Source organism: Polynucleobacter difficilis, assembly GCF_003065365.1.
GTDB classification, from domain to species: Bacteria; Pseudomonadota; Gammaproteobacteria; order Burkholderiales; family Burkholderiaceae; genus Polynucleobacter; species Polynucleobacter difficilis.
Genome location: NZ_CP023276.1, coordinates 1,943,629 through 1,995,529 on the forward strand (window position 1 = coordinate 1,943,629; position 51,901 = coordinate 1,995,529).

The following is a 51,901-nucleotide window of genomic DNA, read 5'->3' on the forward strand; positions in this document are numbered from 1 at the left end:
TCGATGCTGACTGAAGTTGAGACGGCACGTTTCATGGCAAACCGTTATCGCTTTCCTGGGGTTGAGATTCGTTCGCGTAATTTTCGGGAGTACCCTTACAACGAGCTTGGCTCGCACATGATTGGATATATCGGGCGCGTATCCCAAAAAGACAAAGAGCGGATGCAATCCGAAATTAGCAATGCGACCGAAGCCGATGACACGAGTGGATTAAAAAATGCATTTTTACCTGGAATTCAATACGTTGGAAAGATTGGCATTGAACAAAGCTATGAGCATGTGCTGCGCGGTGTTCCCGGCTATGATCAAGTAGAAATCACTGCTGGCGGCAGGCCGATCCGAACGCTCTCCAGCTTCCCTTCAACGCCCGGGAAAAATATCATCCTTTCCGTTGATATTAAGTTGCAATATTTGGTGGAACAACTGTATGGGAATTTTCGTGGCGCTTTTGTTGCAATCGAACCCTCTACTGGCGATGTGCTGGCATTTGTCTCCAAGCCTAATTTCAACCCAAATGACTTTGTAGAGGGGATTGATGCCGTAACTTGGAAAGAGCTGAATGAATCCAAAAGCAGGCCGCTTTACAACCGACCGCTGAAAGGCCTCTATCCGCCTGCCTCCACTTACAAACCCTTTATGGCATTAGCTGCTCTTGAGCTAGGCATTCGAACGCCATCTCAGGCGATTGCAGACCCCGGATTCTTTACCTTAGGCACGCATACCTTCCGCGATGACAAGAAGGGCGGGCATGGCATGGTAGACATGGAGAAGTCCATTGTGGAGTCGTGCGATACCTATTACTACCTACTGGCGAGGGAAATGGGCGTCAACATGATGCATGATTTTATGAGTCCACTGGGCTTTGGTCAGAAAACGGGCATAGACCTTGAAGGCGAAGCCGCCGGTATTTTGCCTTCTACCGAGTGGAAGAAAAAATACTTTAAGAAACCAGAACAACAAAAGTGGTTTGAGGGTGAAACGATTTCACTGGGTATTGGGCAAGGCTACAACTCCTTTACCATTTTGCAATTGGCGCATGCCTTAGCAAACGTGGTCAACGAAGGTGTAGTGATGAAACCGCATTTAGTGAAAGCAGTTGAAGATCCGTTTACACGCCAACAAAAACTAACAAACCCGAAAGAAAGTTACCGCCTTAACTTTAAGCCGGAAAACATTGAAATCATCAAGAAATCGATGGTTGCCGTAAATCAAGTTGGTACCTCTGCAAAGTCGTTTAAAGATGCGCCCTATACCAATGCAGGAAAAACAGGCACATCGCAAGTTTTTAGCTTGAATGCAAAGGAATATAACCACACAACTACACCAGAATTTTTGCGTGACCACGCACTTTTTGTTGCCTTTGCGCCCGCAGAAAAACCCACGATCGTGATTGCTTTGATTGTGGAAAATGCCGGCTTTGGTGCGCAGCATGCCGCACCGATTGCGCGTAGAGCACTTGACTATTACATCAATGGCAAATGGCCTAAGGAGATTCCGGAATGGAAAAGGGCGCCATAAAGAAACGTATCTATCAATTTTTTTCTGGGCTTGATCCACAGCTCGGACTTATTTTTTTAGGTATCGCTATTTTGAGTTCGATTACTTTTCTATCGGCCAGTCAAAATACGCCTGTACAACTCAGCGATCAATTGCGAAATCTGATTCTCGCTTTTTTGGTAATGTGGGTTGTTTCCTATATTCCGCCTAAGTGGCTTGAAACCGCAGCCGTTTGGGTTTATATCATTGGGGTTGTGTTGCTGATTGCGGTTGCTATTTTTGGTCTAGTCAAAAAAGGAGCGCGGCGCTGGGTCAATGTCGGCATTGTTATTCAGCCTTCTGAGCTGATGAAGATTGCAATGCCGCTGATGTTAGCCTGGTACTTTCAGCGACGCGAAGGTATTCAGAATGGCTGGGACTATTTAGTTGCCGCAGTCATTCTTGCGGTACCGGTGATGCTGATTGCCCGCCAACCTGATTTGGGTACGGCTTTACTCGTATTTGCTGCTGGTCTCTACGTTATTATTTTTGCCGGCCTACCGTGGCGCTGGATCTTGCCTATAGTTGGTTTACTTGGGGTTGGAATATTGCTGCTGATTATTTTCCGTGGCAGCATTTGTGCCAGCGATATAACTTGGCCGCTATTACACGGCTATCAAAAAAATCGGGTGTGCACTCTACTGGATCCCTCTTCAGATCCGTTAGGCAAAGGATTTCATACGATTCAATCCGCGATTGCAATTGGATCTGGCGGTTTTTTTGGAAAAGGATGGGGTCAAGGTACGCAATCCCACTTGGAATTTATTCCTGAGAAACATACGGATTTTGTTTTTGCCGTTTATTCTGAAGAATTTGGATTTCTTGGCAACCTTTTATTGCTCGGCTTGTTCTTTGCTTTAATTAGGCGCGGACTTGCGATCGCGGCTGGTGCGCCCACCATGTTTACCCGATTATTGGGCGGCGCAATCACCATGATTTTTTTCACCTATGCCTTCGTCAATATTGGCATGGTGAGCGGTATCTTGCCAGTCGTAGGCGTGCCATTGCCGCTCATGACCTATGGTGGTACTGCGCTCGTTACCTTAGGATTTGGTGCCGGTATTTTGATGAGCATTCATCGTCATCGACGATTAGTTCAAAGCTAAATCGTGTCAATAAAAAAGCCCGGAATAACCGGGCTTTTGTTTCAGCTTGCGCGAATTACTTCTTGCGCTTGTTGACTGAGTCTTTGAATGCTTTACCAGCAGAAAACTTCACAGTCTTCGCTGCGGCAATCTTGAGTGGCTCGCCAGTCTTAGGATTGCGGCCCATACGTGCAGCACGCTTGCCGGAGCTAAATGTACCAAAACCGATCAACTGAACCGAGTCACCCTTGGTAACGGCTTTAATGATGTGCTCAATAGCTGAATTCAGTGCGAATTCTGCTTTGGCTTTTGAAATCTCAGCATCGTCAGCAATCGCTGCGATAAGTTCTGCTTTGTTCAAGTGAAGCTCCTTGTTGGTATGTATGTTGGCGCACAACGCGCTGACATGATTTTAAACACAAAAAATAATAAAAATAAAGTTGTTTGAACTATTTCTACTGCGCACTCGAATTAGGATTGATCTAAAACAAGTAAATCAATCACAAAGTACTCTGTTTCCCCGAAACAGCTGGTTGGCAGGCCGATGTGCTGTTCATATTTTAGCGCTACTTTTTTTCCTAAGTTGGCGTTTATTTTTTGCGCCACAGCATCATCGCGCACCGAAAAGAAGAATTTTTCGGACATAGTTCCAGGCATGGACACCATTGCCAGCTCTCCTTCCCAGGTCTTGCATAAGTAGCCCCTGCTTGAGAATTTCTGCACATAACCGGCGCGCTCTCCATCGGCATAACTCCAGCTGAGCATCACCCAGGTATAGGCTGAAACAAGCGTAAGTCCAAGTAAAATAAGGCCTATTAGGCTTTTAACAAATCCGTTCATTGCTTTTTCTCGATCGCATTTTGCGTTAAATCCGCGCCCCATGGCAGCGCTAGAGGTGTGTCAATGCATTGCTGCATTGCTCAAATTAATTGCCATGCTGTAACCATCTCGATCTATCATAACGCTGAAGCCATACAAACACGCTATGTTTGGCTGGCTAAATTGTTGTGCATGCATAACCCATTCTGTGTGAGACCACTTTATGTTCCGCTTTCTATTCGCTTCCATTAGTCTAATTTTTTATACGCAAGGCGCTGCTGCTACTGGGGAAAATACTTATAAGCAAGTATGTGCTGTATGCCATCAAAGTGGGGTCGCTGGTGCACCAAAGGTGGGCGATAAAGCCAAATGGGCTCCCTTAATCAAAGAAGGTCAGGCCCAATTAACTGCCCATGGTTATGTTGGCGTTCGGGGCATGCCCGCTAAAGGCGGCAAGGCCGACCTCAGCGTCGCTGATTTTGCTGCCTCGCTTGTTTTTATGGTGAACCAATCTGGTGGCAGCTGGCAGAATCCGGATGCCAAAACACTCGAGCGCATCAACGCAGAAATTACCAAGCGAGAAAGCGCCAAGAAAAAATAAGGGTGGTCTGCGTTTGATAGCGGCACTTCCTTATTTAAACTCGGCCTCCATGAGTCGGCGAATGCGAATGGCAGAGTGAGTGGCATCGTAATCCACGTCATTCCACGTCACAATCTGTCCAGCCCGGATGCTATTTCGTAAAGTCAGGCGATGCGCCAAGCCAATCGGCAGCGCACTGATGCGCAGTGATTTAGCAGCCGGCATTAATTTTCCATAGACGGTAAAACCGCCTTCGCCATCCAGCACTTCACCTGCTTTTAAATCGCGCTTAGCGCAAGCAAGCACGTCGCCAACAAAGGCGCCCGTCGCGCCGGTTGCTTCCTTACGTAAGGCTACACTTGCCACCGAGATTCCCAACTCAAGGCCAATTAAGTGATAAGGCTTGTACATAGCGGCATACCATCCAGAAGCATCCGTCTTTAAGCCGTACTGGAGAAAGCAATCCCGGACATAGCTACTTGGCGCATGAAAAACCGCATACACTCCCCAGCGTAAGTCACGAAACACTGGACGGCCATCTCGCTCGACTGACGACACGACCTCAACCATGCCCTTGCGTGGCAATAGTCCGCCGTCTTGTACAGGCCTTAGTAGCGCCGGCAAATCATCAACGCCACATGCCGGAAAACCTAAGCCATCGTCAGGCACTTGTAAATCACAGGCATTCGCAACGGCAGCCATTTCTAGCGCTGACTTTGTGCCATCTAAAAATGAATTGAACATTTGCGCATTAAAGTCGCCGCCTGCAACTTGCTCCTCGCTAAACCCATAATGCCCCCATACGGTTTTGGGGGTCGATGCATGGTATGACGGTAGGTATTTTGTGCCCTTACCCGCACACACTACTTCTAGACCAATGGTGCGAGCCCAATCGACCATCTCTGCAATTAAAGCGGGTTGATCTCCTGAAGCCATCGAATAGATAACGCCGGCCTCGGCCGCTCGCTTTGCTAAATAGGGGCCTGCCAATACATCGGCTTCGACATTCACCATGATGATGTGCTTGCCATGCTCAATGCAGCACAGAGCATGCTCGATTCCAGCAACGGGGACGCCCGTTGCCTCAATCACCAGCTCAATGGCATTGTCATCAATCAATGTGCTTGCATCGCTGGTAATGAAGGTAGTGCCTTTGTGCACCGCCTCAGCAACCGAAGCTGCCTTAAACTGATCATCCTGCCACCCTACGCGCCGTAAAGCAGCCTGCGCACGATCCGGCGATAAATCAGCAATGCCCACCAAATGAATGCCTGGCGTGCGGGGTATTTGCGATAAATACATCGATCCAAATTTGCCCGCGCCAATCAATGCAATTCGGATTGGCTTTGAATCCAGGGCCCTTTGTTGTAATTTTTTATACAAAGACATAAAAACTCCGATTGAGATCGCTATTTATGCTGCACGAAAGCGGTTCGCTCACTTAAAATGGGGAATGGTTTATTTTGCCTCGTTTTAAACGGCGCTTCATTTTTATTGAAAGTTAACGCTGCTGTTATGGAAATTCGCCACGCTATTCTGTTGATCTTTGTGAGTTCTGCACTCTTTGTCTATTTTAGGGGCCGGGTTCGCTTTGGCATCATGCGATCACTCACAGACTATGTTGTTCTATTGGCGCCAATCAATTCGCTGCTCTATCTTTTTTCTAAAGTGAAGGCGGGTGCGTATATTCCCGTAACGGAGTTCCCGGAATTAAAAAAATTGCAAGACCACTGGGAAGTGATTCGTGCTGAGGCCCTAGCGTTAAATGAGGGCGGTTCAATCGCTGCCGCCACCGGTTACAACGATATTGGTTTTAACTCCTTTTTTCGAACCGGCTGGAAACGTTTTCACCTGTACTGGTACGGCAAGGATTTAGCTTCCGCAGAAGCGGCCTGCCCAAAAACCGTAGCCTTACTCAGGTCCATTCCGTCGGTTAAAGCGGCGATGTTTGCATCACTGCCGCCAGAAGCAACCCTGGTAAAGCATCGCGACCCCTACGCCGGCTCACTACGTTACCACTTGGGATTAGTAACTCCGAATAGTCCGGACTGTTTTATTGATGTTGATGGCGAACGCTACTATTGGAAAGATGGTGAGGCCGTGATGTTTGACGAGACCTATATCCATTACGCTGCCAATAAAACTGATCACCAGCGCATCGTTCTATTCTGCGATATCGAACGTCCGGTCTACACCAAGGTGGTACAACTATTTAATCGTTGGTTTGGAAAGCACGTGATGAGCGCTGCTGCATCAAAAAACGTCGAGTCAGAGCAAGTTGGTTTTGTTAATGTTCTGTTTGCCTACGTTTACCATTTACGCAGCAAGGCAAAGCAACTGAAAGCAAAGCAGCGTAGTGTTTACTATATCGGCAAATGGGCCTTGATTTTGGGTATTCTTTGGCTGCTATTTTGGTAGGCGTTTACGGCTTTAGACTTTGTATAACCTGTTCGATAGAAATGGGGGCCCATAGCTCGATGCGCTTTACTTTACTGGCCTGACCAGAGATAAGGTGAATCTGCCGCTGCGGAATGCGCAGCTGCTTTGATAGCCACTGTAGCAGGGCTTCATTTGCTCGGTTATCCATGGCGGGCTGCTGCAAGGATATTTTTAAATGGCCATCATGTGTGCCCACAATTTTGCTGACCTTGGCCCCAGGCTGGCAATAGATGCTCAACTCTATCCCAACATCCGTTTGTTTTAACCACTGTGGCGTCATCAATGTACTTTAAAATCAAACCATGACTATACCCAATTCTGCCAATATGTTGGAACACCTTTTTGCAAAGAACCGGGAATGGGCCAGCTCCATGGTTGCAGCAGATCCAGATTTTTTTACACGCCTCGTATCACAACAGGCTCCTGAGTTTTTATGGATTGGTTGTGCTGATAGTCGCGTACCAGCGAATGCTATCGTTGGCCTTTTGCCCGGCGAACTCTTTGTTCATCGCAATATCGCCAATGTAGTGGTCCATACCGACCTTAATTGCCTTTCTGTATTGCAATTTGCGATTGATCTGTTAAAGGTAAAGCATGTGATTGTCTGTGGTCACTATGGCTGCTCTGGTGTCCATGCAGCGCTCGGTGATAGGCGCGTTGGCCTTGCTGATAATTGGCTCAGGCATGTAAAAGATGTGCATCAAAAACATGAGCGTTATCTCGGCAGGGTATTACCGAAGCACGTACGTCAAGATCGTCTATGCGAACTCAATGTGATTGAACAAGTCACTAACGTATGCGAAACAACCATCGTCCAAGATGCATGGTCACGAGGGCAAGACCTCACCATACATGGCTGGGTATACCGCCTCGAAGATGGCGGACTCCATGATCTTGGCATGACGGTTGGGGCGGCCGACGATGTTAAATCGCTCACTAGCCAAAGCCTACTTCGGTACAACAAAGCCAATCTTGATTAAAGCGGCGTTTAATTATGTGGGTGTAGCTTTTTTGCTACTCCTATCGATCTTGCCTTACCGCATCGTAGTGCTGTTTGGATATGGGCTCGGCGCAGTGGCGGCGCGGATACCCGGGAAACGCAACCGGGTTGTTAAAACTAACTTACGACTGTGCTTTCCACAACTCAGTCATTCCGAAATCAATGCAATCGCGAACGAGCACTGGCAACTATTGGGTCGCAGCATTGCAGAACGGGGAATTATTTGGCTGGGCAGTGCGCAAGCCGTATCCAACATGATTGAGGTTCGCTCTGCGGTCGACTTAGGTGACAAAAAGCCCCGTATCTTAGTCAATATGCACTTTACGGGCATCGAAGGCAGTATTGTCATTAGCGCCCTAGCAGAGAAGCGAGGCTGGCCTCGTACATCTGGACTCTTTCAGCGCATGAAGAATTCTTTTTTCAATGAGCGGATCATTCGCTGGCGAAATCGCTTTGGCGGAAATGCCATTGATCGCCAAGGGAACTTACTAGCGCTGATTCGTGAAATTCGCAAAGGCAATCTAATCATCATTGCACCTGATTTAGATCTTGGCCTTAAGGATTCTGTGTTCGTACCTTTTTTTGGCGTCCAGACCAACACCATTACGGCCGTGTCTCGCCTTGCCTCAATTGCTCAAGCAGAAGTGTGCATGATGGTTACCACTTTATTGCCAGACCGTTCGCGCTACTCCTGCGTTATTGGTAAACCCATTGATGGCTTTCCAAGCGATGATCCTGTTGCCGACACAGCAAGGCTAAACGCAATCTACGAAGCCGAGATCCGCCAACATATTGCGGAGTACTACTGGGTGCATAAGCGCTTTAAGAATCGCCCCGACGGTCAGGCTAGCCACTACTGAATTCGTTTTGCTGAAATCTAGATTTAGATTGTTTGCCGGCGATTGACCAAATAAATACCCAGCACAATTGAAATAAAAGCAGCGATCAGACTGCTATTGATTGGGTCGCCTGCGAGAAAAAACCCGAAGAGCAATCCAAACATTGGCGTTAAGAAGCTGAAAGCAGATACCTTGCTGGCAAGGTAATGACGTAAAAGCCAAAACCAAAATAAATAACTGGCAGCCGCAATAATGACAGACTGGAGAAATAGAGAGGCCATTGCATTGATCGATAGCGTTTCTGGTGGCGGGATTTCATAGGCGAAACAAAGGCCTATTAAGGCGATGGACGAGAAAAACAACTGGAAGAACAAAGTGCGCTCTGGCTGAATTTGTCCAAGCGCAGTCGTCCGCACCACAATGGTTGTGAATGCCCATGCCGTAGCAGCGCCAATGACTGCAATGTCACCCAATAAAAAGTGCGTAGCGCCACTTGAAAATCCATCGTGAAAAGCGAATGCCAAGCCGCCAAAAGCAATAAGCAAACCAATCGACTGCATCCAATTTAGGCGCTCTGCCGGTATAAAGATCGGCAACACTAGCGCCACAATAAATGGGGCTAAATACAAAAAGGTAATGGCACGCGATGTATTGGTGTGCTCGAGCGCCGAATACAGCAAGACAAACTCAGCAAAAAATAGAAGGCCAGCAATCACACCTGGCATGAGTGTGCGGTCTGACTGAAACGGCCTAATCCCTTTAAACATCATCCAGACCCATACGCATGCACTGGCAATAACCGAACGAACGGTTAATTGCATCAGCAGAGGCACTTCGTCCGCTATTGCCTGGATGGCGATCTGCTGATAGCCCCAAATCAAACAACACCCCGTTATCAGGATGATTGCTTGTAAATCCAAGCTCGACTTACGATCGTCCGGCAGTTTTACCGGGTCTATCTCCAATTTGGGCTCTTTTTGGGGTGCATTCATTCTGAATTCAGTTTAGCAAGGTGCTGTGTAATTCATAATAGCGTGATGGAACAATTTCGCGTCTCTAAACTGCTTTCCGAACTCGGTCTGTGCTCACGGCGCGAGGCCGACTCCTATATCGAGCAAGGCCTCGTTACGGTGGATGGCAAGGTGGTGTCTGAGCTCGGTTCTCGCGCATACCGCAGTCAAAAAATTGAATTGCGCTTAGACGCCCAGAAACAGCAAGCCGCTCGCGTCACCGTCATCCTCAATAAGCCCATTGGCTATATCTCCCATCGAGATGATGATCAAGAGTACCAGCCAGCAGCCTCACTCATTACTCCTGAAAACTTTTTTTCGGGCGACTCTAAACACACCGGCCGCTTTAATACCAAGGGCTTAGCTCCAGCAGGTCGGCTGGACATTGATTCAAGCGGCATGCTGGTCTTAACGCAAGATGGGCGCATCGCCAAACTGTTGATTGGTGAAAATAGCCCAATTGAAAAAGAATATTTAGTGCGGGTGGAAGGCAAGCTCTCGTTTGACGACCTGGACTTACTTCGTCACGGGCTGATCCTTGATGATCAAGAGCTCAAACCTGCCAAGGTCAGTTGGCAAAACGAAGATCAATTACGCTTTGTATTGCGTGAAGGCCGTAAACGCCAAATCCGCAGAATGTGTGAGCTCGTTGGCCTTCGGGTCTTGGGTTTAAAACGGGTGCGCATGGGCCGGATTTCCTTAGGCCCGCTGCCCGTTGGTCAATGGCGGTTTTTGCGCCCAGAAGAGCGCTTCTAACCGAACCTGTAAATCCTGCCGCTTATAATTGCGTCAGAACGTAGACCATAAGTAGAACAGCCATCGATCCACAGCAGTCCCAATCCCCGGGCCAAGAAGTCCTTCGTCGCCGCAGCTTTGCCATCATCTCCCATCCAGATGCTGGCAAAACGACGCTGACTGAAAAGCTATTGTTGTACGCTGGGGCAATCCAAATTGCGGGTAGCGTCAAGGCCCGCAAGGCGAGTCGCCACGCGACATCGGACTGGATGGAAATCGAAAAACAGCGCGGCATCTCGGTTGCCAGCTCGGTAATGCAAATGGAATACCGCGATTGCATCATTAACTTGTTAGATACGCCAGGCCATCAAGACTTTTCTGAAGATACCTACCGAGTCTTAACGGCCGTGGACTCAGCACTGATGGTGATTGATGCTGCCAACGGCGTGGAATCACAGACCTTACGGCTCCTCGAAGTCTGCCGCGCCCGCAATACGCCACTCATTACCTTCATTAACAAGATGGATCGCGAAGTGAAGCGACCTCTTGAGCTAATGGATGAGATTGAAAATGCCCTTGGCATGGAAGTGGTGCCGTTTACTTGGCCCGTGGGCATGGGCAAATCATTTGCTGGCGTGATTGATATTGCGAAGTCAAAAATGCGACTCTTTAAAGCTGGAGAGGATCGCGTCTCCGATAGCTCTGACACTCTAATTGATATCCATGATCCAGCCCTGCAAGAACGGCTCGGCTCTGATCTGAAAGAAGCGCTGGCCGAAGTTGATTTGATTCGCAATGCCATGCCTGAATTTAATCTAGAGGCATTTTTAGCTGGCAAGCAATCTCCGGTGTTCTTTGGCTCGGCCATTAATAACTTTGGTGTTCGTGAAATTCTGAACACCTTGGTTGAGCTTGCACCGCCGCCAGGCTCTCGAAAGGCCATTCAGCGTGAAGTACTGCCGTCTGAGGGTAAGTTTTCTGCAGTGGTTTTTAAGATTCAAGCCAATATGGATCCTGCGCACCGCGATCGCGTTGCTTTTTTGCGGATCTGTTCCGGGCACTTTCAGCGCGGTATGCGATTAAAGATTTGCCGCAACGGCAAAGAAGTGCGCACCAATAATGCCCTGTCCTTTTTATCGCAGCGGCGCGACATTCTCGATGAGGCCTTCCCTGGCGACATCATTGGCTTGCCGAATCATGGCTTGCTTCGCTTAGGCGATACGCTGACCGAAGGCGAGCAACTGCAATTTACCGGCCTGCCTTTTTTTGCACCTGAAATTTTTAAATTAGTTGAGTCGGCTGATCCGCTCCGGTCCAAGCAATTGCGTACGGGCCTCATGCAGCTGGGCGAAGAGGGGGCCATTCAAGTGTTTAGACCAATGGCTGGCGGCATCATGCTGCTGGGCGCATTTGGTCAGCTCCAGTTTGAAGTAGTTGCACATCGCCTCAAGAGTGAGTACGGCGCTGAAGTGCGGCTATTGCCAGCGCGTTACAGCTTAGCCCGCTGGGTTAGCTCAACGGATTCGGTTGCTCTTAAAAAATTTACGCAAGAAAACATTCACCGCATGGCAGAAGACGTTGTTGGTGCCGCAGTGTTTTTAGCAACACATAAATCAGAACTGGATGTCGCACAGCAGCGCTGGGAAAGCATTGAGTTTCATGCCTTGCGTGAGCATGCTGGTCTGATCTATCAATCCGAGCTCGCCGGTTAGTTACGGCCTGCAGTCAAAGACAGTTACTACGCCACCGTCCGTCTCTCGGTATATAGCTTTTTTGCCGTACTGCATGCAGTAAGCCTGTGCTTTACTTTGCAAGTCCGCACGCGACTCATTGGTGGAATTTAAAAACGTAACCTTGTTTGCGTCCGACGCATCGGTATAGATGGTTGCGCATGCCGATAATTGAAAACCAATCAGCAGCGCTGTTCCAAGCTTAAGAAGAGGCCGCACCGTGCTCATGCCAATTGCTGAGATTCGCATCAGGTGCGGCACGCGCACTTTATGCCAGCGCTTCTTTTTCTGCAGAAATTTCTTTGCGGCGCTCTTTACATGCAGTCGCAATATCTTGCAGCGCTTTGCGCGCTCGAGCAGCAGATGCCTTAACTCCCTTTACTTTGAACTTTTCATTTTCAGCCAGATAGGTTTCATACGCAGCGATAATGGTTTCGTGAGATGACATGATCTTCCTTTGCTTTACGTTGTTCTAGACTAAATTCGGGTGATGGACTGCTATTACTTCGTTAATACTACAAATATTTATAGCAGATTTCACAAAATATACTTTTTTTCAGCAAAAAATTGCTGTTATTCTGATTTGAATCACTATTTTGTGCCCTAATTGGGGGGTTAATTGGGCGAAATGACTTCCCCCCTTGCGCCATTGAATCTTTATAAGGATTACCTATGGCCGCAGGTCAAAATCAGCGCAATCGCAAGAACGATCCGATGCTCACCAAAACAGGCAAAGCACGCCTGGGGCCACTCAATGTGGCTCAACTGACTAAATTAATGGAATCTGCAACCCAGCCAAAAATCAAAGATAAAGTCCGGCGCGAGCTGAGCAAGCGTGCGCCGCTTGCTGTGCCAGCGTAATCCAGGTCATTAAGACTCAGCTAACAAAGTAGTCTCGTTTTCTGGAAATAAAAAAGCCGCCTTGGTATTTGGCGGCTTTTTCACATCAAAACGAAATCCGTCTAGCGTAGCAACTCTTGCGCAGCCAAAACGCCACTGCCTTTCAGCGGAATGCCAAACGCAGTCATGCCCATTTCGCAGCCACTTAATGCCGCCAAGAGACTGAGTTCATTGCAATCACCCAAGTGGCCAATCCGGAATGCGCGGCCCTTGAGCTTGCCAAGGCCAGTGCCTAAAGATAAGTTATAGCGCTCCTGAATGAGCTTACGCAATGCATCCGCATCAAATCCCTCAGGCAGCATTACACCGGTCAAGACGGGCGAATATACCTCGGGCTCTTGGCACAGAATTTCGAGGCCCCACGCAGTCACTGCGGCTCGGCAGGCTTTAGCTAAACGCTGGTGACGCGCAAATACCGCATCCATGCCCTCTGACTCAATCATCGCAATGGCTTCATGCAAACCATAGAGCAGGTTAGTCGACGGCGTGGTTGGCCAGTACCCGGTTTTATTGGAAACCAGAATCTCATCCCAGGCCCAAAAGGCTTTTGGTAGTGTTGCTTTTTTATTGGCTTCGAGCGCCTTGGGAGATAAGGCATTAAAGCCTAGGCCAGGCGGCAGCATTAAGCCTTTTTGCGATCCGCTTACTGTCACGTCGACCCCCCAGGCATCGTGGCAGTAGTCTGCCGATGCCAAACCGGAAATGGTATCGACCATCAGCAACGCAGGATGCTTGGCATCGTCCATTGCTTTGCGCACAGCAGCAATATTAGATGTCACACCAGTGGATGTTTCGTTGTGCACCACACAGACCGCTTTGATTTTGTGCTCGGTATCTTTTTTGAGGCGCTCTTCAATGAGCTTCGCATCAACGCCCCTGCGCCAACCTTCCAGCCCGGGCTTACCCAAAAACTCAGCATAGATGCCGAGCTTATCGGCCATGTTTTTCCACAGGGTTGCAAACTGACCGGTTTCATACATCAAAACATGATCGCCAGCCGAGAGGGTGTTTACTAAAGCGGCCTCCCATGCTCCCGTTCCCGATGAGGAATAAATAATCACAGAGTGCTTGGTTTTAAAAATGCGCTTAATATCCTCGAGCAGCTTTAGTCCAAGCTGGCCAAACTCGGGGCCGCGGTGATCAATGGTTTGATAGCTAATGGCGCGCAGAACGCGAGAAGGGACCGGGCTTGGTCCAGGAATATGTAAAAAATGGCGTCCTGAGGCGTGTGCATCTAATTTCAACATAGCGTGTCTCTCACTTTTTATAGGTTTAGCCCATGATTATCCAATAAAAATGGCAAATCTACCCCCGGATTAATGGCCCTAAAAATAGGCCCTTACAGCGGTGGCGTTGGCTTGGGCGCCTTCACCAGCATGCGCTTGCCCACCATGACGGTGGAAACCACCAGGGCAGCAAACACCAAATTAAGCAGGGTCAATGGCTCGCCCAATAGAACGCTGGATGCCAGCAGGGTGCAAAAGGGCTGAAGTAGCTGAACTTGGCTAACACGGGCAATACCGCCAATGCGCAGGCCCTCATACCAAAAAAAGAAGCCCACAAACATCGAAAAAATACCCAGATAGGCAAAGCTAAGCCAAATATCAAGGTCTGCATAGATGTAGTTTGTCTGGTAGCTCAGAGCGCTGAAAAGCAAGCTAATTGGCAGTGAAAAAACCAGCGCCCATGAGATCACGATTTTCGGTTTCATCGTGTTGGACAGCTTCGCGCCCTCGACATAACCGACAGCAGCGCAAACACAGGCTGCGATCAACAATCCATCGAAAAAAGAAAATTGTCCGGCGCCCTGCATCAGAGCGTAGAGCAAGACTAATCCCGTGCCAACGAGTGAGCTCAGCCAAAACCCGGTGGACGGCCGCTCTTTAAAGCGCACAGCGCCCAGCACGGTAGTAACCAAAGGCAAGATGCCTAAGATCACTGCGCCATTGGATGAAGGGCCGTGCGTCATGGCAATCGTAATAAACAAAGGAAACCCAAAAACTGCCCCCAGAGCGATCATGGCAAATCCTGGCAAGGTAGCGCGTCCAGGCAAGGGAGCTCGAATGACAACAAGGTATGCCAAGGCAACCAATCCCGCCAAGGCCGCCCGACCAAACACAATGAAATAGGGGTCAAGGACTTGAACTGCTATTTTGCTCACTGGCAAGGTCATGCTAAAGATGGCTATGCCACCAAACCCGATCAACATGCCTTTGGTATCACTCTTCACTGGATTCCCTTGTATGTATTCAGTACTATACCTATTCAACTTCCATGCAGAGCAATACCAGAACCGGAGCAATTCAATGGCAGTGCATGTACTTGGCTTAATCGAACTAAAGGACGCGTCGGCGTTTGAAGAATACCGTAAGCAGGTTGGCGCTACGGTCGAACACTATGGAGGGCGAATTACACAACGCGGGGTACGTGGCGAGGTTTTTTGGAATGAGCTTGAATGTAAGCCTTTCTCTGCTTACGTACAGCTCGAGTTTCCCACCGCAATCGATGCCCAGCGCTGGGCCGCTAGTCCAGAATACCTAGCCTTGGTGCCGATTCGCAATCAAGCCATGCAGTTAAGCTTGTTTAGCATGCTGCCTAGCGCCTGATCCCCAAGGGTAACTACGCTTTGTTCGTAGCGATATTCGCAGCTAGACTAGAGCCCATACAATACTGTCATTCAGACTCGAATTAACAAGGATTATTCATGCCCGTTATTACCAATATTGAAGACTTGCGCGTACTGCACCAAAAACGCACGCCCAAGATGTTTTATGACTATGCGGATTCGGGCTCGTGGACAGAATCCACCTACCGCGCCAATGAATCGGATTTTCAGAAAATAAAATTGCGCCAGCGCGTTGCCGTGAACATGGTAAACCGCACCACCAAAACAACCATGATCGGCGAAGAAGTGACCATGCCGGTCGCTTTGGCTCCAACTGGATTAACCGGCATGCAATGCGCCGATGGCGAAATTTTGGCAGCCAAAGCAGCAGAGAAGTTCGGCGTGCCATTCTGCTTATCGACCATGAGTATTTGCTCGATTGAAGATGTTGCCGAGCACACCACAAAACCATTTTGGTTTCAGCTCTATGTCATGAAAGACAGGGCCTTCATCGAGCGCTTAATTGAGCGTGCGCGCGTCGCCAAATGTTCTGCGCTTGTTCTTACTTTGGATTTGCAAATTCTGGGGCAGCGCCATAAAGATCTAAAAAATGGTTTGAGCGCTCCTCCTAAACTCACCATTCCCAACATTCTTAATATGATGACCAAGCCGCGCTGGTGTCTTGGGATGGCCATGACGCAACGTAGAACCTTTCGCAATATTGTGGGTCATGCTACTGGCGTAGGCAATATGTCATCCCTGTCTTCGTGGACTGCTGAGCAGTTTGATCCGGGCCTCAATTGGGGTGATGTCGAATGGATTAAAAAACGCTGGGGTGGAAAGCTCATCATTAAGGGAATATTGGATGAGGGCGATGCGCGCCTCGCAGCCGATTCCGGCGCAGATGCACTGATCGTCTCCAATCATGGCGGCCGTCAACTGGATGGGGCAATTTCGAGCATTCAGGCCTTGCCCGGCATCGTTAATGCCGTTGGTAAAGACATTGAGGTCTGGATGGATGGCGGCATCCGCTCTGGCCAAGATGTTTTAAAGGCCTGGGCTTTGGGTGCGCGCGGCACCTTGATTGGTCGCCCATTCTTGTACGGCCTGGGCGCCATGGGTGAGGCTGGCGTAACCAAATGCCTCGAGATTATTCACAAAGAGCTCGATATCACGATGGCCTTTACAGGTCACCGTGATATTCAAGATGTGACGAAAGATATTTTGTATCCCGGCACGTTCTAGCCTGCTGCTGTAGCGTCTTCCGCAAATACTTCGCGCGCAATCCGAAACGCATCCACTACCGCGGGCGCGCCACAGTAGGCGCCACAGTGCAAAAAGACTTCGCGCAGCTCTACCTTGGTTACGCCATTGTTGATGGCGCCGCGAATGTGCAACTTCAGCTCATGCGGTCGATTCATGGCAATGATAGCGGACACCGTAATTAAGCTGCGCTGCTTGAGCGTTAAGCCCTCTCGCACCCACACCGTACCCCACGCATTTTCAGTCACAAAATCCTGCAGCGGCATTGAGAAATCATCTGCCTTCTGCATTGCTTGGTCGACATAGGCATCCCCCAATACCTTGCGGCGCACTACCATTCCTTTTTCAAATCGATCGCTCTTTGCCATCTTTATACCTTTTTTGTTTATTTATCTTGTATGTTTCTACCGCGGGCGCTTGATTCACATTGGCCGTAGAATGAATGTACATCATGTGCCACATGACACGACAAGGATCTCTTCATGAAGCGCAGAACATTAGTTTCACTCCTCGTAATGGCGCCGCTTGTAAGCGCTTTGGTAGCCTGCAGTAGCGGGCCCAAAATTATGTCTACGACCGCCATGCCAGAGTCTGGTTTTTTACCCAACTATCGCCTATTGCAGCCCGTTGCAAATACCCCCGATGGAACACGTATTTGGCGCTATCGCAAAGCGGGCGTTAATCCCAATACCTATACTGCCGTTATTTTGGACCCCATTTACTTGAATCAATCGCAATTTACGAGCGAGATTACACCTGCAGTAGTTGCGCAGGCAAAGCGCGCCCTAGAAATGTCGATGCGTGAAGCCGTTGAAGGTCGTCGTGGCATGCGCATCGTCACGCAACCTGGCCCTGGTGTAGCGCGCATATCGGTCGGTATTACGGGTGCTGAAGTTTCAGCCGACGGTCTAAAGCCGTGGAGCTTTACGCCAATCGGCCTTGCTGCCAATGCGGCAGCGTATGCCTCTGGCGTTAACTCTAAAACACCTGCATTGGTCATCGAGAGCAAAATTACCGACAGCCAATCAAATGAATTTATTGGCGGCGGCGTCATCACGCTAGAAGGGGAGACCTTCAGAACTGGCTCGGGCTCAATTGCCTCATTTGAGGACATGGCTAAGCGCGCAGTGAAGTTAGCCATGGAAGTCTCGGCCAACCCAACGCCAACCGCGATGAAATAAGCAATCGCCAAAAGAAAAGGCCATCCTGAAGGATGGCCAAAGAATGCTTATGGAGGAAAAAATAAATAAATCGACTACATTTACATATTAATTGACCAAAGCCAATCGCTTGCTGCAAATAGCACCAATTAGGTGCAGATTTCTTACTTGCGAATATGGGCATGGCGAGCGGCATCTTGCGACATGCCTTCGCCTTTTTTACCTTCCAGCATTTCTTTTTCTGTCGTAATTTCTTTGCGGCGCTCTTTGCATGACCCAGCAATTTCCTGAAGTGCTTTGCGTGCGCGTGCAGCAGATGCTTTCACGCCTTTTTCCTTAAACTTAGTATTTTCTTCTTTGTAAGCCTCAAACGCTGCAATGAGTTTTTCGTGGTGGGTCATATCGGTCCTTTTGTTAGTGAATCAACACACTATACCAAGTAGCTATGGCAAAGCATAAATATAGAGCTATCGCAACAGTTGAGCCGCAAATGAATACAGCGGGATGCCAAGAATGATGTTGAAGGGGAAGGTGATGCCCAAGGACATTCCCATATAGAGCGCTGGATTAACTTCGGGCAGAGCATGGCGTAACACCGCCGGTACTGCAATGTACGACGCGCTAGCGGCAAGCACCATTAATAGGATCGTATCCCCCAATGGCAATTTCAATAGGGTGCAGAGGACCAAAGCAATGCCTGCGTGCACCAAAGGCGCAACCAGTGCATACAGCAATACGATCAGCGGCTTGCCTTTAATGCCGCTGAAATTTTTTGCTGCCATCAGGCCCATATCCAAGAGAAAGAACGCCAACATTCCCTTAAACAAATCAATTGAAAATGGCGCCATGATGCGCTGACCATCTTCACCGCTGAGCATACCCACCGCCATGGATCCAAGCAATAAAAGTTGCGCGCCGTCGGTAAATGATTCATGCAATACCTTAGACAAACCAATCGACTGAGCCTTGCTAGTACTGCTCACACGAGCTTTATTGGCTAATACAATGGCCAAAATAATGGCGGGCGATTCCATGAGCGCCATCGCTGCAGCCATGTGTCCGCCGTATGGAATATCTTGATTGCTCAGAAATTGGGTTGCTGTAATAAAAGTAACTGCACTTACAGAGCCATACGTTGCGGCGATAGCGGCGGAGTCGTAATTGTTTAGCCGGGTTCGCAGTAACGCATACGCAATGATTGGAATAATGATGGCCAAAAAGATAGCGAGGCCCAGCGCCAAACCAATCTCTTGAGTAAAACCGGATTTCTGGAGTGCAAAGCCGCCTTTTAGCCCTAAGGCCATTAACAAATACAGCGACAGAAAGCGCGCAATCGGCTGCGGAATCTCTAAATTGGACTTAATCAGGCCAGCAAAAGCACCAAACACAAAAAAGAGGATGGCGGGATCAAGGAAGTTATTCACATACATATGATAACGGGTCGCCATAAGGCCTATCCGTCTTATAATTTCAGGGATATTGTGGGCTCATTATTCAGCCCGCACAAGCCTATAACCCCTCCGCCTTGCTGCTAAGCGCTACACCGATGCTGCGTTCCACTCGAAGCCGCCTGATTTGCCTAATTGTGTTTTGGTGCGCATTGATTTCGGGCGCGCGCGCACAAGGTGCTGATGCCCTCAATGCCTTTTTAAAAAAACGGGCAGATGCCTTCATGGTAATTACTGGCTATTCTTTAACGCCTGACGTCACCACTGGATCTTTATCGATTACCGACCGCAGCGGCAACAACCCTAACCTGCAAATGATTTCCTTGGGCGGCGGAGATCGCCTAAGTAAAGATGTGCCGCTTTATCTTGAGGGCACACTCGCAGTCAATCGATACAACCCGAGCTTTGTGGGCAACGTCGGCAATACCAGTATTGATATTCCAGTGCATTGGAATAGCATCACCGGTACTGGTGGTGTCGGCTGGGATTTTCCACTGACCAACGAACTGCGCATCAGGCCGATTGCCAACGTTATGCTGGGTCACCTCGAAAGCGATCTGTCGATTGCATCTCGGGTGATTGAAAATCAAACCGGCGTCGATGTGCAGTTCTTACAAAAAGGGCGCATGAACGCCTATGGCCTGGGCGGATCGCTGATGCTCGACTACGAAAACTACAAACCAGAACGCGAAATTGATCTTGAATTGCGCTATACCAATATTGAAATGAATACCTTTGATACCTCCAAGGCAGTTCAGGGTTCAGCCAACTCCCAAAGCCTGAGTCTGTGGGCTCGCAATCGAGTGCCTACGCCACTCAGCTTTTTTTCGATGCCGATTCGTGCCGTCATGGAAGCAGCACACACAGAGTTTTTAGGCGATCTGCGCGGTGCACTCGGTTTTAATTCCTTGTCATCGCTAGGTGGTGGTATTGAGTTTGATCGCAGTCAATCAGAGCCGCTCTTTAGTCGCATGCGAATTGTGTTTCGCTATCAATTTGGACAAAACGTACGCGGCACCTCGATTGGCTTAGCCGCCAGCTTTTAGGTTAGTCAAGCCTGCCAAGCTGGCCGCCATTGAAATCATCAATCGCCTGCGTAATTTCTGCTTTGGTATTCATCACAAAGGGGCCATAGCCCACCATGGGCTCCGGAATTGGCTCTCCACTCAAAAAGAGGGCATGGCTATCTTGGCTAGTGCTGACCTCAATACCATTACCCGCCCGACTAAAGACAATCAGACTAGCGTCTCCTGCAAGCCCTTTATCGGTCTCAACTTCGCCCTGCAATACGGCCAGTGCAGCATTCCAATGATTGGGTGCGGGTAGCGAAATCACTGCCCCTTTTTTAATCTGCAGATCCCAAACCTGCATGGCTGTGCGGGTGTTTGCTGGCCCGGAAAGTCCAGCATAATCACCTGCAATGAGGCGGGCCGTACCCTGATCATTTTCTAACTGAATGGTTGGTATCTGCTCAGCCTCAATTGCCTGGTAGCCGGGTGGGGTCATCTTTTGTGCTGCTGGTAAATTAACCCAGAGCTGCGCCATGCTTAGCATTCCGCCCTGCTGCGTGAATTTCGCTGAGTGCATTTCTTCGTGCAAAATTCCAGCGCCTGCTGTCATCCACTGCACATCGCCCGGACCAATTGCGCCACTATTGCCTGCCGAGTCTTTATGTGCAAGCTCTCCCTCGTAAACAATCGTAACCGTTTCAAAGCCGCGGTGCGGATGCGGACCAACGCCTTTTGCTGTTGTGGCCGGGGGAAAGCGTGTTGGGCTTGCATAATCCAACATTAAAAATGGGCTCAGCTCTTCGCCCATAGATTGATATGAAAACAAGGTTCGCACCGGGAACCCATCACCTACCCAATGCTGCTCATGGGCATGGTGTACTCCAATAATCTGTTTCATGTTTTATGCATTCGAGTTTTGGTATTGTGCTTCGATCTCATTGCGCAATTCCTGCATCAAGTCTTGTGTTGACATGCTCCGAACCTGTGTATACGCTGTTCCTGCCCAAAGACTCTGATACTCGGCATCTTGCTGTGCCGCAGCCCACTGGCGCAGCGGCCCTGTCATGGTGTTTTGGAGCGGAAAGGGTAGTGTTGTTTGGTCCTGCATGGTGCGCGTGAAGGTATTTTCCAGGCCGCGCGCAAGCCGTCCTGAAAATGCTTTAGTCAGTGTTGTTGACCTGTCTTGTTTGTGCAATACATAGTGGCGGTAACTGGGCGGCGTCCCCGACTCATCGCAACACAAAAATGCCGTTCCCAATTGCGCCGCCTGCGCGCCCTTAGCAAGCGCTGCATGTATATCCGCTCCATTCATGATGCCGCCTGCTGCAACAATCGGAATGCGGCAATGCTTGGCCAGTTGAGTCGTAAGCGCTAAAGTGCTTAGCGCCTCATCTTTAGCCAGTAAATCAAATTGCCCGCGATGGCCGCCGGCTTCGATTCCCTGGGCAACAATAAAATCGGCATGCGCGGACTCGATGGCTAAGGCTTCTGCAAGGCTCGTGGCACTAATGCCGACGGCAATTCCGAGCGCATGGGCTTTTTCAATAACACCCTCCGGTGGCAGGCCAAAATGAAAACTGAGGATTGCTGGTCGAGCCTTCCAAATGGGTTCTAGCTGATCCAACAGGCTGGGATAGAAGGGCTCTTCCGGAATGGAAAGCGATTGAACTCCGCCTACGTCCAGCGAACGCAAAGCCTGTAGGGCTTTAGCTTGTATCTGATCGCTTGGCAAGCGAACCGGACTGAACACAAAAAAGTTTGCATTGATGGGTCCACTCGTCAGTGACTGCGCCGCAAGCAAATCCGTATGAATTTTTTCTGGCGTACTGTACGCAAAACCAAAGCTGCCAACCCCTCCATGATTAGCAACTGCCGCCACCAGTTGGGGCGTAGTAATTCCGCCGGCCATTGGAGCCTGAATCAGTGGCAGCGCTAATTGAGCGAAGTTAAACATGTGTAGTTAGTAATGGTAGAGAAAAATGCTTGTCTCTAAAGCTTGTCCTTAGCGCCTCGCACGAACAGTCAATGCTGGGTTATTGTTCAGATTGCCCGTCATACTTGGCCCATTGATCTTGCCCTTAAAAACATAGCTTGTATTTTGGTAAGCAAAGGCAAACTCCAAATCCGATCCTCGAATGCGTCCGTCTTCAAAGTGCGCAATTCGCTTATTGCCCTGATACAAGGTGCCATCAAAGAATTGCTTCTTCTGACGAATTACAAGGCGAAGATCGCCCAGTTCAGCCGGGCCACTCCACTGCCAGCCACCATCGATATTGGCTGGGACAATCCAAAGATAAGCCATTTCCCCATTGGAAATACGTACCTCCTGATCCGCTACCCACCCCTCCATGCGAAATGTGTTGGAGACTACCCGCGTACCCGCTTGCATTTTTAAAATGGTCGGAATCAGCTTGGTGTTAAGGTTTTCGCCCAGATACAAGGTCAGCACAGTGGCCTGTGAAAAATCTTCCACAAAAATATCGCCTTGCTTAAATGTCACCAGGCTTTGGACGTTGGCCCGTTCTGCATTGCGCTGGGATAACTTGACTAAATCAGGGTTGTACTCAATGCCGACTGCACGCACCTGGTATTTTTTTGCGGCCTCAATCGGAATGACGCCATCGCCTGAGCCCAAGTCATATACCAGATCCCCTTTGCGTACTTGTGCGAGGGAGAGCATTTGATCGGCCATCTCGACTTTGGTTGGCATCCACATGACGTCTTTACCTGAGCTCGCCATACTGAGCTTAAATTGATTATCACCATAGTTAATCGTGGCACATCCATATAAAAGCGGGAGCGCGACACAGCACGCGATGGCAAAGTAATGGCGCTTTATTTGCATATGTATCTTCCTATGACCAGAGCTGCAACAGCAACCAGGCGAGATTAAATATCACCAGCATAATGAGGGTCGTGATCGTAAATTTCATGCCGATGACGCGATTGCTAAAGTGCGGTGGCGGCTGATTAATTCCTTTAGCATGAATCACCCGGCCAGCCACGAAGGCAATACCAAGAATGGCGATGATCCATAGCGGCGCACCATTGAGCTCAAGGCAAGCCATCAGTATTAATGCGATCGGTACGTATTCAGCAAAGTTCGCTTGGGCACGAATGGCACGCTCTAAATCGTCAACGCCGCCGCTGCCCAGGCCGACTTTATGGTGTCGTCGCAGACGAATTACACCAAACGATAGCCGAATAAAGAGCGCTGTCAAAATGCAGGCAATCAATGTAGTAACGATAAGCATGCTTTGCCCTAAAGAATGATGAACTGCTATAGTACATCGCCATGAAAAAACCACCCGTAGGTGGTTTGCAATCCGGCTGCTGGTTTGCTAACTACTTACCTTCTTGCCTGTCTTTGCTGGGTGTGGCGGTTTAAATCAGACTTGCAGAACTGTACGATGGTTTCGGAGAACTGCAAGTGCCGGGCATTCATCTTTCGATACTCCATTAACTCTGTAATTTGTGGAGATACTTCGTTTTTAAACGAGGCGTCCTCGTAACCTGGGTGGTAAGGGGCTTCGTGTGCATATGAATTTGACATTGGAATTGCTTTCATTCAGTAAGTTGTAGTGGCGGCCAAATGGTTAGCCAATGGACTCAAAACAATTACTGAATTAACCGGAATAACGTGTCATTACAGAGCTCCTAATAGCGCCATGCAATCAGACTGGCTGATTGCAAGCTTGCCGCTCCCCCTGTCCCTGATACCTGAGAGATTCACACTAAGCCCAGCTTAGTATTTGCTCCTTCGGTGCGCCACAAAATGGCGGCTCTCCAGACGGCTATTTAGGATAAGCAGTACCTTCCGGGTGGATACCTGAGCGTTCATGGGAGTTTGCGCCTTCGGTGGAGGCATGGCCTCACTCTCCTGCTTAAAACTAGTTTATCGTACTTTTATCGAATTGTGTATATAGAAAAGGCATCCCTTTATGCAGGACATCCAGGCTGTGATTGACGCCCTCCAACTGGAACCCCATCCAGAGGGCGGCTTCTACCGTGAAATGCATCGGGCAAGCTCCCTGGTAAAGGAGGCTAATGGCAATCGCAAAAATGCCTATTCCAGCATTTACTACCTTTTATCGGGAAATGATTTTTCGGCATGGCATCGCATTCAATCCGACGAAACCTGGTTCTTTCATATGGGCTGCGATATCGCCATCCATTACTTTGATGCCCAGAATGCGCTTGCCACAGCCCAGCTTGGCCTAGACTCCATGCAGTTTCAAACGACGATCCCGGCGGGCACTTGGTTTGCAGCAAGGCCAGTACGAGCAGATGCTTTTTGTTTAGTCAGCTGCGTAGTTGGGCCCGCATTTACATTTACTGAATTTGAAATGGGCAAGCGGCAAACCCTGCTGGATACTTTTGGCACAACAGCACTTCACAAAGAGGCTATCGAGGCTCTTACAAGGGTCTAAGTCTTTAGCAATGCTGGCGCTAAGGATGGCCTAGCCAAGCTCTGCTTCATTAAAAGCGTCTCTGAAATACACAGGCAAATCGATTGATGGCGGTCTAAAGCCAGACTGATAAAACATGTCGCCAATATGCCCACGATGCAAGGCTTTGTGATTGCAAACATGAATCAATATATCGCCCCTCGTCATTTCTCCAGTACCGCCGTCAACAAAAGCAAAGTGAATCTTTTCATTCAGCTGCGCCTCGGTCATGGTGTCGGCATATTGGATGTACCAGTCACCCATCTCATTCCACTTGTTCGATAGCAATTCCAATGAGCCTGGGGAATTTGTAGTGCGCGATGTAAATCCATGAGCCTCCCCAAGCAAGTGAGCGCGCCAGATTTGATCCACAATTGCCACGTGCGCCAAAGCAAACGACATACCGCCAAATGCGGCGGCACGCTTTTTAATTATCTCTTCAGCCGGCAAGCTCGCAATTGCATCCAACAGCATCGTGTTTGCCCACTTGTTATAGCGCGTGAGCATTCGGATATTTCGAACTGCAGACATATAGGCCTCCCCGGAATCAGCAAGCACAGTCTATCAAATGAAAAACCACCCGAAGGTGGTTTTGGTGTTTCTTAAAGATGCATAGCGGCGTTAGCTAAAGTCCATGCTGCCTAGCTCTGTTTTCTAGACTTGTATTTCCGTACAGCCTCTTTTAAGTCAGAGTATTCCTCGCATCCAAAAGTACAGGCCTTATCTAGTCTGGCCAATAAAGCCTCTGCCCCTGGTAAGTCATTATTAAGTAGCTTTAACTTGCCGTAATACTCAAGGGCGCCACGATGCCGCGGATCTATCTTCAAAGCAGCTTGATAATATTTTTCAGCGCCCACCAAGTCGGGTGGCTGTTTTTTGCGCAGACTATAGCCTAGTAAATTATTCCAATCGGCTGAGCTTGTTTCGTTAGCGGCCTGTAGTTGCTTGACGGCTTGATCGTAATTTTCAGACTTAATGCTTGCCCTTGCCTCAGTTAACCAAGTAGGGTCTGACTTAGCAGGTTCCGGATCTGCGGCTTGAGATAGCCCCGCCATGGAAAAGAGCAAGACAATGATTGGGAGTAATTTTTTCATTTGAGCCCCTTTAGATAGTGATCTATCCTTTATATACCGATTATTCAATTTGCGCTTATCAAAAGATAAATGAACAGGCCGCCCATCGTAATTTCAGACTTGCTAGTTTGTTAGCAGAGGTGGGCCAACAATGTGCAGCTCGCTTAACCCGGGTGCGCCCTCAAATAATCCATTACCCAGGCTGGATCGCTATCACTTGGGAAGATGGGGTAGTGAACTGCCTCGATCACGCCATTATTGGCAATCAGCGTTACGCGCTTGAGTAAAGTCATCCCTGCTGCTTCAAACGTTGGCATATTCAATGCCTTCTGAAATTGATAGTTCGCATCACTGATAACCGGAAATGGCAAATGAAGTCGATCGGCCATCTCTTTTTGATATTCAGTAGACTGAACACTCAAACCTACAACCTCTGCGCCCAATGCTTGAAGCTCTTGATAGTGGTCTCGGTATGAGCAACTTTGTGGCGTACAGCCCCTTGCTCCCGGAATTTGATCCCAGCCATCTGGTAGTGCCACATTGGGCTGCCCCGTCATTGGATAACAATAGATAACTAGCTTGCCTTTAATGTCTCCAAGATGAACGGTCTTGCCATTAGTGGCATATAAGGAAACTTGGGGCAGTCTCATTCCCCTCAAATGATTGGTTGAGCCATCATCTTGAGGAATAGGTAAGTCTGTGGGGAGCTGGTTTAGATTGGTCATGCACTCATTCTATATTAAGCGGGGCTCGATATCCCGCCGCCGCCTAGCCTGCCGATGGTAGCTCCACTATAAATCTAGCGCCACCATCAACAGCATCTTCATAGTGAATAGAGCCGCCATATCGAGTAACGATATGCTTACAAAGCCACAGCCCTAAACCCATACCTGTTTGTTTGGTGGTACTCAGCAATTCAAATAATTGGGGCTGAAACTCAACGGGAACGCCCGCGCCATTGTCCGCAATACTTAGGCGAATTGACTTGCCGACTTTGGTAGCCTCTATGGTGATCCGTCGCAGGAGTGTTCCGGAGTTGGCCAAAGACTGTCCGGCATTATTCAGAAGATTTAATACGACTTGTTCAATCTCTGCAGAATTGACCCGAATTTTTAAGCCCTCATCAACGCGAAGTTGAATTTGGATATTCTTGGACCTTAGCTCTGGCGTAACAATATTCAATACTTTAGTAATCAGGTCATCCACCCGAACCTCTTCAGGATTCGAATTGCTATCGCCAAATATAGACCGGAGTGATTTAACAATCGTGGCCGCTCTTTTATTGTCTTCCTCCAGCGAATCTAAAATCTCTTTACCCAGCTCTGGATTCAACACCCCTTTTTCTAATTTCATTTTAAGAAACTGGATGTTTAGATTCGAGGCTCCAAGGGGTTGATTAAGCTCATGGGCTATCGATGCGGATAAAGCGCCCGTGGCAGCCGTCTTATTGGCTTTCATCAGGCCGTAGATGAGCCGTTCTTTCTCTTTTAAGAGTCCGGTTATTTTTTCATTTTCGCTGGCGACTTGCACGTTTTCAATGCTTAGCTTTTCCAGCCAATAGCCCAGGACTACAACATAAGACAGGATTGAGATGCCCAGCCAGGCCCATCTAATTGAGGTACTAACTACGCCCTCTTGATATAGGTTAGGGGTAGTGAATCCACCATCAATGTACAAAGCTATAAACCTTGCAGCGGTAAGAACCAGCTCGATAACAATGGTGTAAAACAAAAACCGGAGCTGGGTAGAGCCAATTCCCCTGAACTGCCTTAGCTCCCTTAGTTCCCAGATAAAACAGGCGCCTCCTATCAGGGTGATCAAGCCAACCCTTTCGATAAACAACCCCTTTTGCCTTAAATATTCAAATAAAACAGCAAAGGCCAATAAGCCGACTAGCACAAGAATGTTTACTTTTTTTGGAATCGGAACACTAAGCGAGCGGCAAAATAATCCAAAGTAAATAAAGCTTGCAACAAAGCATGTGTTTGCTAATGTAAGCAAGGACAAGGTAATTGTTGATGCTAATGCGAAGAGCGTAAATGAAGTTGCAGTAAGCGTCAGCGCGGTTAGCCACAGTTTTTTTGGCTGGCTCGTTTTATCCGCCGTTAATATAAATCGTGAGCCGTAAAGCAACCCCCATAGAATCAGAGCAAAGACAAAGAAGAATATCTCGTTGGCGTATTTCATTAACTTGAATACTACTACTTAGGGCTAATTGTCGTGGCATGTTGTTTTAAACAACATCTGCTTCCGCGGCAAATGGGCTATTGAGATTCTTAGCGGCCCGGGGCGAAATCGACCGGGCCCAATACGCCACCTCTAGGCCCAGAATTCTTTGATTTTTGGCGCTTCTACTTTTGCGCGATCATGGCCTGTGCGCAATGCGCCGGCAATCTGCCTTGGATCAAGCAAGTCAACGCCTTTGGGAGTGCCAGCAACGATCCACTTTACCTTTGTACCGGTCGCCTTAATGTCTTCAATGTTTTGAGCGATCGGATGCGGAATGGTAGTTAAAATTGCGCCCGTCACCCCGTCCGTCAATGTGATGATGAGCGCTCTTTTGGAGCCAGCTACCAAATCCACATGGGCGGGATTTGAACAAATGCCCCCATCCATCACATACCGCTGCCCCAATAGTGTGGGTCCAGCGACCCCTGGCAAGGAGCTACTTGCCGCCGCACCATGCGCTAATGGAATGCCATTCTTTCTGGCGGCTTGCTGTCCCACAACAATACGTTCGCCTGTATAGCAATCTATCCCTGTTGTGTACATCCGACTGGTCGGCCAATTTTTTTTGCTATCGCCTGTTAGTAATGCGGCCACCCGTTCAACCTGATCGCCATTCAATTTATTGTTTGCCGCCAAAGCAGCATTACCGATTATCTTGCGCGTCTCTATGCTGCCATCCGTTGCGCTCATATTAATTTGATCGGCTCTTATCTGACTTATATTGGGCTTAGCCAAAGGTGCAATCTTGGCAAAAATCTCGGGGAACTTTCCAAAAAAATCAAACTCGGTACGTAAGCGAGTAAATTCGCCCGAAAGTAGCGATGAGCCCATATAAGACCCTGCGGAAGTGCCAACCACCATTTCAGGTAACTTTGCCATATCGAGGCCAGCCTCAATCAGGCCATGAAAAAATCCACAATACCAAGCAATGTAATACTCCCCGCCGCCGCCGAGCACCATCGTACGATCCAAGCCTTTCGCCAGGCTTGACATCATCGGCTTGGTGGCAATTGGTATTGCTAAGCCATCATCGGCAAATAATTTAGCGGATATTTCATTGGCCTTCTTTTGAATGGTTGGCTTTTGAGGCGTTGATTGCGCATTAGCAGAATCAATCACAACCCCAGAAGCTCCAGCAATAGCAAGAGAACCAGCGGCAGATGTTTTCAAGAAATTACGGCGGGAAAATTGCGTCATATCGGCTCCATTAATGGTTAATCAATTTATAACAGATCAACAAATGAAAAAGCCACCAGAAGGTGGTTTTAGTGTTTCTTGGTGCCCCAGAGCGAAATCGACTAGGGCTACATAACTGACCCTGTGGTGTGAGCGATAATGGTTGTGTGAAGAAATATGAAGTTATCTCTATTGAGCCTACTGATTTAGCTAACCACTGGGTTATTAACTATCGAACAGCTAATGGCCTCACCGACAAGCAATCTGTCGTGGCAATTGACTCAAACGATGCTTTTATTGTGTTTCGTAACCAAATGATTAGAGAAACTAAAGCTAAGGTTAAGCTCATTAAACCGTAATGAAAAAACCACCCGAAGGTGGTTTAGGTATTTCTTGGTGGCCCGGGGCGGAATCGACCAGGGCCGAGGATGCCTGACTCTTTATTTACAGTTGTTATGTAATTTCCACTTTTCTTCATGCCCCATGGCTTTAGCAAAATCAGGTACCTTACATCTTTCAACCTCTTTTGCGTCTACTTCCTTATTCATCACCTCGTTAGGGGCTGCTGATAATGTGGGCTCATTCGAGCTGCCAGAGAAATAATTGAAGATAGCCAACACACTGACAGCAAATAAAACCAGTATTAGCAATTGACCCTTGGATATATTGTTTTGTTTTTCTATGCTGATATCACAAGAATTTCCCGGGCATAGCTGGGCTTGGGCTTTATTAAAAAGGTTGTAAATCTTACAGCCGATACAAATGCCAAAAGAGGTTTCAAAAAACATCAGCGCTAAGCAGGAAGCGCAAACAATAATATTGATAGGGCCCACCACACTTTTCAGTACGATCAAATAAAACATTGTGGCGGCCAAGATAAATCCAATTGACCAAGCAAAACGCTTCTGTGGAGCCCCCGTGTATTCAGGTTGCTGACCCTTAACCAACCACTGCGCCAAAATCATGACAGGCGCATATTTGGGGTTAATGAAAATCCTAATCGTAAATTCAATGAGAAAGGCACAAACAAATACCTTGGTAGGGAAAAAGTTTCCCATTAGCCAAGCATTCATAAATGAAATCAGAGCAAATACAAACAAAATACCTGCGGCCGCTCTGACTGTTCGCTCATTCAAAACTGCGACTGGATATTCAGGCTTTATTTCGCCAAATTGAAAAGCTGAAGTTGTCATGTCTGCCTCTTATTCAAATTGATAATGAACTGTATGTCGTTTTAAACGACAACGCAAATATCATTCCATCCTACAAAAGCAATATAAGAACTGTTGCGTAGTTCCCATTGGAGTTTGATGTACCTCTGTTGAGCTATCAATTAGCTTGAATGTCTTACCGAACTGTCCATGAAGATTTTCTGAGTCATAGCGAACCACATCTAAGCCGCTACACTTTTCTGGACCCTCGGGTCCAAAGGTGGACATAATCACATAGCCACCATGCTTTACTGAGCGCATGACTTGCGCTACATATTTTGCTCGATCAGCCTCTTCAGTTAGAAAATGAAAGACTGCTCTATCGTGCCAAACGTCAAAATAGCCTTGAGGTAATGTTGCCTGTGTAATGTCAGCGCAATACCAGTGAACCTTATCAGCCTGCTTGCCAATGCGATCCCTAGCTACATCAATTGCTTTTTGAGAAATATCTAAAACACTGATGTCCTCATAACCCTCAGACAAAAGGTCATCCACTAGTGTAGATTCGCCACCACCAATATCAATAACGGCAGCACTCTTATTGGCACTAGCTTGATCAATTAGATTTAAAGAGGTTTCTAGGTGTGGCGCATACCAACTCACCGCATCTGGTGCCTTGTCGCCATAAACCTTTTCCCAGTGATCTTTTTTGTTCATTTGCTAGTGCTTGGGTTGTTTATTTACAGCCTTCTTATATGCGTCCATTCCGCCCTTGGATTTCCATTCTTCATACCCACCCTGAAGAATGCGCAAATTCTCATAGCCAGCAACACGCAAAGCAAAGCCTGCCTGAGCTGAGAGACTGCCGGTATTACAGTAGATTAAGACGGGCTTGTTTTTAGGAATCTTATCTTTTTGTGCCAAGACTTGGCGCCACTCAATGTTGACTGCTCCAGGAATATGACTCTTATCGAACTGAGCCTTATCTCTAGCATCAATCACCATCATCTTCTTGTATTCTTCTGCGGGTATCTGCTCAGGAAATATCGTGGCGCCGCCATAGTCCACAAACTCAAGATAACCCGCCATCTCATCAACAGCAATAGCCTTATTATCAGCAAATGTGGGGCTTGCTATGAATGATGTGAGCGCAAGCGCAATGAATAGTTTTCTCATTTATTTTCCAGTCTTAATTGTTGATTTGAACTTATCGAATTCAGGTCTCACGCTATCGTTGAATAACTTACCTTGCTTCTTCTGCTTAGTAGTTCCCTCTATCTCCAGAATGTCCGCAATGATTTGGTAGCTCACCATGCCATTGTGAGCACCACCACTTGCCGCTATGTTTTGTCCGTTGTACCAAACTGAAGGAGCTGGCGTCAATGGCGGAACAGCTGTTTGAGGCAGAATCAAAATAGGCAGTCGATAGGCATTAGCTATCTCTGCGGCAATTTGAACATTGGTATTACATCTAGTCCCAGGAGGATCTTGATTAATGAATACCAAGGCTTTTTGCCCGTTAATCTCTAGCGGGACAGGGCTGTTAGCGAGAACGCTTAATGAGAACAAAGAGATAATGACACCCACGAGCTTTTTAAGCATTTACACCCTCGCTTATATTCAATAAAATCATTGAATGATTATGCCTAAACAAAAATCTACTTTCAAGCAAAAACTTTACGAACAGTTCGCCAAACTAGGCAAAGCCCTTGGTTCTGAAGTTCGCCTAGAGCTTATTGAGCTCATTATTCAGTGCCCCACAGCGGTAGAAGACTTAGCAAAGAAGGTCAAACTACCGATTGCCAATGTCTCTCAGCACCTACAAGTACTCAAACAAGTGGGCATTGTGAACACGATCAGACAAGGTAAATCCATTGTTTATGAAATAGCAGACTCTGATGTCATTGATTTGTTCTTAAAGCTACAAGGTGTTGGGCAACGCCACATTGAAGAAGTTGATAGCCTCGTTAATAAGTACCTCACCTCGCGCGATAGCTTAGAAGGCATGCCAGTTAATCAAGTACTTAAATTAGCTAAGCGTGGAGAAATCACGCTTTTAGATGTGCGACCTAGTGAAGAGTATGCTCACTCTCATCTAGAAGGGGCGCTCAATATCACCCTTGAAGAGTTAGAAGAGCGCCTAGGCGACTTCCCGAAATCTAAAACGATTGTTGCTTACTGTAGGGGCACTTATTGCGTACTGTCTTATGAAGCTGTAAAGCGCCTCAGAGAAAAAGGATTTAAGGCAGTACGAGCAGAAGATGGCATACCCAATTGGCTCAATATGAATTTGAAGCTAGCTAAACAAGACGAGTAGTGATTGCTCCCTCTTAATCGCCTTATTCAAACGCCACAGTCTGCTTTTAAGTCGGCAATTATTTTATCTTTGGCTTTACACGTTTGCTTTCTACTTTTATGGGCTCCATCAACAGCAAAGCCGCTAAAAAAAATTAAAGATGATGTCGTTGTTATCAAGCTGAACGAGCCGCAAGAAAAGCAAGAGCCCGTCAACATTCAAAAGAATCAAACGCTCACAACGAAAGCTCCGGCAACACAAGCCGCCCCAAATGCCCCAACAGCAGAAGAGTGGGCTTTTGCCTCAACATACACATTAAAAAATAGTAAAGGCTACAGACACACTTGGGGTAAGCAAGTGCGTAGCATGATGGGAACAGCTGTTGAAGGTGTCGATCAAGGACAAGTGAGATTTAGAATCGAGATTGCTCCAAATGGCAGCATCACTAGAGTTGAAACACTTTGGAAGACATCTGATAAAGCAGAGGTGCTGGCTCGCAAAGCCATTTATTCAATGCCACCGCCACCACCCACGCCAACTGGTAAACCACTCATCTTTGAAAAGACAATTTCATTTTCACCATTTGCTACTGATGACACACCCATTTACAGCGATGATTGCTTACCTGATCCTCCATCATTTAATAATCCCTTTGCTTGGGATGGCAAATCGCCACAAGAGATTAAACAAAATAAGCCTGCCGAAAAGCTCAGTCCTGAAGCATTAGCAGAGTGCCTCAAACAATTACCTCAAGATTCTATTGAAGGTGTGGCCGCCCATAATCAGAGACAACTGGATCAATGGGGGTCAAGCAATCTGAATCAAAGAAAGTAGTTCAATACATACGTCTATGCGTATATATTTGTAATGTCGTTTTAAACGACATCGACTGACGCAGGGATGAATAATTGACATGTCCTTTTAAAGGACAGGTCATACTGGGGATATCTGACTCTAATGGCGTCTAAGCCTACCAAGCCATAAAAGAAAATAGCCCAACAAGTGGGCTATTGAGATTCTTGGTGGCCCGGGGCGGAATCGGCCTGGGCCTAGGATGCTTAATCCTGCTTGCTACTATTACATCTTCACAATTTTCCAAGCACCATTTAAGAAGCCGTCTCCAGTCTTATCTCCTGGCTTGGTATCTTTAACCCAGAAATACAGGGGCATTCCTTTGAATGCTAATTGCTTTTTGCCGTCATCACGAGTGATTACAGAATAATCGCCAGACACTGCTGGACTACCATCAACTAATAGTGGTGGCCAGTTGGTGGCACATGGGCCATTACACATAGACTTACCTGAACCAGCCGCATCTTTGGCAAAGGTATACAGGGTCATATTATTACTACCTACTAACATGCCATCATTTACTTTGGTATATGGCGCCATGGCTCCGCCCGTCATCGACGCACATGCAGCTAATGTAGCAGCAGCGATCAAACTAATTAATACGCCCTTAATACGATTCATGTAGATCCCCTTTAAAAGTTAAGTTAACACTCTACTGGTTATTTATGTTTGAAGTATGACGTGATTAAAACTAAGGGGCTAGGCATGAAAAAACCACCCGAAGGTGGTTTTGGTGTTTCTTGGTGGCCCGGGGCGGAATCGAACCACCGACACAAGGATTTTCAATCCTCTGCTCTACCGACTGAGCTACCAGGCCAAGAGTTGAAATTATAACGGAACTGTTTTTGGGCTTGAGAAATGCGTGCAGCAACGTCTGCTCCCTAGATATAAGCCCGTAAACCCTATTGGCATCGGGTAGGTGCTCCCTGTTGGCGGTTTAAATACTTTGATACAGTGGGCTTTTCTTTTCACTCTTGGCTCAACATGTACTGGTTATCTCTATTACTTGCAGGCGCTTTCGAAATTGGCTGGCCGCTTGGCCTCAAGTTGTCGGGCAACCCGAATATGAAAGTCTGGGGCTTGGCTTTGGCTGGCACCAGCATGGCATTGAGTGGTTTTTTGCTTTGGTATTCATTAAAAGGCATTCCGATTGGTACTGCCTATGCCGTATGGACGTCGATTGGAGCGGTTGGCACCTTTGCTCTTGGCGTTCTCGTTTTTGGTGACCCCAATATTCCGATACGCTGGCTTGGTGCTGCCTTGATCTTGCTTGGCGTCATTTTGCTGAAAGTGGGCTGATGTAGGGCGTTAATCGCCCGACTTTTTATTGCGCTCCATCCCGAGAGCGCCGCCTTTCCTCGCCGCCTGAATTGAATCTACTTACTGCTTAACTGGCGTGGACTCTGAAATTGACTCACCTTTACTTTTAGTAGCATCCACACCAAGCGCTTTGAGTTTGCGGTACAGGTGCGTACGCTCAAGCCCGGTGTATTCGGAGATACGCGTCATACTTCCGCCCATGATTTGCATCTGATGCTCGAAGTAGGCTTTTTCAAAGAGGTCTCGCGCCTCGCGCAAGGGCAGATCAAAATACATCTTGGCAATGCCGCTAATGTATTCGCCTTGTGGCGGCGCCACTGCGGCGGCCACTGGTTTTAATTCAACAGCAGGCCTTGACGATGGCAATACCGCCGCAGCCTCTTCAACCTGCATTTGTTTTGGTGCACTTTCAAGCGCCTTGTTTACTGTCTTTAGCAGCTTTTGCAGTGCGATTGGTTTTTCTAAAAAATTAAGGGCGCCAATACGGGTTGCCTCTACCGCGGTATCAATCGTGGCATGGCCCGACATCATTACTACTGGCATGGTGAGTTGGCCGCTATTGGACCACTCTTTAAGCAGGGTAATGCCATCCGTATCGGGCATCCAAATATCCAAGAGAACTAAATCAGGCCGCATTTGCTCCCGTACAGTTCGGGCTTGTATCGCACTCTCTGCGGCATACACGGTATGACCCTCATCCGTCAGAATCTCATTGAGAAGCTCACGAATACCCATTTCATCGTCGACTACCAAAATACTCGCCATGGCTAAGCCGCCTCTTTCGCTAGATTCATAAACAAAATAGACACCTGTGCGCCCACTACCGCATCCCCTTGCATTCGATTCCGAATCTCAATTTTTGCACCATGATCATCCACAATTTTCTTCACTACTGCCAGGCCTAAACCCGTGCCCTTTGTTTTTGTTGTGACATAAGGTTCAAAAGCCCTTGCTAGTATCTTAGCTGGAAATCCCGTTCCCGAGTCAGCAATACTAAATCGCACCGCTTTTTGCATCACACCATTCGCCTGTTTGTAGGGCACTGCTTCGGTTGTAATGGCAACCGACGCCCCAGTGCGTTGACCCTCTAAGGTCGAGTCTTGCGCATTCTGTAAAAGATTATGAATCACTTGGCGCAGTTGCGTGGGATCGCCCAATATCTCTGGGCAAGCTGGGTCGAGCGATACTTCCATAGGGCTGCCTTCATATAAGACGAGAATTTCCTGAATTAACTGATTAATGGAAACCGTTCTTAACTGTGGGGCCGGCGTCTTTGCGAAATCCCGAAAATCATTCACCATCTGCTTCATTGCCTCCACCTGGCCAATGATGGTGGCGGTACTTCGGTTCATCATTTCTTCCTGCTCAGGGCTCACCTTCCCTGCCAGCTTTTGCTGCAGCCGCTCAGCGGAGAGCTGTATTGGAGTCAGTGGATTTTTAATCTCGTGAGCTAGGCGACGCGCAACCTCACTCCACGCAATCGAGCGCTGCGCCGTAACCACGTCCGTGATGTCATCAAACACAATCATATTGAGGCCTGGGGCAAGCTCGGTTCCGCGCACAAAAATAGTGACGCCAAGCTCTTGGTCAAACTCACTGCTGGCATGCAACTGGATTTGCTTTTGCCATACCCGATTACTTATCTGGTCTGGGGCCTTGGTTGCGGGTAGATCTGCGCTCGCTCCCGGCCCTATCGTCATTTGCATGGCAGCAAACCCCTCTTTTACCGCCGCCTCAAATTCAGCTAAAGCCGGAATTTGGCTCAGCGCTTTACCAGTGAGCTGGGTTAGGTCGTGCCTGAAAATAGTATCGGCGCCAGCATTGCTCGAAACCAACTTAAAAGCATCGTCAAAAATACAGACCCCGGCGGTTAAATTGCTTAACACCGTCTCCAAAAACGCCTTCGATTCCTGCAACGAGGCTCGGGTATCGGCCAGCTGCCGCGTCATGACATTAAATTGACGGGTCAACATGCCCAATTCATCGCCCGTATCGAGCTCTGGCTTAGGAGAAAGATCGCCCTGCGCAACCGCCTGCGTGCCGCGCAGCAGCATGAGCAGCGGGCGTGCCAACTGCCTGCCCAGCAACAGAGCCAAGGTAACCGCTACAAATAAAGCAAAAAAGAGCGTGAGCGTAAGGGTGCCAATGTACATTTGGCGCAGGCCTGTTCGGCCCAGGGATTTTTCTTGGTAATCGCTATAAGCCGCCTGCACAGCGAGCGTGTTTTTTGTAATCTCGTCTGGAACCCGTTTAATCAGCTGCAAGTACCAGAGCTCGCGTTGGTACTGCAGGCTAAGGCCAAAGCCCTGGCCACTAGACTTTTCTTTGACAAGCGGAATGACTGCTTTCAATCGATAGTCTTGGGTGCCCTGCAACTCTTCTATAAAGCCAACACCATTGACTTTATTGGCCTGACTCATGATCTCTGCGCTGGGCGCCACTGCCATGCTCGATGCCACGCTGGATGATGCTGTAGCAACCACGGCTTGCCGCGCATTAAAAACCGTAATTTCTTGAATTCCAAACTGATCGCGCATGCGAGAAAGCAAGAGTGTTAATTCTGCCGGGCTAGCTTGATTTGGAATGCGCTGCACTTGATCAGCAACAATGCGGCCCTCATCCTGTAGCTCTTGCAAGGAAGCGCTTAATGTCGCGCGCCCAAGCTCGAGTCCAGCCTCTAAGGCTGACTCCACCTTCACATCGAACCAGGTATCAATACTGCGCGACACGAACTGCAAGGACACGCCATAGAGAATGAGACCGGGGACTACGCCGACAAGACCAAAAATCATCGCAAGCTTAGCAATTAAGCGCGTACCGAACCGGCCTTTTTTCCAGCGAATGGTAATCACAACGACCAAAGTCACAATAACCAAAAGCAAGCAAACACCAACCACCACATTCGCGGCGTAAAGCCAAATAAAGTAATTATCGAAAAAGGTCGTATTTGAAGTGGCGGTGGATAACAACACCAGCAAGGCAAGGGCAAAAATGCCGGTGATAGCCGTTGCTATTGGCAGTGCCCGGCGCTTCCAAGCAGGCCGATCAAACCGTAGTAAGCTCATCTGAAGATGCTCACTCTTGGCGCTTCAATACAGATTGCGCATCGGGTGTAAACGTAAAGCGAGTCCAATCGCTAGACACGTTCCATGTTTTATTGTTGAGTGCGTTGACTTGGAATGGCTTGGGCAACTTACTCAAATCAAGACTCATGCGCAGAGCCGCAGAGTAGGGTTTGCTGGGATCTACGCTTGGCCCATCAATCACCCGCCAGCCGCCAATGCTCCCCACGACTTGCAATGCCTCTGCAATGGTTTGCGCGTTGAAAGTAAGGCCGCCGGAGGCAATGCGGAACTGCTTCGTTAGGGGCTGATAGGAGAGCCGAGTTTGCCGCAATGCCAAAACGGGCCGCTCGTCAAACCAATACCAGCGTGATCGAGTTAACTCAAATTCGGTTTGGAAGTGCAGCACCACTCCTTTTTGAATGGCGTCCTCGAGCCCGGGGGATAGCTCAATCTGAAAGGCTGCGTTTAAAAACCATTCAGACTCTACGCGCTCAAGCTCAAAAAACTTGACCTTAATACCCTCTGCATTTGCGGCGGGCGCCAGCACAACGCCCATCAGCAGCATTGCCGATAGAAGGAGTTGCTTAAGGCGCTGGGTCATGGCCCAATCTTTTTAAAGAGAGCATAGTAAAAGCCGTCGTGCAAGTGGCCGGGCAGTATTTGTCCGGGCGCATCTAATCGTAACGCATTCTGGCGCCCTGCCATAAACCATTCTGCCTGGTCTTTGCCCTCTTCCGGAAAAATAGAGCAGGTAATGTAGAGCAACAATCCACCTTCCTTCAATACACGCCAACCGGCCTCTAATAGAGAGCGCTGGCGCCCTTGCAACTCGGCAATGTCATCTGCGCGGCGCAAAAAAGGAATGTCGGGATGCCGGCTCACGATCCCGGAGGCCGAGCACGGCGCATCGATCAGTATTTTGTCAAAGGGTCTTTTATCCCACCAGCCCAGGGCTGCAGCATCGGCGGTAATGCATTCAATTGTTTGCCCTGGCGCAGCGCTTAGCTTGAGGCGACCGAACGTCTCACTCACACGCTTTAATCGCTCTCGATCAACGTCAATTGCGACTAGATCAATATCTGCAGACTCTAGCAAGTGGGCTGATTTGCCCCCGGGTGCAGCACACATATCAAGCACGCGCTCGCCTGTCATCGGGCAAAGGAGGGCTGCCGCAAGCTGCGCCCCCGCATCCTGAACCGAAACCAGCCCATCAAAAAATCCCGGGATGCTCGCTACTGGTATTGGCTCTTTGATGACCAAGGCGGCATCTAGTCCAACATTGGCAACCTGCTCTATTGATTCAGCCTCGATTTGCGCAGCCTGCAATATGGTGGCGTAATCGATCAGGGAAATTGCGCGCCGATTGACCCGCAGGGTCAGCGGTGGTCGCTGCGATTGTTGTAAGCAAATGGATTGCCACGCCTTTGGGTAATTTTTTCTTAGATTAGCAATCCACCAAGGCGGAAAGTAGGACTCACCGACGCTGTTATGGTCTGGTCGGTTTATGCCCTGAGCATCCAAGGCAGCGCTCACTTTTCGCAGCACGGCATTCATCAAGCCTTTGGCATAGATCGTTTCATCGTATTGACCGCATGCACTTACAGACTCATTGACGATGGTGTGGGTTGCATAGCCTTTTTTGGCCACATCGGTGCGATCTAGCAAAAGCGTAATTGCTACTGCCAAGACATGCTCTACTGGTTTGCTTGGCGGCTTTGGCACGAACTCTTTTATGAGCGCATGGGAGCGCGTCCAGCGACGAAAGGTGTCAAACGTAATACTTTGAACGATGGGCCGCTCCTGCGGCTCAAGCTCTTCTAAAACCTGAGTCAACGACCTGCCCGATATGACTTCACCAATCGCTTGTGCCGCAATCGTGATCGCTTGCGATAAGGGCAGATTTTGGGGCGGCGCTTTTGATGCCATCACCACTTCCTCATTTTTTTATCCACGGCTTAGGCAGTCGCTTTAGTAAATTGCAATACGCCCGCTGGCTTTTCTGCTTGAATCCATTGCGCCGCGGATATACGTCTACCGCCTGGCTTTTGTATCTCCAATACTTCCAATGCGCCATCCCCGCACCACACTACAAAGCCATCTTTGCTTTTGCCCACAATCGATCCGGGGTGATGGCTTGCTTGTCCTTGGTATTGGTCCGATAACACCTTCGCCAAAGGACGGGCGCGCCAAAACTTGAGGCTTTGGCCATTGAGGGTAGAGCTCGCACCTGGAAAGGGGTTAAATGCCCGAATGAGGCGATCAATGGTGAATACCGTTTGGGAAAAATAAATTTCGGCTTCGGTTTTTTGTATCTTCTCGGCGTAACACATCCCCTCTTCGCCTTGCGAAGTGCGAGGCAGTTTTTCTGATGCATCCAGCATCGCTAGACAGCGCACCATTAGCCTCGCTCCCAAATCGGCAAGGCGATCGTGCAAACTGCTGCTGGTTTCATCGGGCGCAATATCAATTGCTTCGCTCATCACCATATCGCCTGTATCCAGCCCTGCATCCATTTGCATAATGGTGATGCCCGTTCGTGCATCTCCTGCAGCAATTGCCCGCTGAATCGGTGCGGCGCCACGCCAACGTGGCAATAGTGAGCCGTGGATATTAAATGCGCCATGCCGACCAGGCTGCTCCGCTAGGTCCAGTATTGCCTGCGGAATAATCAGTCCGTAGGCAACGACAACCATGGCATCAAACTGCGTTTGGCTGATGGCCTGCAAGGCTGCGATTGCTTCGGCTCTTTTTGCCTCGTCAAGACTATTGGTGTTGAGGGATGCGGGCTGAAGCAAGTGGATGCCTTTGCGCTGCGCAAATTCTTTAACTGGGCTGGCTTGCAAATGCATGCCGCGGCCGGCGCGTCGATCGGGCTGGGTCAATACCAATGCAATCGTGTGGCCCGCCGCCTCAATGGCTTCTAAGGCATGCGCTGCAAAATCGGGGGTGCCAGCAAAAACGACCCTCATCGTGGGCGCCTTCTCAGCGTTGGCCTACTAACTCTTTGGCGCGCTTTTTCATTTTGAGGGAGATGCGATTGCGCTTTAAAAAAGAGAGGTATTCCACGAACACCTTTCCGAGTAAGTGATCCATCTCGTGTTGCAAGCAAACGGAAAGCAGGCCGTCCGCCTTGATTTCAAATGGCTTACCGTTAACGTCAAGCGCCTTTACCTGAATCTGATCAGGCCGCTCTACTTCGTCGTAGAACTCAGGCACCGACAAGCAGCCTTCGCGCCATGCTTTTTTCTCCGCACTTGCCCAGACGAGTTCTGGGTTGATGAAGACCATCAGCTGGTTTTGTTCCTCTGATACGTCAATCACGATGATGCGCTCATGAATATCCACCTGAGTCGCCGCCAAACCAACGCCGGGGGCATCGTACATCGTCTCCGCCATGTCGGCAACAATCTTGCGCACACGATCATCCACGACGGCAACGGGTTTTGCTACCTTGTGCAATCGCGGATCGGGGTAATGGAGAACGGTTAACAAACTCATATGGGAATTATCTTACAGACTAATCAGGCCGGGCTGATTGGCAAACAAAAGCCCGTGTTCAAAAATTGGTTTATGCGAAACCATCCACCCATGCAATTGCTTTACCCCAGCTCACCAGACTATCCCAAGCGCCTGCTTGATTTAAGGGATCCGCCCAGCCCTCTATATATATGCGGTGATGCTGCTTTATTTAAACGGCCGGCCATAGCCGTTGTGGGATCACGCAATGCCAGCCTTCAAGGCCTGTATATTGCATCCGAGCTGTCAAAGGGGCTGGCAGAGGCTGGCTTTTTGGTCGTTTCTGGCCTGGCCCGGGGGATTGATGGGGCAGCACACCGTGCCGCCCTGAAATCCCCCCTTGGCAAAACCAGCGCTATTTGTGGGACTGGGCTCGATCGCGTCTATCCCTACGAACACCTTGCACTCGCACAGGCCGTGGCCCATTCCGGGCTGGTCGTGTCGGAATTCCCTCCTGGAGTTGGCCCGCGGCCCTTTCATTTCCCGAGGCGCAACCGCCTGATTGCCGCCCTTGCCCTAGGCGTAGTGGTTGTGGAGGCAAGCAAACGATCGGGGTCGCTCATCACCGCATGCCTTGCCGCAGAGCTGGGCCGAGAGGTTTTTGCGGTGCCGGGCTCGATCCTTGGGGGCTACTCGGAGGGGTGCCACAGCCTGATTCAAAACGGCGCCAAGCTAGTCCATACCTTGGGGGATATTCTGGCTGAATTGCCCCGAGGCCTTAATTTAGAGGGCGTGCTGCCAAATAAAAACGGTGTAAATCAGCTGTAAATGCAGGGAAAAGTCGGTATTTTGGACAGCTCTTGATTTATCGGTTAATAATAAAAAAGGAAGTGCGCCGCAAATCAGCGCCGCATAGATGGCTTTAATTTGACTAATCTGTACTTAATTTAGGTTCACGCGTGGCTAAAGCAACTACCAAAACCGCATCCAAATCGACTGCAGGCAGCACGCCTAAAACGCTGATCATTGCAGAAAAGCCCTCGGTTGCCAGCGACATTGCCAAGGCCCTAGGCGGTTTTACTAAATTCGACGATTACTTTGAAAACGACCAGTACGTGGTTTCTTCGGCCGTGGGTCACCTTTTGGAAATTGCCGCCCCCGAGGAATATGACGTCAAGCGCGGAAAATGGTCATTTGCTAACTTGCCCGTGGTACCGCCCCATTTTGACCTGCGGCCAATTGTAAAAACCGAATCACGGCTCAAGGTGTTACAAAAGCTCATCAAGCGCAAAGACATCGCCGAACTCGTCAACGCATGTGATGCGGGTCGCGAGGGTGAGCTGATTTTTCGCTTGATTGCACAGCACGCCAAAGCGAGCCAGCCCATCAAGCGCTTATGGCTGCAATCAATGACGCCCAACGCCATCCGCGAGGGCTTTAGCGCACTGCGCTCCGATACGGACATGCAGCCCTTAGCGGATGCTGCCCGCTGCCGCTCCGAGGCCGACTGGTTGGTTGGCATCAATGGAACTCGCGCCATGACGGCGTTTAACAGCAAAAGTGGCGGCTTCTTTCTGACGACGGTGGGGCGCGTACAAACACCAACCCTATCGATTGTGGTTGAGCGCGAAGAGCTCATTCGTAAGTTTATTTCTAAAGATTACTGGGAAGTGAAGGCAGATTTTCTGGCTTCGGCCGGCGTTTATGAAGGGCGCTGGTTTGATCCGAAGTTTAAGAAAGACGCCGCAGAGCCAGATTTACGTGAGAACCGACTGTGGAGTGAGGCTGCAGCCAACAGCATTGTGGCGGCGTGCCGCAACAAAAAGGCTACTGTTCGGGAAGAAGCGAAACCCGCAACGCAGTTAGCGCCCCAGCTATTTGATTTAACTAGCTTGCAGCGCGAGGCGAATGCGCGCTTTGGTTTTTCGGCAAAGAATACCTTGGGGCTTGCCCAGGCTTTATACGAACGCCATAAGGTGCTCACCTACCCAAGAACCGATTCAAGAGCGCTGCCCGAAGACTACTTGGAAACCGTAAAGCAGACCGTTGAAAATCTAGCCGCAAATTCCAATGAATACCGCCCCCATGCCAACGCAATACTGAAGGGCGATGGTAAAGAGAGCGCTGCCAAAACAAAAGGGTATGGCTGGATCAAACCCAATAAGCGGATTTTTGATAACTCCAAAATATCCGATCACTTCGCCATTATTCCAACGCTGGAGTCTCCCAAGACCCTCAGCGAGCCAGAGCAAAAACTCTACGATTTGGTTGTGCGTCGATTCTTGGCGGTGTTTTTCCCTGCCGCAGAATTCCGTGTCACGACCCGCATTACCGAATGTTCGGGGCACCACTTTAAAACCGAAGGGCGCGTTTTGGTTCACCCAGGCTGGTTGGCGGTCTATGGCCGCAGCAATCAAGCAGACGACGAACTGGTTGCCGTACAAGAAAATGAAACGGTACAGAGCGACACCATCGATGCAGTTGCTTTAAAAACAAAACCGCCGGCCCGCTATAGCGAAGCAACACTGCTCTCGGCGATGGAAAGCGCCGGCAAGTGGGTTGATGACGACGATATGCGTGAGGCAATGGCTGAAAAGGGTCTTGGCACTCCCGCAACCCGCGCCGCCATCATCGAAGGACTTCTAGCAGAGAAGTACATAGTGCGTGAGGCGAGGGAGCTCATACCCACTGCCAAAGCATTCCAATTGATGACGCTATTGCGCGGCCTTGATGTGGAAGAGCTCACACGCCCAGACCTTACCGGCAATTGGGAAAACAAGCTCTCGCTGATTGAGCAAGGGAAAATGAAGCGCGATGCATTTATGCAAGAAATTGCGCAGATGACGCAGCGCATCGTGAAGCGCGCCAAAGAATACGACAGCGATACCATTCCGGGTGATTACGCCACCCTCGCCACACCCTGTCCACATTGCAAGGGGTCGGTTAAAGAAAACTACCGGCGCTTTGCGTGTGAAAAATGCGGCTTTACGATTAGCAAAACACCAGGTGGGCGAGCATTTGAATACGATGAAGTCGAAACACTATTACGTGACAAGACCATCGGTCCATTGCAAGGATTTCGCAGCAAAATCGGCCGTCCGTTTGCTGCCATCATTCAGCTGACTGAAATTCCGGAAGACGACAAAGACTATCCCAACGCCGGCTTCAAATTGGAGTTCGATTTCGGTAACACTGAAGATGATGATGCGGAGGCCATCGACTTTACTGGTCGCGCTGCCTTAGGTGTTTGTCCAAAATGTTCTGGCGCAGTCTATGAAGATGGCATGCGCTATGTTTGTGAGCGCAATACAGGACCCAGCAAAACCTGTGATTTCAAAACGGGTAAGGTTGTATTGCAACAAGAAATATCAACAGAGCAAGTCCAGAAGTTACTAACTACCGGCAAAACGGATTTGTTAACCAACTTTAAATCCAATCGAACTGGGCGTGGCTTTAAAGCTTATTTGGCTCTTGGCGAGGGCGGCAAAATTGGCTTTGAATTTGAAGCGAAGGCGCCTAAGGCAGGCGGTACGGCGCCTGCTAAAAAACGGTCAGGTGCGAGTGCCGCAGCCAAGGCAGAGGCAAAGCCCAAGCGCGTCAGCAAAGCAAAGTCGCCCGCCAAAACCTGATCTGCAATTAATTTTGCTGCCAACGCAGACCACAAAATACCGCGCGATCCAAGTGCAGTAGCCACAAAAATACCGGGTCGCTGCGGTAGTGCGCCAATGATGGGCAGTCGATCCCCGGCAACGCAACGAATGCCAACGAATTGTCCATCTGGCATTAGCTCTTCTTGGTCGCCTTCGGGGTAGTTAAGTAGGCCGGCTGCCTGCTCTTGATTAAAACGATCGCTTTCATAACGCGGATGATGGTCACTTTCTTTTTCATCAAAACTAGAGCCCACAATCCAGCGCATATCGCCATTTTCTAATCGACTCGCCGGTATGCAGTAACCGTCGCCACAGATAATTGCGCGAGGTAGGCGAGTAAGCCAGTCGCTCTTGGAGTCAACCTTAAAAAAGCTCAATTGACCACGCACTGGCTTCAGCGGTAATTTGATTTGGATGCCACTCAGTAATTTTTTGGAAGACAGGCCAGCAGCAATAATGACATTGTCTGCGCGTATGGTGATTTTTTTTGCTGTGTCGGCTAGCAACCAGTGATTGCCTTCGCGCGTCAATGTATCTATCTGCACCTTGTTCATCTGCGTTAACTGCGCGCAGGGTTGCAATAACTGTTGTGTTGTTTTTTCTAGGCTTAGCATTCCGGCATTGGGAAACCAAACGCCTGCCCGCGCCACCCCTGCCAACTCACTTGCTTGTTCTGCAGTGACAGGAAGTGCTATTTCGGGCCTTAGGCCAAGTTCATTTAATTGCAAGGCGATGGCATCACGATCAAAATCAATACCATTTTTTATCGGCTGCAATGCGCCGCGGTGCACCCATTGATCGCGCCACCGCGCCACCGCGAGCTCAAATGCAATACGGGTTAGCTGGAGTAATTTTGCAGAACCCCTGGTGATATGGGGATGGGCAATGGCATAGGCATGACTTGAGCATCCTGTCGCGGGAGCGTCTTCAGACTCGACAACGCATACTGCATGGCCGCGAGAAATGATTTCGTGCGCAATGCTTGCGCCTGCGATGCCGGCCCCAATCACCACGATGCCATGGTGCTGGGGGGCGATCATTGGATGAGCAGGAATTAGCTTCCTAAGCGTTGCTCAATTTTGCTACGCGTTGCCAAGAGCTCGGCTGGCAAGCGGTGTTTTAACTGCTCGAATAACTCTGAATGCAATTGCACTTCAGCCTGCCAGTCTGACTTGCTGACGGATATCACGTCATTGAATTGCTCGGCTGAAAAATCAAGGCCATCCCAATGCAGGTCTTTGTACTCAGGGCAAATACCAAAAATGGTTTCTTTGCCTTTTGCTTTACCGTCTACGCGCTCAAGGATCCAAGCCAATACGCGCATGTTTTCCCCAAAACCGGGCCACACAAATTGGCCAGCTTCGTCTTTACGGAACCAGTTGACGCAATAAATCTTAGGTAGCTCTGCGCCCGACGCCATTAGTTTTTTGCCAAGGCTGAGCCAATGCTGAAAATAATCGCTCATGTTGTAACCCGCAAATGCAAGCATCGCAAAGGGGTCGCGGCGCACAACGCCGACTTGGCCGGTGATGGCAGCGGTGGTTTCCGAACCCATTGTGGCGGCCATATAAACACCCTCTTCCCAATCTCGGGCTTCACTCACCAGCGGTACAGTGGTAGAGCGGCGACCACCAAACAAGAAGGCATCAATGGGCACGCCATCCGGATCATTCCAGTTGGGATCAACCGCTGGATTATTGGTTGCTGCCATGGTGAAACGCGAATTGGGGTGGGCCGCTTTTCTGCCGGCCGCTCCGTCCGCCGGAGTCCAGTCTTTTCCTTGCCAGTCAATTAAATGCGCTGGTGGCGTTTCGGTCAAACCTTCCCACCACACATCACCATCATCGGTCAGTGCCACGTTGGTAAAGATAACATCTTGGTTGAGCGAATCAATGCAATTGGGATTTGTTTTGCGATTGGTGCCTGGCGCAACACCAAAGTAACCGGACTCTGGATTAATCGCATGAAAACGGGTCTTGCCGGTAGCGGCATCTTTCCGCGGCTTAATCCAGGCGATGTCGTCACCGATGGTGGTCACTTTCCAGCCCTCAAATCCTTTCGGTGGAATCATCATGGAGAAGTTGGTTTTGCCACAGGCCGAGGGGAATGCGGCGGCGATGTGGTATTTCCTTCCTTCTGGCGAGGTAACGCCGAGAATGAGCATGTGCTCTGCAAACCAGCCCTGATCTCGTCCCATGGTCGAAGCAATGCGCAAGGCAAAGCATTTTTTACCTAGCAAGGCATTGCCGCCATAACCCGAACCGAAGGACCAAATTTCGCGAGTCTCAGGGTAATGAACAATGTATTTAGTTGGGTTATTGGGCCAGACAACATCTTTTTCGCCAGCCTCTAATGGCTTACCTACGGTATGAATGCAAGGCACAAACTCCCCGTTGCTGCCGAGCTGATCAATAACGGCACGGCCCATACGGGTCATGATGCGCATATTGATCGCCACATAGGGGCTGTCCGATAGCTCTACGCCAATGTGTGCAATCGGTGAACCAATGGGGCCCATAGAAAAAGGAACCACGTACATGGTTCTGCCGCGCATGCAGCCCGCAAACAAGGGCTTCAGTGTTGCGCGCATTTCGTCGGGGGCTACCCAGTTATTGGTAGGGCCGGCGTCATCTTTGTTATGTGAACAAATAAAGGTGCGGTCTTCTACGCGGGCGACGTCTTGAGGATCCGATATTGCTAGAAATGAATTTTTACGCTTCGCAGGATTTAAGCGTTTGAAAGAACCAGCAACCACCATGAGATCGCAGAGTCGATCGTATTCGGCCTGCGAACCATCGCACCAATGAATATTGTCCGGCTTGGTTAGCGCAGCAACTTCGGCAACCCACTCTATGAGTTTTTGGTTCTTCACATACTCTGGTGCAGCAACTGAAATGGCATCGTGCGTTAATGGTTGGTTCATGTAAAGCCCTCGCATTTTTAATATTTTGGATGAGATGATTTTAGCATTTTCCTGCAGGGGCTTTTCATTGCCTGAGAAGCTACAAGCCCTTGTTTTTACTAGCGGAAGAAGAGATCCCCGGAAAAAATAATGGACAATACCGCTGTTATTTTCCGATGCAAAATTGGCTAAATATTTTTCCGAGCAAATCGTCTGGCATTAGGCGGCCGGTAATTTGGCCAAGCTGTTCTTGTGCCAAACGGAGCTCTTCCGCAAACAGCTCCAATGCACGATTTCCTTGAAGCGCATAAAGGCTGGCCTTGTGTAATGCTGCCTCAGCATGCCTCAAACAATCGATGTGGCGTTGGCGGGAAATGAGTACATCCTCTTGCCCAGCCTGCCAACCAACGCGGGTCAAAATGGCATTCTTTAACTCAGGAATACCGGCGCCCGTTTTGGCAGAGATAAAAAGCGTCTCTGGTTCTGTGGCGCCGTTAACTGCGCCCAGTAAGTCGGCCTTATTAACCAATCGCAAAGACGTACAGCCTACAGGCAGTGCTGCCACTACCTCGGCATAAAGCGTCTCGTCGGCCATTTGCGCATCCGGAGCCTCTATGTAAATAAGCAAATCAGCTGTACGTATCGACGCCCAAGTACGCTCAATTCCAATTGCCTCAACCTCATCACTCGTCTGCCGCAGACCAGCCGTATCAATAATGTGTATTGGAACGCCATCGAGAGTGATGCTTTGCTTTACCCTGTCCCGCGTTGTTCCGGCTACGGCAGTCACAATCGCAACCTCTTCGCCCGCCAAGCAATTTAATAAAGAGCTTTTACCCACATTGGGGGCGCCCACCAAGACCAGCTGTACGCCATCACGCAATATCTGTCCCTGCTTGGCAGCACCAAGCAAGCGCTGAAGCTGTTCCTGAATTTCGGTTAGCTGTTGGCGCGCTTGGGCGTTTTCTAAAAATTCAATTTCCTCTTCGGGGAAGTCGAGGGTCGACTCGACCAAAATACGCAATTGCGTTAGAGCCTGAACCAAACGATGAATGTCATCGGAGAACGCGCCCTGCAGCGAGCGCGCCGCGCCCATGACGGCAGCGTGCGATTGCGCATCAATTAGATCGGCAATGGCTTCTGCTTGGGCTAAGTCAATTTTTTCATTTAAAAAAGCGCGCAGTGAGAACTCGCCCGGCTCGGCTATTGCTAAACCAGCCTGTTGGCCTAATTGCAGGCAGCGCTGCACAACCAAATCGAGGAGTTGTGGTCCGCCGTGGCACTGCAGCTCCAAAACGTCCTCGCCCGTAAACGAGTGGGGCGCCGAAAAATAAATTGCAAGACACGAATCAATAATGCGGCCGTCGTGGTTGCGTAAATCAACCAGGGTAGCTTTGCGGGGCTGCAGTCGTGTATTGGTAATGGCGAAGGCAAGCTCTTGCAAACCTTCGCCACTGATTCGAATAATGCCTACGCCAGCTTTGCCAGGCGCGGTAGCAATAGCAACAATGGGGATTTTTCTGGATGCAGGCCCCATTGCTAACATAGTGATACTGAATGCAGTATTACATTGCTCGTTTAATAATCATCTTGTTGATCTGCCACTGCTGCGCAATCGACAATATGTTGTTCACTACCCAGTACAACACCAATCCGGCGGGGAAGAAAAAGAACATGATGGAAAAAATGATGGGCATGTAGAGCATCACTTTTGCCTGAATTGGGTCTGGTGGAGTTGGGTTCAGTTTGGTTTGAACCCACATCGATACCGCCATGATTACCGGCAAAATGTAATAAGGATCTGGCACGGCCAAATCATGAATCCAGAGAATCCAAGGTGCATTGCGGATTTCCACTGAGGACAACAATACCCAATACAAAGAAATAAATACAGGTATCTGAATCAGCATGGGCAAGCAGCCACCCAGCGGATTGATCTTTTCCTTCTTGTAAAGGGCCATCATTTCTTGATTCATTTTTTGCGGATTGCCTTTATTGGCCTCGCGCATTGCCATTACTTTTGGCTGCACTTCTTTCATGCGCGCCATTGACTTGTAACTTGCGGCAGACAGGGGATAGAACAAGAGCTTAATTAGGAAGGTCAATATGACGATGGACCAGCCCCAGTTGTTTACGTATTCATAAATACGCTCTAAGGTCCAAAAAATGGGCTTTGCCAGGATGGTTAAATACCCGTAGTCTTTGAGCAGCTCTAGTCCAGGTGCAATTGCTTCCAGGGTGCTTTCTTGTTGTGGGCCAATAAACAAGCGTGCTGTCTCGACGGTTGTTTTGCCAGGAGCAATATCGTCGATCGGGGTTTGTATGCCAACACGATAAACGTTGGTGTCGATTTTTCCAGCATAGATGTCGCGATTTAATTTATCGCTGGGAATCCATGCGCTCGCATAGTAATGCTGCACCATCGCCACCCATGCAGGGTCACCAGCAGGAACTTGCTTTGGTATGGCGATTTTGTTTTTCTCAATATCGGTAAATTCGAGCTTATTAAACTTTTCTTTATTGGTGTAAACCGCTGGGCCTGTAAATGTGCTGTAGAACTGACTCTCTTCCAGCTTGCTGCCGTCGCGCACTAATTCGGTATATAAAACCAACGGGCCTACTGCCGCATTATTTTTAGTGACACGGTGCATCACATCAATGACGTAGCTCCCGGTATTCAAGATGAAGGTTTTTTCAAGGGTGACGCCATTGCGCTCACTCGCAACAACCAGAAAAGGTCGGCCGGACCCATCTTTACCGCTCGCCTGCAATTTGAATTCACTCGTATGGTTCGGTAGTTCTGCGTTGCCTGCAGCAATCAAACCAGAACGTGCAAAATACTGATGGCCAGGCGTTACCTGCATTAGTTTGATGGGTTTCTTGTCGGCCTCTAACTCTTTTAATAAGGTTGCGCCCACGACGTTAGCGCCGTCTGCGCTGACCTCAACTACGAGAACATCGTTTTGTAAAGTGAAGCGCTCTTTGCTTGCCAGCTGTGCCATGCTCGCTGGAATTGCTTTGGGCGCAAGCACTGGTGCAGTGTTTGTGTTGGTGGCCGTCGATACGGGGACGTCACTTTTCTTTTCATCTCCACTCACTGGCGCAACTTCTTGCTTGCTCATGCTTTGTGGTCCGAACAGCGGGGTTTTGCCTTCGTACGCTAACCAGTTGTTGTAAAGGAGCAGTCCTGCAATTGAGAAAACAGCCCAGAGGATGGTTCTTTTCGTATCCATGTATTTATTCTTTTATCTTGCGTGGGTTAATTGCTGGGTCATAGCCACCATGACTCCAAGGGTTGCATCGCAATAGCCGCCAGACGATTAGTCCGGCACTTTTGGCGCTGCCGTGGGCTTTAAAACAATCGCATGCGTATTGAGAACAGCTCGGCTCGAACTTGCATTGAGAGCCAAAAAATGGGCTCAATGCGATTTGGTAAATTCGGATCACTGCTATTGCTGCGCGGTTAATGATCTGCACTTAAATTAGCTCCGCTAATTGCGCTTTAAGTGCGCCAAATTCCATGGAGCGTAAGCGACCCCGTGTTGCTTGACCAATCGGCTTTTTAAGTCGAATGACAATATCGTGAGCCTCTAATATTGCACTGTGCGGTTGGCGTGTGCTTTCGCGTATGAATCGCTTAAGCTTGTTTCGATCTACCGCCCTTTTAGCCAACTTCTTGGCAACAGCAATGCCTAGGGCGCCATCCATGCCTTGACTGCGAGACCCTAAATACAAACCCCAGTGTTTTGATGTTTTGGGATTTGTTTTAAGTAATTCGGATATGCGTGCGCTATTCAAGCGAGTGCGCTTACACTGCCAGGCGTTTACGGCCCTTGGCACGACGTGCGTTTAAAACGGTACGGCCGCCACGCGTTTTCATGCGCACACGGAATCCATGGGTGCGTTTACGGCGGGTTACGGATGGTTGATATGTTCTTTTCATGATTGACCTCGGGAAAGCCAAGTATTTTCCTTTGTGGCGCCCAAAAGGTCAACCTAAGTTGTGCTCTTATTGGGTTTTTCCCTTATTTTATTTGGTGTTTATTTCATTATTGATTGATTTTTAAGGTTTTTTATTGTTTGGTCACAAGTTATCCACAGGTTTTCCACCCACTTAAGGCTTG

Annotated in this window: 58 protein-coding genes, 1 tRNA gene, 1 pseudogene and 1 riboswitch (1 of these 61 cut by a window edge); of the genes and pseudogenes, 20 read left to right on the top strand and 40 right to left on the bottom strand. The window is 49.0% G+C overall.

The window, feature by feature from the left end; genetic code table 11:
- Nucleotides 1-1,518, top strand: partial view of a penicillin-binding protein 2 gene (gene mrdA / locus AOC34_RS09895; protein ID WP_108469898.1) — the 3' portion only. Its footprint begins 393 nt before the window's first position; only the last 1,518 of its 1,911 coding nucleotides appear in the window; its start codon lies beyond the left edge, outside the window; the stop codon is at nt 1,516-1,518.
- Entirely contained in the window at nt 1,500-2,642 is a 1,143-nt protein-coding gene (gene rodA / locus AOC34_RS09900) for a rod shape-determining protein RodA (RefSeq protein WP_108469899.1), read from the top strand. The genes mrdA and rodA overlap by 19 nt, the downstream gene beginning before the upstream one ends.
- Before the next feature lie 55 nt (nt 2,643-2,697).
- Here rodA and AOC34_RS09905 read toward each other — a convergent pair whose 3' ends face one another.
- On the bottom strand, nt 2,698-3,006 hold the full coding sequence (locus AOC34_RS09905; RefSeq protein WP_159074856.1) for an HU family DNA-binding protein: 309 nt from the start codon (nt 3,004-3,006) through the stop codon (nt 2,698-2,700).
- A gap of 86 nt (nt 3,007-3,092) precedes the next feature.
- Nucleotides 3,093-3,503 carry a hypothetical protein gene (locus tag AOC34_RS09910; protein WP_407675562.1) on the bottom strand — a complete coding sequence of 137 codons (411 nt, stop codon included), beginning with the start codon at nt 3,501-3,503 and terminating at the stop codon, nt 3,093-3,095.
- Between the two features lie 160 nt (nt 3,504-3,663).
- Here AOC34_RS09910 and AOC34_RS09915 point away from each other — a divergent pair, with 160 nt between their 5' ends.
- A complete protein-coding gene (locus tag AOC34_RS09915; RefSeq protein ID WP_108469901.1) occupies nt 3,664-4,041 on the top strand; it encodes a c-type cytochrome in 378 nt (125 codons plus the stop codon).
- 30 nt (nt 4,042-4,071) lie between these two features.
- Here AOC34_RS09915 and AOC34_RS09920 read toward each other — a convergent pair whose 3' ends face one another.
- Entirely contained in the window at nt 4,072-5,409 is a 1,338-nt protein-coding gene (locus AOC34_RS09920; RefSeq protein ID WP_108469902.1) for an NAD(P)H-dependent oxidoreductase, read from the bottom strand.
- A 132-nt stretch (nt 5,410-5,541) separates the two neighbouring features.
- Here AOC34_RS09920 and AOC34_RS09925 point away from each other — a divergent pair, with 132 nt between their 5' ends.
- Complete coding sequence (locus AOC34_RS09925) at nt 5,542-6,438, top strand: aspartyl/asparaginyl beta-hydroxylase domain-containing protein (RefSeq protein ID WP_199908369.1); 897 nt, start codon at nt 5,542-5,544, stop codon at nt 6,436-6,438.
- A gap of 4 nt (nt 6,439-6,442) precedes the next feature.
- Here the strand turns inward: AOC34_RS09925 and AOC34_RS09930 are convergent, their stop codons facing one another.
- Complete coding sequence (locus tag AOC34_RS09930; RefSeq protein ID WP_108469903.1) at nt 6,443-6,739, bottom strand: DUF167 domain-containing protein; 297 nt, start codon at nt 6,737-6,739, stop codon at nt 6,443-6,445.
- A 22-nt stretch (nt 6,740-6,761) separates the two neighbouring features.
- On the opposite strand from AOC34_RS09930, the gene can reads away from it, so the two are divergent.
- Together can and AOC34_RS09940 are read left to right on the top strand one after the other, a co-directional pair.
- Nucleotides 6,762-7,439 (top strand): carbonate dehydratase, encoded by a 678-nt coding sequence (gene can / locus AOC34_RS09935; protein ID WP_108469904.1) that lies wholly within the window; start codon nt 6,762-6,764, stop codon nt 7,437-7,439.
- Nucleotides 7,381-8,319, top strand: a complete 939-nt coding sequence (locus AOC34_RS09940) for an LpxL/LpxP family acyltransferase (RefSeq protein WP_108469905.1) — start codon at nt 7,381-7,383, stop codon at nt 8,317-8,319. Before can ends, AOC34_RS09940 begins: the two co-directional genes overlap by 59 nt.
- A gap of 23 nt (nt 8,320-8,342) precedes the next feature.
- Here AOC34_RS09940 and AOC34_RS09945 read toward each other — a convergent pair whose 3' ends face one another.
- Nucleotides 8,343-9,290: a DMT family transporter gene (locus AOC34_RS09945; protein ID WP_108469906.1), complete on the bottom strand. Its 948-nt coding sequence runs from the start codon at nt 9,288-9,290 to the stop codon at nt 8,343-8,345.
- Between the two features lie 45 nt (nt 9,291-9,335).
- Here AOC34_RS09945 and AOC34_RS09950 point away from each other — a divergent pair, with 45 nt between their 5' ends.
- Both AOC34_RS09950 and AOC34_RS09955 read left to right on the top strand, forming a co-directional pair.
- On the top strand, nt 9,336-10,064 hold the full coding sequence (locus AOC34_RS09950; protein WP_199908295.1) for a pseudouridine synthase: 729 nt from the start codon (nt 9,336-9,338) through the stop codon (nt 10,062-10,064).
- A 62-nt stretch (nt 10,065-10,126) separates the two neighbouring features.
- Nucleotides 10,127-11,755, top strand: a complete 1,629-nt coding sequence (locus AOC34_RS09955) for a peptide chain release factor 3 (protein WP_108469908.1) — start codon at nt 10,127-10,129, stop codon at nt 11,753-11,755.
- Here the strand turns inward: AOC34_RS09955 and AOC34_RS09960 are convergent, their stop codons facing one another.
- Both AOC34_RS09960 and AOC34_RS09965 read right to left on the bottom strand, forming a co-directional pair.
- Nucleotides 11,756-12,022, bottom strand: a complete 267-nt coding sequence (locus AOC34_RS09960; RefSeq protein WP_159074852.1) for a hypothetical protein — start codon at nt 12,020-12,022, stop codon at nt 11,756-11,758. It abuts the gene before it with no gap.
- Nucleotides 12,023-12,041: 19 nt separating this feature from the next.
- On the bottom strand, nt 12,042-12,221 hold the full coding sequence (locus AOC34_RS09965) for a hypothetical protein (protein WP_108469910.1): 180 nt from the start codon (nt 12,219-12,221) through the stop codon (nt 12,042-12,044).
- A gap of 224 nt (nt 12,222-12,445) precedes the next feature.
- Here AOC34_RS09965 and AOC34_RS09970 point away from each other — a divergent pair, with 224 nt between their 5' ends.
- Complete coding sequence (locus tag AOC34_RS09970; protein ID WP_108469911.1) at nt 12,446-12,634, top strand: hypothetical protein; 189 nt, start codon at nt 12,446-12,448, stop codon at nt 12,632-12,634.
- A 101-nt stretch (nt 12,635-12,735) separates the two neighbouring features.
- Here the strand turns inward: AOC34_RS09970 and AOC34_RS09975 are convergent, their stop codons facing one another.
- Both AOC34_RS09975 and AOC34_RS09980 read right to left on the bottom strand, forming a co-directional pair.
- Complete coding sequence (locus tag AOC34_RS09975) at nt 12,736-13,920, bottom strand: pyridoxal-phosphate-dependent aminotransferase family protein (protein WP_108469912.1); 1,185 nt, start codon at nt 13,918-13,920, stop codon at nt 12,736-12,738.
- 92 nt (nt 13,921-14,012) lie between these two features.
- Nucleotides 14,013-14,903 carry a DMT family transporter gene (locus AOC34_RS09980; protein WP_234408103.1) on the bottom strand — a complete coding sequence of 297 codons (891 nt, stop codon included), beginning with the start codon at nt 14,901-14,903 and terminating at the stop codon, nt 14,013-14,015.
- A 76-nt stretch (nt 14,904-14,979) separates the two neighbouring features.
- On the opposite strand from AOC34_RS09980, the gene AOC34_RS09985 reads away from it, so the two are divergent.
- A complete protein-coding gene (locus AOC34_RS09985) occupies nt 14,980-15,279 on the top strand; it encodes a DUF1330 domain-containing protein (protein ID WP_108469913.1) in 300 nt (99 codons plus the stop codon).
- Between the two features lie 98 nt (nt 15,280-15,377).
- Nucleotides 15,378-16,523 carry an alpha-hydroxy acid oxidase gene (locus tag AOC34_RS09990; RefSeq protein WP_108469914.1) on the top strand — a complete coding sequence of 382 codons (1,146 nt, stop codon included), beginning with the start codon at nt 15,378-15,380 and terminating at the stop codon, nt 16,521-16,523.
- Here AOC34_RS09990 and AOC34_RS09995 read toward each other — a convergent pair.
- Nucleotides 16,520-16,909, bottom strand: a complete 390-nt coding sequence (locus AOC34_RS09995; RefSeq protein ID WP_108469915.1) for a carboxymuconolactone decarboxylase family protein — start codon at nt 16,907-16,909, stop codon at nt 16,520-16,522. The genes AOC34_RS09990 and AOC34_RS09995 overlap by 4 nt on opposite strands.
- 114 nt (nt 16,910-17,023) lie before the next feature.
- On the opposite strand from AOC34_RS09995, the gene AOC34_RS10000 reads away from it, so the two are divergent.
- Nucleotides 17,024-17,722 (top strand): DUF3313 domain-containing protein, encoded by a 699-nt coding sequence (locus AOC34_RS10000; RefSeq protein WP_108469916.1) that lies wholly within the window; start codon nt 17,024-17,026, stop codon nt 17,720-17,722.
- Nucleotides 17,723-17,865: 143 nt separating this feature from the next.
- Here AOC34_RS10000 and AOC34_RS10005 read toward each other — a convergent pair whose 3' ends face one another.
- On the bottom strand, nt 17,866-18,102 hold the full coding sequence (locus tag AOC34_RS10005) for a hypothetical protein (RefSeq protein WP_108469917.1): 237 nt from the start codon (nt 18,100-18,102) through the stop codon (nt 17,866-17,868).
- A 66-nt stretch (nt 18,103-18,168) separates the two neighbouring features.
- The gene (locus AOC34_RS10010) at nt 18,169-19,125 is read right to left on the bottom strand and encodes a sodium-dependent bicarbonate transport family permease (protein ID WP_108470169.1); all 957 of its coding nucleotides are present in this window, start codon (nt 19,123-19,125) and stop codon (nt 18,169-18,171) included.
- 122 nt (nt 19,126-19,247) lie between these two features.
- Between AOC34_RS10010 and AOC34_RS10015 the strand changes: the two genes are divergently transcribed.
- Nucleotides 19,248-20,195 (top strand): hypothetical protein, encoded by a 948-nt coding sequence (locus tag AOC34_RS10015; protein ID WP_234408104.1) that lies wholly within the window; start codon nt 19,248-19,250, stop codon nt 20,193-20,195.
- 1 nt (nt 20,196) lies between these two features.
- Here AOC34_RS10015 and AOC34_RS10020 read toward each other — a convergent pair whose 3' ends face one another.
- From AOC34_RS10020 to AOC34_RS10035, 4 genes are read right to left on the bottom strand one after another with little or no spacing between them, the layout of a single operon-like run.
- Nucleotides 20,197-21,057: a pirin family protein gene (locus tag AOC34_RS10020; protein ID WP_108469918.1), complete on the bottom strand. Its 861-nt coding sequence runs from the start codon at nt 21,055-21,057 to the stop codon at nt 20,197-20,199.
- A gap of 3 nt (nt 21,058-21,060) precedes the next feature.
- Nucleotides 21,061-22,113 carry an NAD(P)H-dependent flavin oxidoreductase gene (locus AOC34_RS10025; RefSeq protein ID WP_108469919.1) on the bottom strand — a complete coding sequence of 351 codons (1,053 nt, stop codon included), beginning with the start codon at nt 22,111-22,113 and terminating at the stop codon, nt 21,061-21,063.
- Between the two features lie 48 nt (nt 22,114-22,161).
- A complete protein-coding gene (locus AOC34_RS10030) occupies nt 22,162-23,004 on the bottom strand; it encodes a methyltransferase domain-containing protein (RefSeq protein ID WP_108469920.1) in 843 nt (280 codons plus the stop codon).
- A 10-nt stretch (nt 23,005-23,014) separates the two neighbouring features.
- The gene (locus tag AOC34_RS10035) at nt 23,015-23,413 is read right to left on the bottom strand and encodes an MAPEG family protein (protein WP_199908296.1); all 399 of its coding nucleotides are present in this window, start codon (nt 23,411-23,413) and stop codon (nt 23,015-23,017) included.
- Between the two features lie 443 nt (nt 23,414-23,856).
- Nucleotides 23,857-23,959: riboswitch (glycine riboswitch) on the bottom strand.
- A gap of 141 nt (nt 23,960-24,100) precedes the next feature.
- Here AOC34_RS10035 and AOC34_RS10045 point away from each other — a divergent pair.
- Nucleotides 24,101-24,589, top strand: coding sequence for a cupin domain-containing protein (locus tag AOC34_RS10045; RefSeq protein WP_108469922.1), 489 nt, complete (start codon nt 24,101-24,103; stop codon nt 24,587-24,589).
- A 30-nt stretch (nt 24,590-24,619) separates the two neighbouring features.
- Here AOC34_RS10045 and AOC34_RS10050 read toward each other — a convergent pair whose 3' ends face one another.
- From AOC34_RS10050 to AOC34_RS10070, 5 genes are all read right to left on the bottom strand, one after another.
- Nucleotides 24,620-25,138 (bottom strand): DinB family protein, encoded by a 519-nt coding sequence (locus tag AOC34_RS10050; protein ID WP_108469923.1) that lies wholly within the window; start codon nt 25,136-25,138, stop codon nt 24,620-24,622.
- 110 nt (nt 25,139-25,248) lie between these two features.
- On the bottom strand, nt 25,249-25,701 hold the full coding sequence (locus AOC34_RS10055; RefSeq protein WP_159074853.1) for a tetratricopeptide repeat protein: 453 nt from the start codon (nt 25,699-25,701) through the stop codon (nt 25,249-25,251).
- A gap of 143 nt (nt 25,702-25,844) precedes the next feature.
- Nucleotides 25,845-26,405, bottom strand: coding sequence for a peroxiredoxin (locus tag AOC34_RS10060; protein ID WP_108469924.1), 561 nt, complete (start codon nt 26,403-26,405; stop codon nt 25,845-25,847).
- Nucleotides 26,406-26,448: 43 nt separating this feature from the next.
- The gene (locus AOC34_RS10065; RefSeq protein ID WP_108469925.1) at nt 26,449-27,867 is read right to left on the bottom strand and encodes a sensor histidine kinase; all 1,419 of its coding nucleotides are present in this window, start codon (nt 27,865-27,867) and stop codon (nt 26,449-26,451) included.
- 132 nt (nt 27,868-27,999) lie between these two features.
- On the bottom strand, nt 28,000-29,106 hold the full coding sequence (locus AOC34_RS10070; protein ID WP_108469926.1) for a patatin-like phospholipase family protein: 1,107 nt from the start codon (nt 29,104-29,106) through the stop codon (nt 28,000-28,002).
- 128 nt (nt 29,107-29,234) lie between these two features.
- Between AOC34_RS10070 and AOC34_RS10075 the strand changes: the two genes are divergently transcribed.
- Complete coding sequence (locus tag AOC34_RS10075) at nt 29,235-29,444, top strand: hypothetical protein (protein WP_159074854.1); 210 nt, start codon at nt 29,235-29,237, stop codon at nt 29,442-29,444.
- An 81-nt stretch (nt 29,445-29,525) separates the two neighbouring features.
- Here AOC34_RS10075 and AOC34_RS10080 read toward each other — a convergent pair whose 3' ends face one another.
- From AOC34_RS10080 to AOC34_RS10095, 4 genes are read right to left on the bottom strand one after another with little or no spacing between them, the layout of a single operon-like run.
- A complete protein-coding gene (locus AOC34_RS10080) occupies nt 29,526-30,278 on the bottom strand; it encodes a DUF4395 domain-containing protein (protein WP_108469928.1) in 753 nt (250 codons plus the stop codon).
- A 60-nt stretch (nt 30,279-30,338) separates the two neighbouring features.
- Nucleotides 30,339-30,953: a class I SAM-dependent methyltransferase gene (locus AOC34_RS10085; RefSeq protein ID WP_108469929.1), complete on the bottom strand. Its 615-nt coding sequence runs from the start codon at nt 30,951-30,953 to the stop codon at nt 30,339-30,341.
- A 3-nt stretch (nt 30,954-30,956) separates the two neighbouring features.
- Nucleotides 30,957-31,412 (bottom strand): rhodanese-like domain-containing protein, encoded by a 456-nt coding sequence (locus tag AOC34_RS10090; protein ID WP_108469930.1) that lies wholly within the window; start codon nt 31,410-31,412, stop codon nt 30,957-30,959.
- Nucleotides 31,413-31,838 (bottom strand): hypothetical protein, encoded by a 426-nt coding sequence (locus AOC34_RS10095; protein WP_108469931.1) that lies wholly within the window; start codon nt 31,836-31,838, stop codon nt 31,413-31,415. It lies immediately after the preceding gene.
- Between the two features lie 40 nt (nt 31,839-31,878).
- On the opposite strand from AOC34_RS10095, the gene AOC34_RS10100 reads away from it, so the two are divergent.
- Nucleotides 31,879-32,553 carry an ArsR/SmtB family transcription factor gene (locus AOC34_RS10100; RefSeq protein ID WP_159074855.1) on the top strand — a complete coding sequence of 225 codons (675 nt, stop codon included), beginning with the start codon at nt 31,879-31,881 and terminating at the stop codon, nt 32,551-32,553.
- Nucleotides 32,554-32,556: 3 nt separating this feature from the next.
- The gene (locus AOC34_RS10105) at nt 32,557-33,366 is read left to right on the top strand and encodes an energy transducer TonB (RefSeq protein WP_199908297.1); all 810 of its coding nucleotides are present in this window, start codon (nt 32,557-32,559) and stop codon (nt 33,364-33,366) included.
- A gap of 243 nt (nt 33,367-33,609) precedes the next feature.
- On the opposite strand, the gene AOC34_RS10110 is transcribed toward AOC34_RS10105, so the two are convergent.
- Nucleotides 33,610-34,005, bottom strand: coding sequence for a COG4315 family predicted lipoprotein (locus AOC34_RS10110; RefSeq protein WP_015422222.1), 396 nt, complete (start codon nt 34,003-34,005; stop codon nt 33,610-33,612).
- Between the two features lie 120 nt (nt 34,006-34,125).
- Nucleotides 34,126-34,201: transfer RNA gene (locus AOC34_RS10115), tRNA-Phe, on the bottom strand.
- Nucleotides 34,202-34,368: 167 nt separating this feature from the next.
- Here AOC34_RS10115 and AOC34_RS10120 point away from each other — a divergent pair.
- Nucleotides 34,369-34,683 (top strand): DMT family transporter, encoded by a 315-nt coding sequence (locus AOC34_RS10120; protein ID WP_108469933.1) that lies wholly within the window; start codon nt 34,369-34,371, stop codon nt 34,681-34,683.
- A gap of 81 nt (nt 34,684-34,764) precedes the next feature.
- Here the strand turns inward: AOC34_RS10120 and AOC34_RS10125 are convergent, their stop codons facing one another.
- Genes AOC34_RS10125 through def form a run of 6 tightly spaced genes read right to left on the bottom strand, consistent with a single transcriptional unit; the run spans nt 34,765 to nt 41,267 of the window.
- Nucleotides 34,765-35,469: a response regulator gene (locus AOC34_RS10125; RefSeq protein WP_108469934.1), complete on the bottom strand. Its 705-nt coding sequence runs from the start codon at nt 35,467-35,469 to the stop codon at nt 34,765-34,767.
- Between the two features lie 2 nt (nt 35,470-35,471).
- Nucleotides 35,472-37,769 (bottom strand): sensor histidine kinase, encoded by a 2,298-nt coding sequence (locus AOC34_RS10130; protein WP_108469935.1) that lies wholly within the window; start codon nt 37,767-37,769, stop codon nt 35,472-35,474.
- Nucleotides 37,770-37,779: 10 nt separating this feature from the next.
- On the bottom strand, nt 37,780-38,370 hold the full coding sequence (locus AOC34_RS10135; protein ID WP_108469936.1) for a DUF4390 domain-containing protein: 591 nt from the start codon (nt 38,368-38,370) through the stop codon (nt 37,780-37,782).
- Nucleotides 38,367-39,695 (bottom strand): 16S rRNA (cytosine(967)-C(5))-methyltransferase RsmB, encoded by a 1,329-nt coding sequence (gene rsmB, locus AOC34_RS10140; protein ID WP_108469937.1) that lies wholly within the window; start codon nt 39,693-39,695, stop codon nt 38,367-38,369. The genes AOC34_RS10135 and rsmB overlap by 4 nt, the downstream gene beginning before the upstream one ends.
- Nucleotides 39,696-39,724: 29 nt before the next feature.
- Entirely contained in the window at nt 39,725-40,738 is a 1,014-nt protein-coding gene (gene fmt, locus AOC34_RS10145) for a methionyl-tRNA formyltransferase (protein WP_108469938.1), read from the bottom strand.
- A 13-nt stretch (nt 40,739-40,751) separates the two neighbouring features.
- Nucleotides 40,752-41,267 carry a peptide deformylase gene (gene def, locus AOC34_RS10150; RefSeq protein ID WP_108469939.1) on the bottom strand — a complete coding sequence of 172 codons (516 nt, stop codon included), beginning with the start codon at nt 41,265-41,267 and terminating at the stop codon, nt 40,752-40,754.
- A gap of 72 nt (nt 41,268-41,339) precedes the next feature.
- Between def and dprA the strand changes: the two genes are divergently transcribed.
- The gene (gene dprA, locus AOC34_RS10155; RefSeq protein ID WP_108470174.1) at nt 41,340-42,053 is read left to right on the top strand and encodes a DNA-processing protein DprA; all 714 of its coding nucleotides are present in this window, start codon (nt 41,340-41,342) and stop codon (nt 42,051-42,053) included.
- Between the two features lie 131 nt (nt 42,054-42,184).
- Complete coding sequence (locus tag AOC34_RS10160) at nt 42,185-44,854, top strand: DNA topoisomerase III (protein WP_108469940.1); 2,670 nt, start codon at nt 42,185-42,187, stop codon at nt 44,852-44,854.
- Nucleotides 44,855-44,913: 59 nt separating this feature from the next.
- On the opposite strand, the pseudogene mnmC reads toward AOC34_RS10160, so the two are convergent.
- From mnmC to rpmH, 7 genes and pseudogenes are all read right to left on the bottom strand, one after another.
- Nucleotides 44,914-45,915, bottom strand: a pseudogene (gene mnmC, locus AOC34_RS10365) (FAD-dependent 5-carboxymethylaminomethyl-2-thiouridine(34) oxidoreductase MnmC); the annotation flags it as partial.
- Nucleotides 45,916-45,929: 14 nt separating this feature from the next.
- Nucleotides 45,930-47,798: a phosphoenolpyruvate carboxykinase (GTP) gene (locus AOC34_RS10170; RefSeq protein ID WP_108469942.1), complete on the bottom strand. Its 1,869-nt coding sequence runs from the start codon at nt 47,796-47,798 to the stop codon at nt 45,930-45,932.
- Nucleotides 47,799-47,943: 145 nt separating this feature from the next.
- Nucleotides 47,944-49,323 (bottom strand): tRNA uridine-5-carboxymethylaminomethyl(34) synthesis GTPase MnmE, encoded by a 1,380-nt coding sequence (mnmE, locus tag AOC34_RS10175; RefSeq protein WP_199908299.1) that lies wholly within the window; start codon nt 49,321-49,323, stop codon nt 47,944-47,946.
- Between the two features lie 19 nt (nt 49,324-49,342).
- Nucleotides 49,343-51,010, bottom strand: a complete 1,668-nt coding sequence (gene yidC / locus AOC34_RS10180; RefSeq protein ID WP_108469943.1) for a membrane protein insertase YidC — start codon at nt 51,008-51,010, stop codon at nt 49,343-49,345.
- Nucleotides 51,011-51,014: 4 nt separating this feature from the next.
- A complete protein-coding gene (gene yidD / locus AOC34_RS10185) occupies nt 51,015-51,254 on the bottom strand; it encodes a membrane protein insertion efficiency factor YidD (RefSeq protein ID WP_199908300.1) in 240 nt (79 codons plus the stop codon).
- Complete coding sequence (gene rnpA / locus AOC34_RS10190; RefSeq protein WP_108469944.1) at nt 51,255-51,575, bottom strand: ribonuclease P protein component; 321 nt, start codon at nt 51,573-51,575, stop codon at nt 51,255-51,257. It abuts the gene before it with no gap.
- A 10-nt stretch (nt 51,576-51,585) separates the two neighbouring features.
- Nucleotides 51,586-51,720 carry a 50S ribosomal protein L34 gene (gene rpmH, locus AOC34_RS10195; protein ID WP_108469945.1) on the bottom strand — a complete coding sequence of 45 codons (135 nt, stop codon included), beginning with the start codon at nt 51,718-51,720 and terminating at the stop codon, nt 51,586-51,588.
- Between the last annotated feature and the right edge of the window lie 181 nt (nt 51,721-51,901).

Excerpts from the sequence above, each read along its gene's own strand:
- rodA (WP_108469899.1), top strand. The coding sequence starts at position 1,500 with ATGGAAAAGGGCGCCATAAAGAAACGTATCTATCAATTTTTTTCTGGG.
- AOC34_RS09910 (WP_407675562.1), bottom strand. The coding sequence starts at position 3,503 with ATGGGGCGCGGATTTAACGCAAAATGCGATCGAGAAAAAGCAATGAAC.
- AOC34_RS09915 (WP_108469901.1), top strand. The coding sequence starts at position 3,664 with ATGTTCCGCTTTCTATTCGCTTCCATTAGTCTAATTTTTTATACGCAA.
- AOC34_RS09920 (WP_108469902.1), bottom strand. The coding sequence starts at position 5,409 with ATGTCTTTGTATAAAAAATTACAACAAAGGGCCCTGGATTCAAAGCCA.
- AOC34_RS09930 (WP_108469903.1), bottom strand. The coding sequence starts at position 6,739 with ATGACGCCACAGTGGTTAAAACAAACGGATGTTGGGATAGAGTTGAGC.
- can (WP_108469904.1), top strand. The coding sequence starts at position 6,762 with ATGACTATACCCAATTCTGCCAATATGTTGGAACACCTTTTTGCAAAG.
- AOC34_RS09940 (WP_108469905.1), top strand. The coding sequence starts at position 7,381 with ATGTTAAATCGCTCACTAGCCAAAGCCTACTTCGGTACAACAAAGCCA.
- AOC34_RS09945 (WP_108469906.1), bottom strand. The coding sequence starts at position 9,290 with ATGAATGCACCCCAAAAAGAGCCCAAATTGGAGATAGACCCGGTAAAA.
- AOC34_RS09950 (WP_199908295.1), top strand. The coding sequence starts at position 9,336 with ATGGAACAATTTCGCGTCTCTAAACTGCTTTCCGAACTCGGTCTGTGC.
- AOC34_RS09960 (WP_159074852.1), bottom strand. The coding sequence starts at position 12,022 with ATGCGAATCTCAGCAATTGGCATGAGCACGGTGCGGCCTCTTCTTAAG.
- AOC34_RS09965 (WP_108469910.1), bottom strand. The coding sequence starts at position 12,221 with ATGTCATCTCACGAAACCATTATCGCTGCGTATGAAACCTATCTGGCT.
- AOC34_RS09970 (WP_108469911.1), top strand. The coding sequence starts at position 12,446 with ATGGCCGCAGGTCAAAATCAGCGCAATCGCAAGAACGATCCGATGCTC.
- AOC34_RS09975 (WP_108469912.1), bottom strand. The coding sequence starts at position 13,920 with ATGTTGAAATTAGATGCACACGCCTCAGGACGCCATTTTTTACATATT.
- AOC34_RS09985 (WP_108469913.1), top strand. The coding sequence starts at position 14,980 with ATGGCAGTGCATGTACTTGGCTTAATCGAACTAAAGGACGCGTCGGCG.
- AOC34_RS09990 (WP_108469914.1), top strand. The coding sequence starts at position 15,378 with ATGCCCGTTATTACCAATATTGAAGACTTGCGCGTACTGCACCAAAAA.
- AOC34_RS09995 (WP_108469915.1), bottom strand. The coding sequence starts at position 16,909 with ATGGCAAAGAGCGATCGATTTGAAAAAGGAATGGTAGTGCGCCGCAAG.
- AOC34_RS10000 (WP_108469916.1), top strand. The coding sequence starts at position 17,024 with ATGAAGCGCAGAACATTAGTTTCACTCCTCGTAATGGCGCCGCTTGTA.
- AOC34_RS10005 (WP_108469917.1), bottom strand. The coding sequence starts at position 18,102 with ATGACCCACCACGAAAAACTCATTGCAGCGTTTGAGGCTTACAAAGAA.
- AOC34_RS10015 (WP_234408104.1), top strand. The coding sequence starts at position 19,248 with ATGCTGCGTTCCACTCGAAGCCGCCTGATTTGCCTAATTGTGTTTTGG.
- AOC34_RS10020 (WP_108469918.1), bottom strand. The coding sequence starts at position 21,057 with ATGAAACAGATTATTGGAGTACACCATGCCCATGAGCAGCATTGGGTA.
- AOC34_RS10025 (WP_108469919.1), bottom strand. The coding sequence starts at position 22,113 with ATGTTTAACTTCGCTCAATTAGCGCTGCCACTGATTCAGGCTCCAATG.
- AOC34_RS10030 (WP_108469920.1), bottom strand. The coding sequence starts at position 23,004 with ATGCAAATAAAGCGCCATTACTTTGCCATCGCGTGCTGTGTCGCGCTC.
- AOC34_RS10035 (WP_199908296.1), bottom strand. The coding sequence starts at position 23,413 with ATGCTTATCGTTACTACATTGATTGCCTGCATTTTGACAGCGCTCTTT.
- AOC34_RS10045 (WP_108469922.1), top strand. The coding sequence starts at position 24,101 with ATGCAGGACATCCAGGCTGTGATTGACGCCCTCCAACTGGAACCCCAT.
- AOC34_RS10050 (WP_108469923.1), bottom strand. The coding sequence starts at position 25,138 with ATGTCTGCAGTTCGAAATATCCGAATGCTCACGCGCTATAACAAGTGG.
- AOC34_RS10055 (WP_159074853.1), bottom strand. The coding sequence starts at position 25,701 with ATGAAAAAATTACTCCCAATCATTGTCTTGCTCTTTTCCATGGCGGGG.
- AOC34_RS10060 (WP_108469924.1), bottom strand. The coding sequence starts at position 26,405 with ATGACCAATCTAAACCAGCTCCCCACAGACTTACCTATTCCTCAAGAT.
- AOC34_RS10065 (WP_108469925.1), bottom strand. The coding sequence starts at position 27,867 with ATGAAATACGCCAACGAGATATTCTTCTTTGTCTTTGCTCTGATTCTA.
- AOC34_RS10070 (WP_108469926.1), bottom strand. The coding sequence starts at position 29,106 with ATGACGCAATTTTCCCGCCGTAATTTCTTGAAAACATCTGCCGCTGGT.
- AOC34_RS10080 (WP_108469928.1), bottom strand. The coding sequence starts at position 30,278 with ATGACAACTTCAGCTTTTCAATTTGGCGAAATAAAGCCTGAATATCCA.
- AOC34_RS10085 (WP_108469929.1), bottom strand. The coding sequence starts at position 30,953 with ATGAACAAAAAAGATCACTGGGAAAAGGTTTATGGCGACAAGGCACCA.
- AOC34_RS10090 (WP_108469930.1), bottom strand. The coding sequence starts at position 31,412 with ATGAGAAAACTATTCATTGCGCTTGCGCTCACATCATTCATAGCAAGC.
- AOC34_RS10095 (WP_108469931.1), bottom strand. The coding sequence starts at position 31,838 with ATGCTTAAAAAGCTCGTGGGTGTCATTATCTCTTTGTTCTCATTAAGC.
- AOC34_RS10100 (WP_159074855.1), top strand. The coding sequence starts at position 31,879 with ATGCCTAAACAAAAATCTACTTTCAAGCAAAAACTTTACGAACAGTTC.
- AOC34_RS10110 (WP_015422222.1), bottom strand. The coding sequence starts at position 34,005 with ATGAATCGTATTAAGGGCGTATTAATTAGTTTGATCGCTGCTGCTACA.
- AOC34_RS10120 (WP_108469933.1), top strand. The coding sequence starts at position 34,369 with ATGTACTGGTTATCTCTATTACTTGCAGGCGCTTTCGAAATTGGCTGG.
- AOC34_RS10125 (WP_108469934.1), bottom strand. The coding sequence starts at position 35,469 with ATGGCGAGTATTTTGGTAGTCGACGATGAAATGGGTATTCGTGAGCTT.
- AOC34_RS10130 (WP_108469935.1), bottom strand. The coding sequence starts at position 37,769 with ATGAGCTTACTACGGTTTGATCGGCCTGCTTGGAAGCGCCGGGCACTG.
- AOC34_RS10135 (WP_108469936.1), bottom strand. The coding sequence starts at position 38,370 with ATGACCCAGCGCCTTAAGCAACTCCTTCTATCGGCAATGCTGCTGATG.
- rsmB (WP_108469937.1), bottom strand. The coding sequence starts at position 39,695 with ATGGCATCAAAAGCGCCGCCCCAAAATCTGCCCTTATCGCAAGCGATC.
- fmt (WP_108469938.1), bottom strand. The coding sequence starts at position 40,738 with ATGAGGGTCGTTTTTGCTGGCACCCCCGATTTTGCAGCGCATGCCTTA.
- def (WP_108469939.1), bottom strand. The coding sequence starts at position 41,267 with ATGAGTTTGTTAACCGTTCTCCATTACCCCGATCCGCGATTGCACAAG.
- dprA (WP_108470174.1), top strand. The coding sequence starts at position 41,340 with ATGCGAAACCATCCACCCATGCAATTGCTTTACCCCAGCTCACCAGAC.
- AOC34_RS10170 (WP_108469942.1), bottom strand. The coding sequence starts at position 47,798 with ATGAACCAACCATTAACGCACGATGCCATTTCAGTTGCTGCACCAGAG.
- mnmE (WP_199908299.1), bottom strand. The coding sequence starts at position 49,323 with ATGTTAGCAATGGGGCCTGCATCCAGAAAAATCCCCATTGTTGCTATT.
- yidC (WP_108469943.1), bottom strand. The coding sequence starts at position 51,010 with ATGGATACGAAAAGAACCATCCTCTGGGCTGTTTTCTCAATTGCAGGA.
- rpmH (WP_108469945.1), bottom strand. The coding sequence starts at position 51,720 with ATGAAAAGAACATATCAACCATCCGTAACCCGCCGTAAACGCACCCAT.